The organism is Thorsellia anophelis DSM 18579, assembly GCF_900111395.1.
Lineage (GTDB): Bacteria > Pseudomonadota > Gammaproteobacteria > Enterobacterales > Thorselliaceae > Thorsellia > Thorsellia anophelis.
The window spans coordinates 57672-115342 of sequence record NZ_FOHV01000007.1; the positions used below are offsets into that span (position 1 = coordinate 57672).

The 57671-nt window shown below is 37.0% G+C and carries 49 protein-coding genes and 1 pseudogene (2 of these 50 cut by a window edge); 35 read left to right on the forward strand and 15 right to left on the reverse strand.

What is annotated here, in order from left to right:
* The 6 genes from BMW37_RS05705 to metQ all read left to right on the forward strand — a co-directional run.
* Positions 1-1728: the 3' portion of an inverse autotransporter beta domain-containing protein gene (locus BMW37_RS05705; protein WP_093318497.1), read on the forward strand. It extends 837 nt beyond the left edge of the window; only the last 1728 of its 2565 coding nucleotides appear in the window; its start codon lies off the left edge, out of view; the stop codon is at positions 1726-1728.
* An 81-nt stretch (positions 1729-1809) separates the two neighbouring features.
* Positions 1810-2985, forward strand: a complete 1176-nt coding sequence (locus BMW37_RS05710; protein WP_143047597.1) for a hypothetical protein — start codon at positions 1810-1812, stop codon at positions 2983-2985.
* 68 nt (positions 2986-3053) lie between these two features.
* Positions 3054-4268, forward strand: a complete 1215-nt coding sequence (locus BMW37_RS05715; protein ID WP_093318501.1) for a hypothetical protein — start codon at positions 3054-3056, stop codon at positions 4266-4268.
* 184 nt (positions 4269-4452) lie between these two features.
* Positions 4453-5793 (forward strand): hypothetical protein, encoded by a 1341-nt coding sequence (locus BMW37_RS05720; RefSeq protein WP_093318503.1) that lies wholly within the window; start codon positions 4453-4455, stop codon positions 5791-5793.
* Between the two features lie 83 nt (positions 5794-5876).
* Complete coding sequence (locus tag BMW37_RS05725; protein WP_093318505.1) at positions 5877-7160, forward strand: hypothetical protein; 1284 nt, start codon at positions 5877-5879, stop codon at positions 7158-7160.
* Between the two features lie 626 nt (positions 7161-7786).
* Positions 7787-8587 (forward strand): methionine ABC transporter substrate-binding lipoprotein MetQ, encoded by an 801-nt coding sequence (gene metQ / locus BMW37_RS05730; protein ID WP_093318507.1) that lies wholly within the window; start codon positions 7787-7789, stop codon positions 8585-8587.
* A gap of 137 nt (positions 8588-8724) precedes the next feature.
* Here the strand turns inward: metQ and BMW37_RS05735 are convergent, their stop codons facing one another.
* Positions 8725-8904, reverse strand: coding sequence for a YoaH family protein (locus BMW37_RS05735; protein ID WP_093318508.1), 180 nt, complete (start codon positions 8902-8904; stop codon positions 8725-8727).
* 98 nt (positions 8905-9002) lie between these two features.
* Between BMW37_RS05735 and BMW37_RS05740 the strand changes: the two genes are divergently transcribed.
* A complete protein-coding gene (locus BMW37_RS05740; protein ID WP_093318509.1) occupies positions 9003-9986 on the forward strand; it encodes a hypothetical protein in 984 nt (327 codons plus the stop codon).
* Between the two features lie 194 nt (positions 9987-10180).
* Complete coding sequence (locus BMW37_RS05745) at positions 10181-10762, forward strand: plasmid pRiA4b ORF-3 family protein (RefSeq protein ID WP_093318510.1); 582 nt, start codon at positions 10181-10183, stop codon at positions 10760-10762.
* A 413-nt stretch (positions 10763-11175) separates the two neighbouring features.
* Here the strand turns inward: BMW37_RS05745 and ygiD are convergent.
* The 5 genes and pseudogenes from ygiD to metB all read right to left on the reverse strand — a co-directional run.
* Positions 11176-11973: pseudogene (ygiD, locus tag BMW37_RS05750) on the reverse strand (4,5-DOPA-extradiol-dioxygenase); the annotation flags it as partial.
* Between the two features lie 148 nt (positions 11974-12121).
* Positions 12122-12556 (reverse strand): D-aminoacyl-tRNA deacylase, encoded by a 435-nt coding sequence (dtd, locus tag BMW37_RS05755; protein ID WP_093318511.1) that lies wholly within the window; start codon positions 12554-12556, stop codon positions 12122-12124.
* 35 nt (positions 12557-12591) lie between these two features.
* Complete coding sequence (locus BMW37_RS05760) at positions 12592-13194, reverse strand: HAD-IA family hydrolase (RefSeq protein WP_093318513.1); 603 nt, start codon at positions 13192-13194, stop codon at positions 12592-12594.
* Positions 13195-13566: 372 nt separating this feature from the next.
* On the reverse strand, positions 13567-14457 hold the full coding sequence (gene metF, locus BMW37_RS05765; protein WP_093318515.1) for a methylenetetrahydrofolate reductase: 891 nt from the start codon (positions 14455-14457) through the stop codon (positions 13567-13569).
* Positions 14458-14580: 123 nt separating this feature from the next.
* Positions 14581-15753, reverse strand: coding sequence for a cystathionine gamma-synthase (gene metB, locus BMW37_RS05770; RefSeq protein ID WP_093318517.1), 1173 nt, complete (start codon positions 15751-15753; stop codon positions 14581-14583).
* Positions 15754-16068: 315 nt separating this feature from the next.
* On the opposite strand from metB, the gene metJ reads away from it, so the two are divergent.
* From metJ to BMW37_RS05795, 5 genes are all read left to right on the forward strand, one after another.
* Complete coding sequence (metJ, locus tag BMW37_RS05775; RefSeq protein WP_093318519.1) at positions 16069-16386, forward strand: met regulon transcriptional regulator MetJ; 318 nt, start codon at positions 16069-16071, stop codon at positions 16384-16386.
* Between the two features lie 434 nt (positions 16387-16820).
* A complete protein-coding gene (thrA, locus tag BMW37_RS05780; protein ID WP_093318521.1) occupies positions 16821-19277 on the forward strand; it encodes a bifunctional aspartate kinase/homoserine dehydrogenase I in 2457 nt (818 codons plus the stop codon).
* 181 nt (positions 19278-19458) lie between these two features.
* Positions 19459-20385, forward strand: a complete 927-nt coding sequence (thrB, locus tag BMW37_RS05785) for a homoserine kinase (protein ID WP_093318523.1) — start codon at positions 19459-19461, stop codon at positions 20383-20385.
* Positions 20386-20845: 460 nt separating this feature from the next.
* Entirely contained in the window at positions 20846-21949 is a 1104-nt protein-coding gene (gene proB / locus BMW37_RS05790; RefSeq protein WP_093318525.1) for a glutamate 5-kinase, read from the forward strand.
* 156 nt (positions 21950-22105) lie between these two features.
* Positions 22106-23800, forward strand: coding sequence for a DUF4139 domain-containing protein (locus BMW37_RS05795; protein WP_093318527.1), 1695 nt, complete (start codon positions 22106-22108; stop codon positions 23798-23800).
* 85 nt (positions 23801-23885) lie between these two features.
* Here the strand turns inward: BMW37_RS05795 and sdhE are convergent, their stop codons facing one another.
* From sdhE to treP, 6 genes are all read right to left on the reverse strand, one after another.
* Positions 23886-24182, reverse strand: coding sequence for an FAD assembly factor SdhE (sdhE, locus tag BMW37_RS05800; protein WP_093318528.1), 297 nt, complete (start codon positions 24180-24182; stop codon positions 23886-23888).
* 160 nt (positions 24183-24342) lie between these two features.
* Positions 24343-25365 (reverse strand): substrate-binding domain-containing protein, encoded by a 1023-nt coding sequence (locus BMW37_RS05805; protein WP_093318529.1) that lies wholly within the window; start codon positions 25363-25365, stop codon positions 24343-24345.
* 125 nt (positions 25366-25490) lie between these two features.
* Complete coding sequence (gene ascB / locus BMW37_RS05810) at positions 25491-26945, reverse strand: 6-phospho-beta-glucosidase (RefSeq protein WP_093318530.1); 1455 nt, start codon at positions 26943-26945, stop codon at positions 25491-25493.
* A gap of 124 nt (positions 26946-27069) precedes the next feature.
* Entirely contained in the window at positions 27070-28512 is a 1443-nt protein-coding gene (gene ascF / locus BMW37_RS05815) for a PTS cellobiose/arbutin/salicin transporter subunit IIBC (protein WP_093318531.1), read from the reverse strand.
* A gap of 430 nt (positions 28513-28942) precedes the next feature.
* Positions 28943-30640 (reverse strand): alpha,alpha-phosphotrehalase, encoded by a 1698-nt coding sequence (gene treC, locus BMW37_RS05820; RefSeq protein ID WP_093318532.1) that lies wholly within the window; start codon positions 30638-30640, stop codon positions 28943-28945.
* 66 nt (positions 30641-30706) lie between these two features.
* Positions 30707-32134 (reverse strand): PTS system trehalose-specific EIIBC component, encoded by a 1428-nt coding sequence (treP, locus tag BMW37_RS05825; RefSeq protein WP_093318533.1) that lies wholly within the window; start codon positions 32132-32134, stop codon positions 30707-30709.
* 484 nt (positions 32135-32618) lie between these two features.
* On the opposite strand from treP, the gene yiaK reads away from it, so the two are divergent.
* From yiaK to BMW37_RS05880, 11 genes are all read left to right on the forward strand, one after another.
* The gene (gene yiaK, locus BMW37_RS05830) at positions 32619-33620 is read left to right on the forward strand and encodes a 3-dehydro-L-gulonate 2-dehydrogenase (RefSeq protein WP_093318535.1); all 1002 of its coding nucleotides are present in this window, start codon (positions 32619-32621) and stop codon (positions 33618-33620) included.
* Between the two features lie 19 nt (positions 33621-33639).
* Positions 33640-34122: a TRAP transporter small permease gene (locus tag BMW37_RS05835; protein ID WP_093318537.1), complete on the forward strand. Its 483-nt coding sequence runs from the start codon at positions 33640-33642 to the stop codon at positions 34120-34122.
* A gap of 1 nt (position 34123) precedes the next feature.
* A complete protein-coding gene (locus BMW37_RS05840) occupies positions 34124-35404 on the forward strand; it encodes a TRAP transporter large permease subunit (protein ID WP_093318539.1) in 1281 nt (426 codons plus the stop codon).
* Between the two features lie 20 nt (positions 35405-35424).
* The gene (locus tag BMW37_RS05845) at positions 35425-36396 is read left to right on the forward strand and encodes a TRAP transporter substrate-binding protein (protein ID WP_093318541.1); all 972 of its coding nucleotides are present in this window, start codon (positions 35425-35427) and stop codon (positions 36394-36396) included.
* A gap of 90 nt (positions 36397-36486) precedes the next feature.
* Positions 36487-37179: an L-ribulose-5-phosphate 4-epimerase gene (locus tag BMW37_RS05850; RefSeq protein ID WP_093318543.1), complete on the forward strand. Its 693-nt coding sequence runs from the start codon at positions 36487-36489 to the stop codon at positions 37177-37179.
* Between the two features lie 8 nt (positions 37180-37187).
* Complete coding sequence (locus tag BMW37_RS05855) at positions 37188-38012, forward strand: HAD family hydrolase (protein ID WP_093318545.1); 825 nt, start codon at positions 37188-37190, stop codon at positions 38010-38012.
* The gene (locus BMW37_RS05860) at positions 38009-38506 is read left to right on the forward strand and encodes a NanQ anomerase/TabA/YiaL family protein (RefSeq protein ID WP_093318547.1); all 498 of its coding nucleotides are present in this window, start codon (positions 38009-38011) and stop codon (positions 38504-38506) included. Before BMW37_RS05855 ends, BMW37_RS05860 begins: the two co-directional genes overlap by 4 nt.
* A 3-nt stretch (positions 38507-38509) precedes the next feature.
* Positions 38510-40000, forward strand: coding sequence for an FGGY-family carbohydrate kinase (locus BMW37_RS05865; RefSeq protein WP_093318548.1), 1491 nt, complete (start codon positions 38510-38512; stop codon positions 39998-40000).
* 5 nt (positions 40001-40005) lie between these two features.
* Complete coding sequence (locus BMW37_RS05870) at positions 40006-40656, forward strand: 3-dehydro-L-gulonate-6-phosphate decarboxylase (RefSeq protein ID WP_093318550.1); 651 nt, start codon at positions 40006-40008, stop codon at positions 40654-40656.
* Position 40657: 1 nt separating this feature from the next.
* Positions 40658-41422 carry an IclR family transcriptional regulator gene (locus tag BMW37_RS05875; RefSeq protein WP_093318552.1) on the forward strand — a complete coding sequence of 255 codons (765 nt, stop codon included), beginning with the start codon at positions 40658-40660 and terminating at the stop codon, positions 41420-41422.
* 8 nt (positions 41423-41430) lie between these two features.
* Positions 41431-42294 (forward strand): L-ribulose-5-phosphate 3-epimerase, encoded by an 864-nt coding sequence (locus BMW37_RS05880; RefSeq protein WP_093318553.1) that lies wholly within the window; start codon positions 41431-41433, stop codon positions 42292-42294.
* Between the two features lie 17 nt (positions 42295-42311).
* Here BMW37_RS05880 and BMW37_RS15080 read toward each other — a convergent pair whose 3' ends face one another.
* Positions 42312-42473, reverse strand: a complete 162-nt coding sequence (locus tag BMW37_RS15080) for a hypothetical protein (protein ID WP_177168594.1) — start codon at positions 42471-42473, stop codon at positions 42312-42314.
* Positions 42474-42941: 468 nt separating this feature from the next.
* Here BMW37_RS15080 and BMW37_RS05885 point away from each other — a divergent pair, with 468 nt between their 5' ends.
* Positions 42942-44603, forward strand: coding sequence for an AAA family ATPase (locus BMW37_RS05885; protein WP_177168595.1), 1662 nt, complete (start codon positions 42942-42944; stop codon positions 44601-44603).
* Positions 44604-44764: 161 nt separating this feature from the next.
* Here the strand turns inward: BMW37_RS05885 and ulaG are convergent, their stop codons facing one another.
* A complete protein-coding gene (gene ulaG / locus BMW37_RS05890; RefSeq protein WP_093318557.1) occupies positions 44765-45832 on the reverse strand; it encodes an L-ascorbate 6-phosphate lactonase in 1068 nt (355 codons plus the stop codon).
* A 22-nt stretch (positions 45833-45854) separates the two neighbouring features.
* The gene (ulaR, locus tag BMW37_RS05895) at positions 45855-46622 is read right to left on the reverse strand and encodes an HTH-type transcriptional regulator UlaR (protein WP_093318558.1); all 768 of its coding nucleotides are present in this window, start codon (positions 46620-46622) and stop codon (positions 45855-45857) included.
* 249 nt (positions 46623-46871) lie between these two features.
* Between ulaR and BMW37_RS05900 the strand changes: the two genes are divergently transcribed.
* The 10 genes from BMW37_RS05900 to BMW37_RS05945 form a co-directional block, all read left to right on the forward strand.
* Positions 46872-48587, forward strand: coding sequence for a PTS ascorbate-specific subunit IIBC (locus BMW37_RS05900; RefSeq protein WP_093318560.1), 1716 nt, complete (start codon positions 46872-46874; stop codon positions 48585-48587).
* 14 nt (positions 48588-48601) lie between these two features.
* A complete protein-coding gene (locus BMW37_RS05905) occupies positions 48602-49069 on the forward strand; it encodes a PTS sugar transporter subunit IIA (RefSeq protein WP_093318562.1) in 468 nt (155 codons plus the stop codon).
* Between the two features lie 67 nt (positions 49070-49136).
* Entirely contained in the window at positions 49137-49781 is a 645-nt protein-coding gene (locus BMW37_RS05910) for a 3-keto-L-gulonate-6-phosphate decarboxylase UlaD (protein WP_093318564.1), read from the forward strand.
* 750 nt (positions 49782-50531) lie between these two features.
* Positions 50532-51245: an L-ribulose-5-phosphate 4-epimerase AraD gene (gene araD / locus BMW37_RS05915; RefSeq protein ID WP_093318566.1), complete on the forward strand. Its 714-nt coding sequence runs from the start codon at positions 50532-50534 to the stop codon at positions 51243-51245.
* 30 nt (positions 51246-51275) lie between these two features.
* The gene (locus tag BMW37_RS05920) at positions 51276-52340 is read left to right on the forward strand and encodes an alcohol dehydrogenase catalytic domain-containing protein (protein ID WP_093318568.1); all 1065 of its coding nucleotides are present in this window, start codon (positions 51276-51278) and stop codon (positions 52338-52340) included.
* Between the two features lie 84 nt (positions 52341-52424).
* Positions 52425-53342, forward strand: a complete 918-nt coding sequence (locus tag BMW37_RS05925) for an ABC transporter substrate-binding protein (RefSeq protein WP_093318570.1) — start codon at positions 52425-52427, stop codon at positions 53340-53342.
* A gap of 92 nt (positions 53343-53434) precedes the next feature.
* Entirely contained in the window at positions 53435-54919 is a 1485-nt protein-coding gene (locus BMW37_RS05930; protein WP_093318572.1) for a sugar ABC transporter ATP-binding protein, read from the forward strand.
* Between the two features lie 2 nt (positions 54920-54921).
* Complete coding sequence (locus BMW37_RS05935; RefSeq protein WP_093318574.1) at positions 54922-55911, forward strand: ABC transporter permease; 990 nt, start codon at positions 54922-54924, stop codon at positions 55909-55911.
* Positions 55912-55965: 54 nt separating this feature from the next.
* Entirely contained in the window at positions 55966-57444 is a 1479-nt protein-coding gene (locus BMW37_RS05940; protein ID WP_177168596.1) for an FGGY-family carbohydrate kinase, read from the forward strand.
* 131 nt (positions 57445-57575) lie between these two features.
* Positions 57576-57671, forward strand: partial view of a LacI family DNA-binding transcriptional regulator gene (locus BMW37_RS05945; protein ID WP_093318578.1) — the 5' portion only. It continues 945 nt past the right edge of the window; the window shows 96 of its 1041 coding nt (coding positions 1-96); its start codon is at positions 57576-57578; the stop codon falls past the right edge of the window.

The following is a 57671-nucleotide window of genomic DNA, read 5'->3' on the forward strand; positions in this document are numbered from 1 at the left end:
GGGTATCGTTATGATACTGATGCCTATTTAGTTGGTGCAAATGCGTTTTTTGACCATGATTTCACAGGTTATAACAGTCGTCTTGGACTTGGTACCGAGCTTTGGATGGATAATGCGAAGTTGTCTGCGAACTATTACATGCCCTTATCTGACTGGCGTGATTCAAAAGTTTTAGAAAACTTTGAAGAGCGTGCAGCAGAAGGATTTGATGTGCGAGCTCAGGGGTATTTACCTTCTTACCCCCAGTTAGGTGCATCTGCAGTATTTGAGCAGTATTTTGGAGATCAAGTTGCCTTGTTTGGTGTGAATGATCGTCAAAAAGACCCGTACGCAGCGACGATAGGGATAGATTACACACCTGTCCCGTTACTGACGCTTAAAGCATCGCAAAAGTTTGGACAAGAGGGTAAAACAGATACTCGCTTGGATCTTAATTTAAATTTACAAGTCGGCAAGCCAATTGAAGAGCAGCTTGATCCAAACAATGTTGCATTAGCCCGTAGTTTAAAAGGTAGTCGTTATGATTTAGTTGATAGAAATTACGACATTGTGCTTGAATACCGTGAAAAACCGAATAATAGTATTAAACTGGCCAGTGAAGTTGTTTTAGAGTACACAACAAAAGAACTGAGTATTCAAAATAGTGAATTAACTGCTCCTTCAAACGTTGAATGGGATGTAGTTTATCAAGGTATACCAGTTAATCCAGATAGTTTTCTTAGTTATGATGCAGGTAACTGGGAGTTTAATGCCCCAGATTGGAAGCGTTCAAGCGATCCTGAAATGAATAAATATTATGTTACGATGACAGTGAATTTATCAGATGGTGAGCAGTTGGTTTCTAATGAAGCTGTTGTGACCGTCATTCCTGATAGAGGTGGGTTTATCAAGACAATCAGAGGCGCGGCATTTACGAATAATGAAGACTACACATTAAAAAGTGATACAGATGGAGATGGGTTTGATGATTATACGACCTATTTTGAAGCTTGGGCAACGCGTCCTACTGATCGTTTAAATGATGATAACACCAAAGTATATGAAAATGATATCGATGCTATCCCAAGATTTTCATTCTATTTAAATGATAGGGACATCACTAATGAGTTAAAAGGGAGATATGCCTATCAAGATGAAGATAATGATGGGCTATGGGAACTAACGCTAAGTTATCAATATGCCTCTGATGTGACAGTGAAAGTTGATTTTGATTCGGAAGATTTTGACTATAGAGAAGCGGTTGCTGAGGCTAATTTCGTTTCCCTTAAAGGGCCTTATACTGTTTTGATATTCGACCAAGGTCCTGACGGTATGGCAATAAATCTTAAGCGTCAGCTACAAGATGATGAGCCTATTAAACCTGATACGTATTATCGTGCTGAAATCAGAGATGAAAATGGCACTGATGTCACAAGGTTTTTCATAGATACGTTACGCTGGCGTTATTTTAACCCAGAGACAGGAACGACTGATGATCTCCCATCATGGATAAGCCGTTGTGATAATAAAGCTATGTTTTCAACACAAATCACAAATAATAAAAATAATGATTTAAGCCCTACAATTACAGGTTCATTGGTCGATGGAATGGATGGGGTTATTCCTACTCCTAATGAGCAAGGATTGCAACTGTATATAGAATACAATCCAAGCAAACCTAAATTAAATTCACCTACACCTACTAATGGTAATGCTAGTCGTTGTAGTGATTTTAAATATGTGGCTTGATGAGATTTGAGTGTGCTAATGAACGCTCATCAATTGGTGTAATGTTTGTGTAATGATAGTTATTTAATTAGGGAATAACACGTGATAAGAGAAGTTTTTTACAAGCCGTACCTGACTTGCCGAGCGCCATTTCGCTCAGCTCGTAAGGCTATGCTTGGTCTCTTTTTACTCCCTACTTTATGGATGTTGCCAGTATATGCACAGGATTGGGAAAATACCCCCCCTACAGAATTGGGTATATTACCCAGCGAAGAGGGGTATGTTGCTTCTAAGCTAACAGGACGTTTGATCGGAACGCCACCAGAGTTAAATGTCTGTTTTACAGGAGAACTTAAAGTGGGTGGGCGCTTGACGCTCAATCCACGCTTATCTGATGCAGATGAAGATTTGATTAAACATGATGATGACACAAAATCAATTGAGCCAGGTGGGACACGCTCGAGTGTTCGTTGGTTTAGAATTGTAGATGGCTCGAGAACACAGATTGCTGAAGAGGATTATGAGTTAGTATTAACTCAAGCTGATTTGAATGATGGAGTTTCAATTGAATTTGAAATTCAACCTTTTACAGTAACAGGTTACCCAGATTATAACCCAGCAGTGTTAATAGGAAGCTTTAACCCTAGCGATGCTGATAGTTTAAATAAACAATGGTCGCTCAGTGCAACAGGTGAGACAAGTGTCACTAATCTGGTCAATGAATGCGGTAAAGTTATCGTACCAATTAGGCAACCGGTTGTATTAGATGCACTCATTACCGTAAAACAAGATGATGAGTATATTCCAGTATTAAGACAAGACCAAAACATTCCAAGTACACATTACAATGAGGTTGCAGTTGATATCACAAAAGCATCAACGCTGGATTTACCTGCAACAGGTGGACGTACTTATTATATCAGATTTTATGAAAATAATGATGATGTGACAGATACATATGCGATTGCCAATGTGAATGATTCAGCGGAATTTGCTGCTGCAAAAGAAAACTTTGTCAAACATATTAAATGGCAATTAGTCTACGAGAAAGGTGAGATTGCAAATGTTGTGTTTAACAGAAATGATCTCAGCTTTACAACTCAGGTTACGAATGATGATAAGTATAAAATTTATCGGAATTTCGACCCGAATCGTATCCAAAATGGGATTGATACTAATCAAACCATTGAGATTGATTCAACAGGTAATAAAAGGCAGCAAAAATCAAGAATGCAAGTGGAATATGATGATGCATTACTGATCAAAGTATCAGAATAAAGTATCAGTTTAAACCGAACTAGATGGATAAATATTGTTATCCAAAATTAACTCAATAAGGGAACGTTATGCAAAGATTCAAATTTGCCCTAATGCCCACCGTAATTGCGGTGATGCTTAGTGCAAGTTTATCTCACACATTAGCGTATGCAGAGCCGAGAGCAGCTAGCGATAGTCTGCTCATAAAAGGTCATGCGCCTTATATTGCCAAAATTGCCGCAATTGGTGAGTTATATGAAGGTAATACCGTCTCATTAATGCCTAAATCAGGCCGGTTATATTTACCCATTGATGAAGATTTAGATATTCGCGCTTTAGATGAACAAACAGATACTTATCCGGGGGACCTGACTTTAGAAGGTTCATCGGTAGAGTGGTGGTTATTACCAGCAGATTACGCAGCGCAAACCCTGCCATTATCGGCAGAACCTGAAAATTTAGTTGGGGAGTTTGCAGGTGCTGAGTTACTGGCTACTCAAACAACCGCTGAGGTTGTACTGCCAGCAGGATCGGCTGGTAAAAAATTAGGCTTTAGAGTGATTCCAAAATCAGAGACGGGCCTTCCCACAGTTGGTAGGCGTTTAGATGTTCTGGATGTCGCTTTTGTCAGTGGTCAAGATGAAAACGGTGAGCCCATCACACCTGATGAGCCTGGTCTTGCAGCAGGACCCGATCCTGATAATCCTGGCATTATCGGTGGGGATACGGATGTAACTTATTACACACGTATTTATACCTTTGAAGATGATCCTAATGTTGAGTTAGATCCATTAACTCCTGCTGGAATGAATACTGACGGCAAAAAGATATTTTTGTGGGATGAAACCGGCTTAACTCCTGCTGAGCAAATCAAACCATTTGCTGATACACATACGACTTATTATGCACAGATTGTGTCATTTAAAGACAATGACATCACACAAGATAATTTAGTGGATAACACAGATACCTTCAAAGCTAGCATCGTATGGCGATTGAAATTAGACGATAACGAAGGTAATGGTACTTATATACGTTTAGATGGAACACAAACCACAATAGCGCCAACTGCTGAAGCGATAGATACTAGAGGCCAAGCAACATTTACAACGCAGATAACCAATAAAGCCGCTCAAGTTGCGACTGGTGCTGAGCGTAGTGAGCAAGGCACTCAAATTTCTTTCGTATTTGATGACGGCAAAGAACCTGATATTGAGCCTGAAGTCGAGCCTGTTGTGAGTGAAGACAATAATACCCCATTACCTGTGAATATTGAGGAGGTGACAGATGAAACAACCCCTTAATACGTAGATTATATGAACGCGAAATTAGTATTAAAAGTAAAAATAGTATGAAGTATAAATGATAATAACGAGTTTTAGCTGATTAAAGTTTAACTAAATTAAGGTCAGTTAAGGCTCATCAAAAATTAGAATTGTAAAAAAGAATTAAAAACTTAGCTTACCGAATAAAAATGAGGAAATGATTATGACAATGATGAAAAAAATGATTAAGCCTGCTTTATTGGCATTAGCAATCTCAATGACGTTAGGTAGTACGCTTGCTACAGCAGCAGAGCGTAATACTACGGGCACGCTTGCAATTCACGGTTTCCAACCGTTGCTACCGCTAGTCGGGGCAAAAGGTGAATTGAAACCTGGTGCAGAAGTGACGATTTCTGATGAATATTATGCATATTTTGATAGAGATAATAAGCCAGGCACTGATAGTGAAAAAGATATCAGTAAAGACGAAGAAAAGGCCATTATCCAGTGGTACATTAGAAATGAATCCGATGCCGCCGCCGCTCTTCCACTACCCGCTGATGCTTGGGGTACTGGATTGACATTCACCATTCCGTTTGTAGATAAAGATGGTAATGATATTGATTACGCAAATGAGCGTAAAATTCTTTCATTTCGTATCGTACCTTTAACAGAGAACGGTTTACCAGATATCGGTAAGGCTGTAGAAGTTAAAAACTCCGTAATTTTAGCAGGGTCAGTTGTGCCAACTGACGTACCACCTTCAGAATTGCCTGTTATTCCAGATAATCCCTACACACCAGGTGAAGATCCTACTGCACCAGGGGATAGAACACCAGAAGTAACAGGACCTGGTGGTAATAACCCACCAACCGATCCAGATGGTCCATCTGATGGCTCAGGGGTCATTTATCCTTCAGGCGATGGCTTCCTAGTTAGAATTGCTTATGCGAAGCTTGATACCAATGGTGCTGTTATCATAAATGCAACAACTGGATTGCCTGAGCTAGATTTGGATAGAATAGTTTACGATGATTTAGCCGATGCAACAAAAACAAAATTAATTGATCCTGTTGATGCCTATGGTAACAGACTGTTAGATGCTGATGGTATAACTGAATTAGCTCAAATTCCGGTTTCGTTGAAAACACCAACGATTCCAACTGTTAAAGCACAATACGCAGTTGCAATTTATGAAGCGAAACGTGATGAAAATGGCAACTTTTTACGAGATGCAACCACTAATGCAGTGCTAGTTAAAGAAGATGAGGGTGTCCCAATTAATATGGTCGGTGCATTTAAAAACTCCATTAAATGGACACTTGGTGCAAGTGGACAGCAAGGCGCACCAACATTAACAACGCCTGCATCTAATGAGCTGATGAGCGAGTTTGATGGTGAGCTAATATTCAACACTCAAGAAAATAATGATGTTGCCAAAGCTGTCAGCTCAGTTGCCAGTGAACAAGGTTTAGTCATTGGTGTGACGTTCGAGGATAACATCGCGGCTCCAATCAATAGAGGCACAGCACCAGCGGCACCTATAGAAACGCCAGCAGAGTAATTAATCTACCCTGATTCGTAATTGTTTCAGGGCAATATAAAAATTGATTCTATATAAAATTTTAATTAACAAGGAAACTCATTATGAAACTTAAAATTACATTTAATAAAACACTGCTCGCCGTCGCTATCCCGATGCTATTAACCAGTACAATGGCAGGTGCTGCTGTTAAAACCACACAAGCTACACAAGCTATTCATGGTTATCAACCATTAATTCCAGTTGTCGGTGTGACGGGTGAATTAAAACCAGGTGCAACGGTCTCGATTGGTGACTTATATTGGTATTTTGATCCTGATAATGGCGCTTCAGGCGACACTGAAATCGATCAAAGTAAAGCAACGATTCAGTGGTATATTTTGGGTAAAGACGAAACAGCCTTACCTCCTTACGACCCCGCGCTCCCTGCAACGGATGTTAATGCGCCATTAGAAACAGGCCCAACATTCACCATTCCTCGTGTTGATAATGCAGGCCAACCAATTGTCTATAAAAATAACGATAAAGTCCTTGCATTTCGTATCATCCCAACAACACAAGAAGGGCTACCGGAAATTGGTAAGGCAATTGAAGTTACAAATGCCATTAAATTAGCAGGTTCTATTACGCCGCCAGATTTAACTTTACCTGGGGTACCTGAAGGAGTCCTACCCCCTGGAGTTGTTCCAGATTCTCCAGATCAACCTATTGACCCTGTTGAACCACCAGAAAACCCCCAAGTAACAGGTCCTGGTGGTACACAAGATCCAGCTGCACCTGGTGGTCCTGGTGATGGAACAGGTATCATCTATGCAACCACTGAATACATTGTTCGTATTGGTTTAGATGAAAATAATGATGGTCATCCAGATACTGATAAGCTAATTTATAATGAATTAGGTAAAGCAGATGAAATTTTTCAAGCGGGCTATCAGCCTAGAGACAGAGCTGGAGAACTATTATTACAAGCAGATGGTAAAACACCGGTAACACCTATTGACCTCAGTACTTTGACTCCAGGTATTCCGATGGTTAATACAAAATATGTAGTAGGTATCTATGAAGTTGAATATGATGATACCAGCGGTACGCCAGAGTGGTTAGTCAATTATAGTGGTAGCTTGGCTGCACAAAATGGTACTTATGTGGTTAACATTGATTCTCTTGGACCAAACTTAGCACCGCAGTTCCAAAAATCCATCACTTGGCAAATTGATGGACAAGAAGTTGCCTCAAATGTATTATCAATCACCACACAGGCAGATAATGATGCTGGTAAAACAAGTTTAGGTGGCGGCACGTATGTTAGCCAACAAAAACTTGCGATTACTGTAAGCTTTGATGACGATCTAACTTCAGAGGCGAATACAGGCACTCCAGCGCCTTAATTATGTTGAAGAAATAGTTATCCAGAGCCTCAGATATTTGGGGCTCTGTAAACTGTCTCTTTAGCCTTTTAATCGTTTTTTCTAGCGTATTTTATACAATATGAGTCAGACTAAATCATTTATATTTAGCGTTTAACAGGGTTCATTATTAAACAAGTATTGAACCTATGCGCATGACTAAACTCACGCTTTTGATGTGTTTGATTTTGCCTGTTGTATCGATAAGCTCAGTACACGCAGTAGAAAAGCAAGCGGTGATACTGGACCAATTCATGGCAAAAATAACAGACAGCAAAGGCTGAGTAAAATATTGAACAACTTGAGAATACTGGCATCCTAATCGCTTTAGAAGCAGCATCAGAGCATCAATAGGCAGAGTCTGAACCTGTTATTCCAACCCCGTACATGAATCCCTTCTTTCATAAAAATTGAATTCTAACTCATCTAACTTCTTTTAAACCAAGAATATCTTCTGACCGAAGGCCAATACCTTTTCAGTATAGCGTATAACCAATCCCTATTTTCTTTTCAAAAGGAAATGGGGCATTATTCTTGTACATTGATTCGCGCAAGCTGTGCGACTTTTTAATAACAAGAACGATACGCTAACCATGATAGGAAAGAATATGAAACCACTAAAACAATTAATTAAATCCCCTCTTATTACCGTATTACTCCTAGTCGCACCTTTTGTTGGCGCTGAAAGCATTAAAGTAGGTGTCATTACTGGAAAAGAAACGGAACTTGCTGAAGCCGCAGCGTTAGTTGCGAAAGAACGTTATGGGCTTGACGTAGAATTATTAGAGTTTACCGATGGCGTGATTTTAAATGAAGCGTTAGATTCAGGCGAGCTTGATTTAAATGCTTTTCAGCATAAACCTTTTTTAGATGAGCAAATTGAGGCCAGAGGATACAAGCTCGTGCCTGTGGCTAATACGTTTGTCTACCCAATTGCAGCTTACTCTGAAAATATCAAATCACTTGATGAATTAAAACCTGGCAGTACTATCACAGTACCGATGGATCCAACTAATCTTGGCCGCTCTTTATTATTGCTTGAAAAACAAAATTTAATTACCTTAAGAGAGGGGGTGGGTCTTAATCCAACACAAATAGATATTATTGATAATCCCAAAAATCTCAACATTGTTGAACTAGAACCGCCTTTACTTCCAGCTTCATTAGAGGATGATACAGTGGCACTGTCAATTATTAATACGAGTTTTTCTACGGCTATAGGACTCACACCTAAAAAAGATGGTATATTTGTTGAAGATAAAGATTCACCTTATGTGAATATTATTGTCGCAAGAGAAGAGAATAAAGATAATCCTGAAGTGAAGCAATTTATCGATTCTTTTCAATCAGACGAAGTAGAGCAGGCAGCTGACCGTTTATTTGAAGGAAGTTCAGTTAAAGGTTGGTAAATAGACATGACGCACACGCTTAAAAGCACGATTTTTAAGCGTGTGCTGTAGATGATTTATCTAGTTTTGGTTAGGGTCAGCTAAACTAGAATGTTTTTGCATTGTTCAATGCAAGACGATGAATGCCAAAAGGTCTTTTATTTTTCGTCATCTTCAAATTTAACGTGAATATATTCGCCTTTATGTTCACGTCTGATTTTATCTGCAACAATTTTAATTGCTTCTCCTGAGCTATATCCTTTGGCTATCATCTCTGAAATAAGTTCGGCTGCAGCCATTTGTTCTGCTGCACTTAATGCTGGAGTATCTGTTTTCATTTAATTAATCTCTAAAATATTACCATTATATCGTGTAATCCATTATAGTATGCAACACTAAAACCAATTCATAGTATATCACGCTAGGACACCATATAATGCTTAAACACCTAATTAAAAATACCCTTATTGGTGCGCTATTGCTATCGAGCTATCCAATTTATGCATGTGAGAATATGGATTTAGGCGTGCAAGTTGTAATGCCAACACAAAAAAATCTGTATAAAATTATTAGCGATGACCCTGTTTTAATTCAATCTGCTCCTGTTGGGTCTTGTCATCAAGGAGCTAAAACGTTGACTACAAATGATAGAGTAATCGTTAAGGCCTTTTTAAATGGGTATTACTCGATTAATTATCAAGACGAAACAGGCACTCAACACTCAGGCTGGATTCCTACTAGTACGGTACGTCAATTGCAGCTTACCTCGACTGGTGACAACTTACTCTTAAATGATCAAGTTATCTTATCTCGCTTAGATAAAGCTAAGGCTCAAAGTTGTTATCCCACATTCAAACAGCTCTTTATGAAAAGTGATTTTCCATTTGATTATTGGTTAATACCAGAAGAAGAGATACAGCTAGATATTACAGGAATTGTTCATCGATATCTTACTGCTAAAGTGCATTATGTCCGTGCGGTAAGTGGACAATCAGGCACAATGGCAATGCTTCAGTATGATTTAGATGAAGGTACCTTGTGGCAACTTGAGGGGGAAGATAAAAGCCCCATACCATTAGTCATCAATAAAGTGCAATCCTTAGAATTCCAATCTTGTTTGTTAGGAGTAGAAACTGCATCAGATACATTAACTGCTCCAAGCGCTGAATCAACTAAGACGACATCAACTACAGCTAATCAATCTATTAAATATGTGACATATCCTGGCAGAACCTATTTTTATGAGCTTGATAGTGGTGAATTTATCCAAAGCAATATTTTTATTATTGAGGGTGATGAAGTGAACACTTCCACGGTTTTTGGGCTTTATACCAAGGTGAGCTATACTGCAAAAAATGGGCGAATTTATAAAGGGTGGGTATTATCTGATAATTTATCTGAATTTTCGCCTGGTCAATAATCACCTTTTTAGATAATACGGAGCTACTTTTATATTAGCTTTAGTAAAGTGTCAATGAGTTGAAATTTAGTTAACAGTGTTAATTATTCAAGCTCTCTGTGACAGAATTAGTGTGAATGAATGGGGTTAGCAAAGTGAGCGTTGATTTTAATTGGTACGCGTTTAATTTAGATAAATAGGTCGGAGGTAAGTCAATGAAATTTTATGTTTTGAATATTCAGCTAGTGGATATTGAGCCGGTGATATGGCGCAGGTTAGTCGTACCTTCAGATATTACGCTAGATAGATTGCATGATGTCATTCAAATTTCATTTGAATTAGAAGATAGGCATTTATTTGAGTTTGTGATTGGTGACAAACGTTATACGCAACAACCTGAAAGCGAAAATGAAGGTTTAGAGTGTGGGCAGTACGTTTTAGGGGATCTAGTGAAAAGAGCTAAGACAAAATTTAAGTATTTTTACGATTTTGGCGATGGCTGGGAATATGAATTAACACTTGAAAACAGTAATTATAAAGTCAAGCCTGATGAATTTTATCTATGCATTCAAGATGGTGCTAGGTCAGCTCCGCCAGAAGATGTAGGCGGTATCCCTGGATATGAGAATTTTTGTCATATAATGAAGAATAAAAAACATCCAGAATATAATGACATGATAGAGTGGTATGGTGATGAATTTGATCCTGAGGAGTTTAATCTTAGATGGGTTCAATTACATCTTTACCGCTATATACGTCATTCAAGGCATCGTTTTGTTGATTGGTGTTTATCTTGAGTCACGATTGACTAGGCTCTATGCCTAGTCAATCAATGATTAACGTTTGGCTAATTGAACTAGATGTCATTTTTTCCTTTTAGTTTTTTAGCCACAGTTCTTAATTTTGATTTGAAAAATCCGCCACGTTTTTTGACCGTAGGCGACTCTTCTTGAGTCAGCTTATCTTCTTCTCGAGACTGATTGTCGTCTTGCTCAAGCAGATTGCTCGAATCGGGTAGGGAGCTAACTAATTCTGTATTTGATTGAAGAGCTGATAATTCAGTATCTGTATCCGAATCTTCTTTTTCAGCGAGTTCATCAGCGCTATAATCAGCGAAAAAATCCAATTCTAATTTAGGGGGCGCTTCAAATGAACCATAGGCGGCTCCGACCAAATTTTCGGACTCTAAAGATAAATTCAGTTCGTCATCACCCACCATAAAAGAGAGCATGCTAAGTGAACCTTGCAAAATCACGTTGTTAAAGACTTGAAGCTTTTCTCTTCCTGTCCAAGCCCCTAAAATATACAGCATTGGGAGATAGTGTTCAATCGTCGGATTAGCCAGTAACGAATCAGGATGAGATTGGAAATTGACCAAAGGGTGATCTTCAGTAAACGCATGACTATCAAGGTTTTCATGTACAAACTGGTTGAAATCATCGGCCCAAGTATAAGGCGTTTGGTCAAGTTCCCACTTTAAAGATCGTAAATTATGAACTACATTCCCTGAGCCAATTAATAATATTCCTTGGCGTCTTAATTCACTTAATGCTCGTCCAAATTGATGGTGGTAGGCTATCGGTTTTGTCATATCAAGGCTGAGTTCTAAAACTGGTATATCTGCATCAGGATACATATTAGCCAATATAGTCCAAGCACCATGGTCTAAGCCCCAATCAGTGTAGTCTTCATAAATATGGGTGAATTCTTCAAGTGTTTTGACAATATGAGAGGCAAGAAAAGATGCACCTTTTGCAGGGTACACTAAATCGACTAATTCATTAGGGAATCCAACAAAATCATGGATAGTATTGGGTCTATCCATCGCTGTGATTGCTGTCTGGCCTTGTGTTGTAAAATGGGCTGACACCACTAAAATGGCTCTTGGTTTAGGCAGTTGTAACCCTAATTGATGCCAACTCAAGCTAAACCGATTAAGTGTAATAGCATTCATTGGAGAACCGTGCGCTAGAAAAAGCGCCGGCATCAATGTTTCTTTTTTTTTCATCGAAAGACGTTTTACCTTTTTTATCGGAGTATTATGAATAATTATAGTCTTAAAAGAAGAACAATTGTACTCGCACCATTTAATTTATATAGTTAAATAGTATTATTTCACGTTATGGATTAAAATTAAATCATTTTTCGAAGGTATTTTATACGCGAAGTGAAAAGGTGACAGGGCCATCATTTAATAACGTAATTTGCATATCGGCCGCAAACTCTCCTGTTTGTGTGTCAATTTCAAGTCTGCACATCTCGATAAACGATTCGTAAAGTGCTTTTGCTTGTTCAGGCGACGCTCCTTTTGAAAAGCTAGGGCGTAATCCCTTATCAGTATCGGCAACTAGAGTAAATTGTGAGACAACCAGTAATTGCCCTTTAATTTGCTTGACATTAAGATTCATTTTGCCTTTTTCATCACTGAAAATGCGATAATTAAGAATTTTTTGGCTTAGTTTTTGAAGTTCATTCTCGCCATCAGTCGCCTCAACTCCTAAAAAGACTAAAAGACCTTGTTCAATTCGGCCTATCGACATGCCCTCAACACATACTTCGGCAAATTTGACTCTTTGAATTAGAGCAATCATCTTTATCCCTTTTGTTCAAGTGACTTATATGAAATTTATAGAATGTTTCTTGATTTAAGATAGCGTTCAATGGTTGTTTTATCGCTGACAAGAACTGACTCTATCCCTAGCGTTTTGGCCCCATTAATATTATCTTGATTGTCATCAAAAAAGATCGTTCCCTCTGCTTTATACCCTTCTTGATTAAGAACATACTCGTAAATTTCTTTATCTGGTTTGCGCATGCCAATTTCGTGAGAAAGATAAACATGATCAAAAGGCGCTAACACTTCGGGGTACTCTGATTGCCAATAAAGTGTATGAGCCAGGTTTGTATTAGAAAGCATGACAACTCGATGGCCCTGCGCTTTAATTTGTCTGACTAAATCCAGCACACCAGGACGAATTCCTATAAAAATGGCATTCCACCCTTCTATGAATTGCTCAAAACTTAAATAAATACCAAGCTGCTCACTCACTGCTTGAGCAAAAGCCTCATCCGATAAAAGTGCTTTCTCATGTCGTGCAAAATTCTCATCTAATGAAAACTTAGATTGTAATTCGTGCAGTGGTGTGGCGGATAAATGGCTCCAAACTCCGAGAACACGATTAAAGTCAATATCAATGAGTACATTACCAAGATCAAAAATATAGAGCATTATTTCATTTCTCCTAGTTAGCCATTTTATATAAGCCGATTAGTTTCGGCTCATTCGTTTTTAATTGAATAAATTTGGTGGGTAATGAATTATGACTTGAATTGGCCAGTTTCATTTAAGCTATCTTAACATAATACTGCTATGTACTTAAAGTTAGGTATTATCTATTTCAAGTATCAGTTGTCAGGTATCTGCTGTAGATACTTATTTGAGTGCTTAATGCAGTATGGTTGGTACGAATTCATCTTATTTTAGGCAGATGATTTATCTCAACCATACATGATTGATATCTTGATGATACCATTTGCTGATAGCTTTTATCGTTAAAATATAATTCAAAAAAATTTAAAATAAATTAATCCCTTAAGCATTCTAAGCCATAGGTCTAACACCTAGAGTATGACAAATTGCATAACTTAATTCAGCGCGGTTAAGGGTGTAAAAATGAAAGTCTTTAACTCCTTCACGGCTTAAAATTTTCACCATTTCCATAGCAATTGATGCACCAACCATTTTACGGGTTTCTGCATCGTGCTCAAGCCCCTGAAACATACCATTCATCCAGCTCGGTACTTTGACATTCGTCATAGTGGCAAATTTTTGTAGTTGCGCAAAGTTGGATACAGGTAAAATGCCAGGCACAATTTCTGCTTCAATACCCACTGAAACACATCTATCTCTGAACCTTAAAAAGCTCTCAATATCGAAGAAAAATTGAGTAATGGCTCTGTTGGCACCTGCTTCAAATTTGGCTTTTAGATTGATTAAATCCGCTTCTGCACTTTTGGCCTCAGGGTGGACTTCTGGGTAAGCTGCAACAGAAATATCAAAATCAGCAACTGATTTGAGTAAAGTGACTAAATCTGATGCGTACATATCAGGCTTACCACTTCCTTCAGGAAGATCGCCTCGTAACGCGACAATGTGCCTAATCCCATTGGCCCAGTAGTCTTTTGCAATCTCAATTAATTGATCGCGACTCGCATCAATACACGTTAGATGAGGCGCAGCAATGAGCCCTGTTTTTGTCTTGATCTCTTTAATTATGCTATGAGTTCTATCACGTTCTCCTGAATTAGCCCCATAGGTTACTGATACAAATTTAGGTTTTAATGTGCTTAAACGTTCAATCGAGTGCCAAAGGGTTTTTTCCATTTCTTCAGTGCGAGGCGGAAAAAATTCAAAAGAGACGTTAATTTTACCTTGTAGTTCGGCAAGATTTTGATTCAATGCTTCTGTGTGCTGGGCGTAGAAAAAAGTCATGCGATATTCCTTAATTAAATAGTGTGTACTATTGAGTGATAATATTTATTTGAGAGAGTTTAATCTACTTAAAGCTTAAACTGCCCAGTATTAATACCGATTAATAGTTTGAATTTGAGTTAATTAATCTGCCATAGCATCTAATGCAGCTTGAAGATCTAAAATCAAATCTTCATACGCCTCAAGTCCAACAGACAGCCTAAATAGATTACTCTTAATGCCAGCTGCACGTCTTGCTTCTTCACTCATTCCTGCGTGTGTCATCGTTGCCGTATGAGATATTAAACTCTCCACTCCTCCTAGTGATTCAGCTAGAGTGAAAAAGGATAAGTGATTTAAGAACTCTGAAAAACGAGATTCTTCTAATTTCAATTCAAAGCTAAGCATTGCACCAAACCCTGTTTGTTGCGCTTTAGCAAGTTCATGACCTTTATGAGTCACAAGTCCAGGATAGTACACTGTTTCAATTAAAGGGTGGGCTGCTAAGAAGGTTGCGATATGCATCGCGCTTTGTTCTTGCTGTTTAATGCGAGGCACTAATGTACGAATGCCCCTTAAGAGTAAGTAGCTATCAAATGCGCCGCCTGTTACTCCTATATTATTTCCCCACCAAGCCATTTCCATTGCTAAGGCAGGATCTTTACAGATTACCGTTCCTGCAACGACATCAGAATGGCCATTAAGATATTTTGTACATGAGTGAACAACAATGTCTGCGCCTAGTTTTAAAGGTTGTTGTAATGCAGGGCTTAGAAAAGTGTTATCAGCCACAACAATAGCACCTGATTGATGCGCTAATTGGCTAATTTTTTGAATGTCGACAATGTTAAGTAAAGGATTACTCGGCGTCTCAACCAAAACGACTTTAGGTTTTTTAGTAACAATTGCATTAAGTTGTTCAGGGTCATTTTGATCGATAAATAACACATCAAATGCGCCTCTTTTAGCGACGCTATCAAATAGGCGATAACTTCCACCATAACAATCAATCGGGGCAATTAAAAGATCGCCCGGTTTTAATAACACTGTACAGACTAAGTGTATTGCTGACATCCCACTACTCGTAACGACAGCGCCAGCTCCTCCTTCTAATTGCGCAAGTGTGTCTTGTACTAAATCACGAGATGGATTGCCACGCCTTGAATAATCATGTGCTCTTGGTTCGTTATAATCATTAAAGTTGTAAGTGCTTGATAGGTAAATAGGTGGGACAACACACCCAAACTGTTGATCTTGGTTAAGTCCGCCTCTGACAGATAAGGTTTCTAGATGTTCGCTCTGGATTGAATGGCTCATTTTGATTCACTCTCATTATTGTAACAGTAAGTGTCATGACAAGGATTAGTGATTTGGCTTAATCCTTAGATGTGTAAAATATATGCTTAGACTAAATTGAAATTAGCATAAGGTCAAATACTTTTAGCGGTAAAAACGTCTAGACGTCTAAAATTCTAGATTGCTAGCAATCTAGAATTGAGAAATTGCATTAAAATGAGTAGAATGGTCAAAATTAAATTATAATAAGTTAAGGTTAACATACAAATAGTTGATTAGTCAGTGTTATCTCTAACGTATTAACTCGATAATTGCATTAACATTCAAGGACAAATTATGGCACAGTGGGACGGTAAGTACATAAGCCCTTATGCTGAACAGGGTAAAAAAAGTCAGCAAGTCAAGAAAATAACCGTGTCTGTGCCTATGAATTTACTTAAAATTTTGACGGATGAAAGAACACGTCGCCAAATTAATAATTTACGTCATGCCACGAATAGTGAACTATTATGTGAAGCGTTTTTGCATGCGTTTACAGGTCAACCTTTACCAAGCGATGAGGATCTTCAAAAAGATAGGGCTGATGACATTCCAGAAGAAGCTCAAAAAATGATGAGGGAACTTGGTATTGATCCAGAAACGTGGGATTACTAGGTAGGCATGCCGCTATAACCCGACTCATCTTGTTTTGAAATTTTGCGTTACAGATGTAATTAATAAATTACATAACGATTATAAAATGTTCTAATTAATCTGGGATTGATGACTTTAATCAAATCTCTCATTTTTTGACAAAATTTAATTGACATCACTCTAAAATTCTTTTAAAAAGTGACAATACAAAACGATTACGTTGATGCTATCAACAAAAAAATTTAAAGTAAAAGTAAGAGAACACTGAAATGAACGCCCAATTTACATTAAATCGCACCATTATTATGACGATTATCACCATGACAACAGTTTTGGTGCGGGCCTTCGTGTAAGTAAGTTAGATAAAATGAAGAACCCGCAAAATGATGCGGGTTTTTTTTTGAGCGAAATTTATAAAATAATGTGAAAGCTGAAAATTAACTTAGGAGTGGTATATGCGTGTATTAAAGTTTGGTGGTACTTCCGTAGCAAATGCAGAACGTTTTTTACAAGTAGTCGATATTATAAAAGATTATACCACCCGAGACCAAGTAGGCTTAGTGCTATCTGCTCCCGCTAAAATTACCAATCATCTTGTTGCTATGGTTGAAAAAACGGTAGCAGGCGACAATATTGAAGCCCACCAAGCGGATGCAATAGCCATTTTTGATAATTTACTTACAGGACTTAAAGCCCAGGTACCTTCATTCGATTATGATGCGATGAAAGCATTTGTAACAGAGCAGTTTAACGAGATTAATAATAGGCTTGAGGGCATTCGGCTATTAGGATTATGTCCTGATTCAGTGAATGCAGATTTAATTTGTAGAGGGGAGAAACTCTCAATTGCTATTATGCAAGCCCTATTACGTGCTCTAGGGTATGGTGTTACTGTGATAGATCCAGTTAAGAATTTACTAGCAAAAGGGCATTACTTAGAATCCACCGTTGATATTCATGAATCTTCCGATAGAATTACTAAGTTAAATTTATCTAAAGACTTAAACCATGTCATCTTAATGGCCGGATTTACAGCGGGTAATGAAAATGGCGAATTAGTTGTATTAGGCCGAAATGGGTCTGATTATTCGGCTGCTGTACTAGCAGCTTGCGTTAGAGCGGCTGCGTGTGAAATTTGGACTGATGTGGATGGTGTGTATACTTGCGATCCAAGAAGTGTACCAGATGCAAGATTAATCCCTTCGTTATCGTACCAAGAAGCAATGGAACTTTCCTATTTTGGTGCTAAAGTCCTTCATCCAAGAACCATTTCTCCTATTGCACAATTTCAAATTCCTTGCTTAATTAAAAATACAGGTAATCCAAGTGCTCCAGGCTCTATTATCACGGCAGTGTGTGATGATAAAACTTATCCAATCAAAGGTATTACCCATCTTAGTGATGTGGCTATGATCAATGTTTCAGGGCCAGGCATGAAAGGCATGGTGGGAATGGCCGCCCGCGTATTTGATGCGATGTCATTAGCTGGCATTTCTGTTATCTTAATTACTCAGTCTTCTTCTGAATATTCCATCAGTTTTTGTGTTCCACAAAAAGAATTAAGCCGTGCGGTAAACGCTTTAGAAGAGGCATTTAGGTTAGAATTTAAAGAAGGTGTGCTTGAGCCACTTGGGATCATTGAACATCAAGCCATTATTTCAGTGGTAGGGGATGGAATGAAGACACAAAAAGGTATTTCTGCGAGATTATTTAAAGCATTAGCCAATGCAAATATTAATATTGTTGCCATCGCTCAAGGTTCATCAGAACGTTCTATCTCAACTGTCATTGATGATAAAAGGGCAAAAGTTGCAGTACTTGCAACACATGAGGCACTTTTTCGTACCTTCCATGTGATTGAACTCTTTTTAGTAGGAGTAGGGGGAGTGGGAAGTGCGCTGATTGAACAAGTTAAAGCTCAGCAAGTCAATTTAAAAGCAAGGCATATTGATTTACGAGTATGTGGTATTGCGAATTCTAAAAAGATGGTATTAAATGCTAGAGGGCTTGATTTAGAAACGTGGGAGTCTGACTTAGCCGCAAGTACATCAGGTTTTGATTTCGAACAGATAAAAACTTGGGTAGAGGATAATCATTTATTAAATCCTGTTATCGTGGATAATACATCAAATCAATTAATTGCAGATCAGTATGTTGACTTTTTAGACTCAGGATTTCATGTCGTTACACCAAACAAAAAAGCCAATACATCTAGCCTTGCTTACTACCAAGCATTAAGAACAACGGCACTTAAAACTAGGCGCAAATTTATGTATGAAACGAATGTTGGTGCAGGACTGCCTGTAATTGAAAACCTTCAAAATTTGCTTAGTGCCGGGGATGAATTGCAAGCGTTTTCAGGTATTCTATCAGGGTCTCTTTCTTTTATTTTTGGCAGATTAGATGAGGGATGCTCTTTATCAGAAGCGACGTTAGAGGCGAAAAAACTAGGCTTTACAGAGCCCGATCCTAGAGACGATCTTTCGGGGATGGATGTTGCGCGTAAAGTGTTAATTCTTGCAAGAGAGGCGGGCCTTGCGTTAGAACTAAGCGATATTGAAGTTGAAGGTGTGGTTAGCAGGGAGTTTGCAGGAGAGGATTCTGTTGAGGCCTTTTTAGCTCGCCTACCTGAGCTTGATGCTGTTTTTAAGCAACGCATTGAAGCAGCTCAAAAAGATGGGAAGGTGCTTCGCTATGTTGGTGAGATTGAAAATGGCCGCTGCTTTGTTAAAATCATTGAAGTCGATGGGGATAATCCATTATATAAAGTTAAAAATGGCGAGAATGCATTAGCGTTTTATAGTCGTTATTACCAGCCGATTCCATTAGTATTACGTGGATATGGTGCAGGTAATAATGTGACTGCTGCTGGAGTATTTGCTGATATTTTGAGATTGCACGCGAATCGTTAATTCAGACGAGCAAATTGACTCTAATTGATAAAATGCCCTCTTTACTCAGTGAATGATCAATTTAACTCACTCGAGAAAGGGCGCTTTAAGTAGGATAAGTTAAACTAGGCTAGCAATGCCTGTTTTAAGATTAACTATTCAATTGAATAGTAGCCTTCACATTCGATAAAAAGGAATCAGTATGATTACAGTATATGCACCTGCATCAATTGGCAATGTAGGCGTCGGATTTGATGTATTAGGAGCTGCAGTTAGCCCGATAGATGGAACTCGCCTAGGGGATATCGTGAGTATTGAGTCAGCAGAAGTATTTTCATTAGACTGCCAAGGTACTTTTGTGAGTAAACTTCCGCCTAAAATGGAAGATAATATTGTGTATCAATGCTGGCAAAGGTTCTGTGAAGTCTTAGGTAAGTCTTTACCTGTCCATATGATTTTAGAAAAAAATATGCCTATTGGATCTGGCTTAGGCTCGAGTGCATGCTCGGTTGTTGCAAGCTTTGTCGCATTAAATGAATACGCAAACCGTCCTTTTGATGAAGTGCAATTATTAACACTAATGGGAGAACTAGAAGGGCGTATCTCTGGCGCAGTTCACTATGATAATGTTGCACCGTGCTATTTAGGTGGATTACAAATTATATTAGATGAACCACCACAGATAAGTCAATCGGTACCAAGTTTTGATAATTGGTATTGGGTAATGGCTTATCCTGGCATTAAAGTTTCAACGGCTGAAGCGAGAGCCATTTTACCCGCCCAATACTCAAGAGCGAATATCATCGATCATGGACGTTATTTTGCAGGATTTATCCACGCTTGTTATACCAAGCAGGATAAATTAGCAGCCAAGCTTATGCAAGATGTGATAGCTGAGCCATATCGCCAATCATTATTACCTAATTTTAAGCAGGTAAGGGAACAAGCCATAGAACTAGGCGCGTTAGCTATGGGAATTTCGGGATCTGGACCTACCGTATTTACGATTTGTGACTCATTAGAGATTGCTGAAAAAGTCGCAAGTTTAATGCAATCTGGCTATATTCAAAATGAAGAAGGATTTGTTCATATCTGTCAATTGAATACTGTAGGCACTTCGCGGATTTGAAAATAAACAATTAATGTTCCCAGTTTATTTTTCCAAAGGTTGCTCCATTACATTGCTATAGGACAAATAAGTTCGTAAACCACCTAATTGTACGAGTTATAATTAGGTGGTTTTTGTTAAATGAGATGAGGTTTTAGACTAAAGCATTGTTATTATTCTGGTGTATTCATTTCATTTTTTAAATATATTCATCCTCCGATGAGCTCTATTTTAAAGTTTGCTCGATACAAAACAGATAACGCAATTAATCTGGTTTGGGGTATTTCTATTTTTTTGCGCGCTTTTTTAACTGCGTTTAGCAATTTATCTGTAAATCTTCATCAAAGTAGGGTTGGGGTGTCAGCAGCTAATTTAAATATATATAGCTGAACGGTTACAAAAAATCGATTATACTATCCACAAAAAATGGTTAACTATTCTTATATTCAATAATAGCAATAGTCTATTATAGGAACTACTCATGACAAAGAAACAAACGCTTGTTGTCAAATTAGGTACTAGCGTGCTGACAGCTGGGACAAAAAAGATTAACCGAGCAAGAATTGTTGAGCTTGTTCGTCAATGCGCGTTATTGCAAGCTAACGGACACAGGATAGTGATTGTGACCTCAGGAGCGATTGCCGCTGGAAGAGAATATCTTAATTATCCTGATTTGCCAGCTACTACCGCATCAAAACAATTGCTTGCTGCTGTAGGACAAAGTCGCTTAATACAACTGTGGGAACAGCTTTTTTCCATTTTTGATCTTCATATCGGACAAATGTTATTGACCCGAGCTGATATTGAAGACAGAGAGCGATTTTTAAATGCAAGAGACACGCTGCATGCTTTGTTAGATAATAATATTATCCCTATTATTAATGAAAATGATGCAGTCGTTACTGCTGAAATCAAAGTCGGGGATAATGATAATCTATCTGCCTTAGTGTCCATGTTAGCGAGCGCCGATAAATTACTTCTTTTGACTGACCAGGCTGGCTTATTTACTGCCGATCCTAGAAGTAATCCAGATGCGACTTTAATTGAAGTGGTAGATAAAATCACAGATGAACTTCGATTACTAGCAGGTGATAGTGTATCTGGATTAGGTACAGGGGGAATGAGTACTAAATTACAGGCAGCCGACGTCGCAACAAGAGCAGGAATCGAAGTGACGATTGCCTCAGGCAGTGAAGCGGATGTGTTATTAAATTTAATGCAGGGGAAATTACGCTCAACGCGTTTTATCGCTCAAATTACACCAATTGAGAATCGTAAACGTTGGATTTTTGGTGCGCCTATCGCAGGTCATCTGATTATTGATGCTGGCGCAGCCGCTGCTTTGTTAAATAAAGGAAGCTCTTTATTACCCAAAGGCATCATCAGCGTGCAGGGTGATTTTTCTAGAGGTGAAGTGTTATTAATGCAGGATATTGATGGTAAGGTGCTTGCTAGAGGCGTAACTCGTTATAATAGTGATGCGATGAAATTAATTATTGGTAAGCACTCTAATGATATTTTGGGTGTTTTAGGTTATGTTGATGGTACGGTCGCAATCCATCGTGATGATTTAATTATCGTTTAACGAGTTTATTGTCCATTTGTTAATTATGCACTTAAATTTAAAAATGATTTTTAAATCAGCTAGATAAAATTGTTAGATTGGAATATGATGCGCGTGATACCACAAAAAAGTGGTATATAAAATAAATCAGGGATATTTTTAATATAGGTTGAGCTAATGATTACACCAAAACAGATATTTAAATTAAGTGCCGTTGCCATATCTATGCTGACAAGCAATATGCTATTTGCTCAGGCCTTTTATGCTGACTCCAAAATCACAAATGTCACGGTGTATAGTGATCAAGCTGTTGTGACCAGACAAATGACAGTTAAGGTTGAACCGGGACAGTCACAAGTTATTTTAAAAAATTTGCCAATAGACATCAAAGGCGACTCTTTTCAAATCTCTCAATCTTTTAAAAATCCAGCGACTAAGCCTGTCAGGTTTATTGACTATCAGTTCAAAGAGCAACCGAATGAAAAAAATCTTGAGCTAATTGAGTTATCTAATCAACTTCAAACGCTTGAAAAATCGTATGTTGAACACGCCAATAAAATTGAATTATTAGAGCAAAAAATTAATTTCATTAAAGAAGTCATCGAAACGGCTAAGCTCACTCCTGCCGGCACACCAAGAATTACGCGAGAGGAGATTGAGCTATTTAAACAAATGACAGATGAATTGCCACAATTACAACTTGCCTTATTTGATGCAAATAAAGCACTCGATACATTCAAAATTGACTATAATATTCAAGCCGCTAATATTAAGAAACAAATGGATGCACTTGAACAGCAAGATACAAAACTCTCTCAATATTTAACCTTGGACTATGACGTAAAAGAACCTGGTGAATTAGACATCAAAGTTATTTATGCAGTGAACCACGCTAGTTGGCAGCCGATTTATGAATTGCGACTTAATGAAAATCAACTTGATTTACGTTACCAAGCCGTCGTTCAGCAATTTACAGGTGAAGATTGGAATAAAGTTAATTTAGCTTTGTCGACTACGCCACCTATGTTTGAAGCACCTTCTGAACTGTACCCATGGCACCTGAGTCTCTATAAAAACAACTCACGTATGAAGACTTCAGCGAGTGCAGTTGCAAGTGAAGCCTATGAAGAACAAGCTCAATTTATAGGGGTGGCAGCACCAGTAAGCGAAGATGTGCTGTATGATGCAGCACCTGCAAGCACGGTTTCGTCTCAAGGTGTCAATGCGCTGTTTAATATTGGCGAGGCGGTCACTGTTCAAGGTGACTACACGCCTGGTAAGGTATTAATTCAGGAAACGCATTTTGATGCAGGGATTACAAGAGAAGTGACGCCTAATTATAGTCCATCAGTCAGTTTATTTGCCAATATTGAGAACAAGACAGAATATCCTTGGTTGGCGGGGAACTTAAATATTTTTATTGAAGATGAGTTTATTTCTAAAAGTATGTTACCAAAGACTCAAGTGAATGAAGATTTAAAACTGTTCTTAGGTGAAGATCAAAATATTATTGTCAAACAGGTCCAACCAGAGCGTTTTAATGAGACATCTTGGAGCAATCAAATTACGACCGAAACGCGTAAAACGACCTTACAAAGTTTGCATTCAATTCCAGTAAGTGTCATTGTTAATCAGCAAGTGCCAGTTACAACCGATGAAAAAATTAAAATTGAATACACCTTGATACCTGAGTGGTTAAAACCGTTTGTTGAATTCCCAGCAGAGCAAGCAGACGCAAAATCTGAAATCACCTTGAAAGACTCTCAAGGTATCTTAAAAGGTGAAATTGAGTTACAACCTAAAACGCCTGTTACCTATGAACTGAAATACAAGGTAACATATCCTGAAAAAGAAGCAGTTATTGGATTTTAATTTATCCTCATAACACAAATTGTGCTGAATGATTGCCACACTAAATGGTGTAGTAATCATTTAGTGTTAATAGGTTAATTTCGAATTATGCGTAGGGAACAGCGCCACGCTGTTTATTTTTGTTTTGTATCAATTCAATTGTGGCTTGTAGTGCTTCATCTTGCGGTAGTCCCTTATTCATCAGCCAATTAAATAAGTCAGGATCGGGGTGCTCTAATAAACGAATAAAATCTACTTGTTCATCATAAGACAAATCATCATATTCATAATCAAAAAAAGGCATTAATGCTAAATCAAGTTCTTTCATACCCCTCCTGCAAGCCCATTTAACGCGAGCACGCTGATCGGGTGTTAAGGGATTATCATTAGTATGAGTTGTCATGTGTGCATCCTTTACGTTAGAACGATTAAAATTATTTACTATTGTTAAACATCTCTAATTTGTAGAGTACCAAAAAAAAGAGAAATTATCATTGATAATCTATTTTTGCTATCGTAGTTGATTAGTTGTGGATTGTGGGTTTTGGTAGTAGAGTTGATAATTAACTTGGTAGAAAACTCTCACCTTGTTTAATTTCAAATCCAAAATCAATAGATTTAGAGCTTAAAGGATGACCTTGTATTGATTTTAAAATCATATCAGCACTGATTTTGCCTATCTCAAATAAAGGTACTTTTATACTGGTGAGCGTTGGGGAGATGGCATAACCTATATCAAGCGCATTATAACCGACAATTGCCATTTCAGATGGAATTGAGATGTGAGCATCATGACAGGCCAAGATAGCGCCAACTGCAATATCATCATTCGTACAAAATACCCCTTCTAATTGAGGGTTTTTAGTAATAGCTTCATTAAAAAGTTGTTTACCTAATGTATAACTCGAGTGTTCTTCAGTAAGAACATGTAAAGGAGAAAGATTAGCCTCAATTAACGCTCTGTCATATCCTTGCATCCTAAGTTGTGTCCGAGTATCTAATCTTGCACCTAAATAGGCAATGTTCCGATATCCTTTATCAATCATTTTTCTCACAATGGTGTAAGCCGCCAGTTCATGATTTAGCCCTACTGACATATCAATGGGTTTTTTAGGTATTTCCATCGCTTCAACAACAGGGATTTTAACGGTATTTAACATTTTTAAAGTGCGTTTGGTATGAGAGGAACTGGTGAGAATTAATCCATCTACTTGGTAAGAGAGCATGACTTCAATTTTTCTCTCCTCTTCATTTTTATCATAACTGTAATGGGCGATTAATGTATCAAATCCATATTCATCTGTAATAGACTCAACGCCTTGGGTAAACTGAGCAAAAACTTGGTTAGAAAGGGAGGGGAGGAGCACACCAATTGTTTTGCTGGACGCTTTTGAGAGCATGGCGGGTGTCCGATTATGAATATATCCGAGCTCATTAATGCAGAGCCTTATTTTTTCTTGCGTTGATTTAGCAACAGTATTCGGATCTCTTAAAAAACGGCTCACCGTCATTTTAGTCACCCCAACTTTATCTGCAATATCTTGCAAAGTAGGGCGCTGTAATTTTGGTTTAGCCTTGATATCCATCTAAATTAATCCTTTCTATTATAGCATCATCATTATGTTGGCTATGTTATCAAAAAATTGGGGGTAACTGAACCTTTTTGCAAAGGTTGGCTAGCTTAAAACTGCTAGCCAATGATTTTATTTGGTTAGGTGTTTTTGGTGCCTGACATATCACTCAAACTACGTCCATTAGATTGAATCACATCCTTATACCAATAAAATGAAGCTTTAGGTGTCCTTTTAAGCGTTCCATTTCCTTTATCATCTTTATCAACATAAATGAATCCGTATCGTTTACTCATTTCACCTGTTGAGGCTGAAACGAGATCAATGCATCCCCAGGTTGTAAAACCTAATAAGATAACGCCATCTTTAATCGCTTCGTGCATTTGGACAATATGTTGTCTTAAATAATCAATCCGGTATTCATCGTTGATTGCGCCATTTTTATCTATTTCATCAATGGCGCCTAAGCCATTCTCGACTAAAAATAGGGGTTTTTGATATCGGTCGTATAAGGTATTCATCGTAATACGAAGCCCTAATGGGTCAATTCCCCATCCCCATTCGCTTTGTGTGATATAGGGATTTTTAATAGATTTAACAACATTCGCTTCACTTGTTGTTTTATCATTCATATCAGCAGACGCACATCTTGAGGCGTAATAGCTAAACGAAACAAAATCAACAGTATGCTTTAAAACTTCAAAATCTTCAGGTTCAGTATGAAGTGATATGTTTTTTTCTTCAAAAAGGCGCTTGGCATAACTTGGGTAGTAGCCTCTTACTTGTATATCGATAAAAAATAAGTTTTCACGATCTTTTTCAATTGATTTCATCACATCTTCAGGTTTACACGTTGCAGGGTAAAAATTACCACCAGCAAGCATACATCCTATTTGATTATTAGGATCAATTTCATGAGCTATCTTAGTCACTAATGCGCTGGCAACAAGTTGATTATGCGCAGCTTGGTATTTGATTTGATCTTCATTATCGCCAGCTTTAAAGACTAAACCTGCTCCCGAAAAAGGGCTATGCAGCAGGATATTAATTTCATTAAAAGTTAACCAATAAGTTACTAAGCCTTTAAAAGCCTTAAAGCATGTCGTTGCATATTTTTCAAATAGATTGATAAGCGCTCTATTTCTCCACGAGCCATATTTTTCAACAAGATGAATAGGTACATCAAAATGGCATAGGGTGACAAGTGGTTCAATACCGTATTTTTGACACTCTTTGAATACATTTAGATAGAATTCGATCCCTTTTTGATTAGGTGTTTTCTCATCGCCATTAGGAAAAATGCGAGCCCAAGCAATCGATACCCTGAATACTTTAAAACCCATTTCTGCTAGTAAAGCAATATCTTCTTTATAATTTTGATAAAAATTAATCGCTTCATGGCTTGGATAGTATTCATCTGGTTTGATTGAAATATCTTCAATTCGGCCTAATTTCATTGGTAGTCTATTTTTACCATGAGGGATGACATCAACCGTACTTATGCCTTTACCATCTGCTAAATAGGCTCCTTCAGCTTGATTCGCTGCGATAGCGCCACCCCATAAAAAATCACTTGGAAAAACAATATTATTCATAATCTCATGCTCATTTAATTTGCTTTGCTTATTGAAATAACGCGCTCCCTTAATCTTAAAATGCCATACACAAGTGGCAATTTAATGATTAGGGAGAAGCTTTAAATTAGATAAATTTACGTTATTAATTATTAACCTGTAACTTAGTACTCGCACTTTCGGTTTTCATGATGGTTTCATCCTCTTCTTCAGGAATATCTTCAAAGCCAAGCACTAACGTTAAAACAAATGATAATACAATTGCAAGTGCAATGAGTCCAAATACCCATGCAATACTCATAGGATTATTGACATCGAAAAACTGCACACTGGTAAATAAGCTAGGGGCAGCCATAGAATGGCTTGCTAATCCAGCCATACCTGCGATAGCTCCAACAATAAACCCAGTAATTAAACAAGCAATCAAAGGTCTTTTTAATCGAACCAGTACACCATATAAAGCTGGCTCTGATATACCCGCGAATATAGCCGAAGCCCCTGCTGCAAGAGCAGTTTGTCTAAGTGCACTATTTTTTGTTTTAAACGCAACGGCTAAAGACGCGCCACCCATACCTAAATTAGCGCCAATTTCAGATGGCATTACCATTCCTTCTTTACCTGTTTCGGCAATCGTTTGAATGATAGTCGGAGTGAAGACACGGTGCATACCAGTTAAGACAAGTAACGGCCATAATGCCCCCATAATCGCCACAGACAACCATCCTAAATAATTATGTATGGTGTACACGATTGAAGAGATACCTGTTCCTATCCATATGCCAGCAGGGCCAATGAGCGAAATGGCAATAGGTGCTGCAATTAAAACAATTAACATAGGTTTTAAGAAGTTTTTAGTTACAACAGGGGTAATCTTATCGACCCATCTTTCAATATATGACAGTATCCAAGTCATCAATAACGCAGGGATGACAGTGTAAGTATACTTTACTGAGGTGATAGGGATACCCATGAAATCAACTTCAGTACCCTTTGCTGCTTGAGCCATGAGATCAACAAAATTAGGATGTACCAGTACGCCTGCAATACCTATGGCAAGTGACATGTTAGTTTTAAATTTGATCGATGCGGATGCTGCAACCATGATAGGGAGAAAGAAAAAAGCGCCGTCACCAATGGTATTTAAGATAATCATGCTTGGGTCTTTTGCATCATATAGCTTAAACATAATAAGTACCATGGCAAGTAATTTGACCATAGATCCGCCAATAATTGCAGGAATTAAAGGAGACATCGTCCCTATTAGGGCATCTAATATGCCTGAACCGATAGATTTTAATGTGATTTTTCGCCTAACTGTTTCTGTTGATGCGGTTTTAGTACCGAGTTGTGTCATACACGCTTTATAAGCATCGGATACATCGTTGCCAATAATTACTTGGCATTGATTTTCGTTTTGAACAATCCCCATAACACCTTTGATGGCCTTAATTTGTTCTGCTTGTATTAAATTAGGATCAATCACGACAAATCGAAGCCTTGTCATACAATGGGTTAATGCTTCGATATTCGATGGGCCGCCTATTTTATCTATTATTGTTTTCGCGAGAGATTTAAAATCTTTAGACATGATGCATACTCCTATATTGGACTTTATATATTATGTTACTGATAACATGTTACCAGTAATTTTAAACCTTAAAAGATTCAATTCTAAGCATGATTAAAAATTGAGACATGAGTCAAACTTTTAAGTGTTTATAGCGCATATTTGTATTGTAATGCTGTTTTGCATGAACTAAGTGATTAAATAAACTAAAATGGCTATCAGAACTTTACTTATATAAGTATTCCAAAGAAGGCAGGTTTGATAAATATATAATAAGATAGCGTGTATGTACGTGACTGCTGTGGATGTGTTATTTTGAATCGATTTTTTGAGTTAGGGACTTAATTATAGAAGACGGAGAGTTAGCCAAAATACATGATTTGAATTTAAATTGGGTTAATTGTTTTAAAATAACCCTTAACAACAAAATGCTACTAAGGGTTGATAGGTTTTAATCAGTTGTTTTTAATAATGCTACTGATTGATAAGGCTGTAGTAATAGAGTATTTGATTGGTCATTCACTGATAAATCAGGATAATTATTAGTGATTATTTTCCAACTGGAAAAATCAATTAATTGTGTCAATAGTTCATTTAAATCAACTGTTATTTCAGTACTAAAAAAATTATTTAACACAATTAACGTTTGTGTTTTTTGCCCTTGAGTCCAATCTCGTTGGTACGCAAAAATTGAATCATGTTCAAACATAAGTGGCTTGATAGCCCCTTCTGCAATCACAGGATAAGTTTTTCTAAGTTTTATCAATGTTTGGTAATGATAAAAGATTGAATCCTTATCTTGTAGATTAGCTTCGACATTAATAAACTTAGCCTCATTAGGAATATCAATCCAAGGTTGTTGTGTCGAAAATCCTGAGAATAGTGAATTATCCCATACGATTGGTGTTCTCGCATTATCCCGTGAACGGGCGCCGAGTACTGCCAAAATATCGCTCTCAGATCGTCCTTGTTGTTTTAAAATATCAAAATAATTTAAACTTTCTACATCACGGTAATAACTGATGTCATCAAAATAAGCATTGCCCATCCCAATTTCTTCACCTTGATAAATATAGGGTGTTCCTCTCATCAAATGTAACGTGGTGGCTAACATTTTTGCTGATTGCTTTCTATACTCTTTGTCATTACCGAACCTTGAGACGACTCTTGGTTGATCATGGTTACACCAAAATAAAGCCATCCAAGCATTAGCGTGTTGCATGCCAAGTTGCCATTCAAATAAAATGGACTTGAGTAATTTGAAATCAAGATCAGCAAGTATCCATTTATTGTTATTCGCATAATCGACTTTAAGGTGGTGGAAGTTAAATACCATAGAGAGTTGGTCTTGAGAGCTATTTGCATATTGGACACATTTCTCTAATGTGGTAGAGGACATCTCTCCAACAGTAAGTGCATTCGGGTTTTTACCAAAAGAGTTCAGATTTAATTCACGTAAATACTCGCTGACTTTGGGTCCATCGGTATAAAAACGTCTGCCATCGCCGATATCATCGTTTTCGAATGTTTCTGGCTTAGAAATCAGATTGATCACATCAAATCTAAATCCATTTACGCCTTTTTGTTGCCAAAAATTGACAATGTTCGCCATTTCTTGTCGTACAGACGTTTGATTCCAATTTAAATCAGCCTGAGTGACATCAAAAAGATGTAAATAGTAAAGATTAAGGTCTGGTACAAACTCCCATGCACTTCCACCAAATTTGGAATGCCAGTTTGACGGGGCGCTGCCATCTTTATTTGGAGGAAGAAATAGATAATAATTTTGGTAGTCTTTATCCCCATTAATTGCTTTTTGAAACCACTCATGTTCAGTGGATGTATGATTAAACACCATATCTAGCATGATATCGATACCGCGAGTTTTTGCTTCAATGCACAGCAGTTCAAAGTCATCCATCGTGCCGAAATCGGGGTCTATTTTATAATAATCTGATACATCATATCCATTATCTCTTTGGGGAGATTCAAAGCAGGCATTAAGCCAAATACAATCAATACCGAGTGTAGCGAGATAATCTAATTTACTGATAATTCCTTGAAAATCACCAATACCATCACCATTACTATCACAAAATGATTTTGGATAAATTTGATAAATTACTTTTTGACTATACGATCGATTCATTAATATATCCTATTAAAGTGTAGGGTTGATTCAATTAAGTTATATAACATTTAAAGGTACTTGTGATTAACTTACCTGCACATTTTTAAAATGACGACTACGCTTAGAAGCTAATAAGGTTAAAGTAAATGGCACAATAACTGCAACGAGCATAGCTACAAAAAACATAGGTATATGCAAAGTTTGTATCGCTAAAAATCCAGGAATGCCACCTACACCAATTGAGTTAGCCATTACGCCTGAACCAACTGAAATGACTGCCGCAATTGCTGAGCCTATCATGGCACATATAAACGGAAACCCATATTTAAGATTTACCCCAAACATGGCAGGTTCAGTCACACCTAAATAACAAGAAATGGCAGAGGGTATGGCAATTTGCTTGGCTTTTTCATCTTTACGCTGGATATAAATCATAGCTAGGACTGCTGAGCCTTGCGCTATGTTAGATAATGCGATCATTGGCCAAAGATTCGTTCCGCCAAATTGACTCATAAGTTGAAGATCGATGGCATTTGTCATGTGGTGGAGCCCAGTGATAACGAGAGGAGCATATAAAAAACCAAATAAGGCTGCAAATAACCATCCAAATGAAGAAGTTAATCCAGAATTCACAACAGATGAAATAAAATCACCAATAGTCCAACCAATTGGCCCTAAGACAACATGCGCAATGATGACAGTAGGTAGGAGCGTTAAAAATGGCACAATAACAATACGCACGACCTCAGGAATGATTCGTGTGAAAAAACGCTCTAAATACACGAGTACAAAACCGGCTAAGATCGCCGGAATGACCTGCGCTTGGTAGCCAATCATTGGAATACTAGCAAATCCAAAATTCCATTGAGGGATATTTTCAGCGGCGGTTTGTGCAACTGAATAAGCATTAAGTAATTGAGGTGAAACCAAGGTAATCCCAAGGATGATACCGAGTATTTGTGTGGTGCCCATTTTTCGGGTAATTGACCACGTTATACCAACAGGTAGAAAGTGAAATATGGCCTCGCCGATTAACCATAAAAAATGATTGACCCCAGCCCAAAATTGACTGGTTTTAACAAGAGGTTCATTACCGAAAAAACCAATATCACCAATCACATTTCGAAACCCTAGAATTAATCCACCGCAAATGATAGCAGGGATGAGAGGTGCAAAAATTTCTGCAATATTGGACATAATTTTTTGTATCACAGTTTGATTTGATTTTGCACTTTGAGTTAATGTGGATTTATCCACACCTTCAATTCCTGTGAATACAACAAACTGTTTATAAAAGGCCGCAACGTCATTACCAATGATTACCTGAAATTGACCTGATTGTGTGAAAGTCCCTTTGACACTATTAAGCTTGCTTATAGCTTCAATGTCTGCAAGTTCAGGATTAACTAATACAAATCTTAATCTTGTCATACAGTGAGTTAAAGCATTGATGTTTTCTTTACCACCGATTAAGCGTGTAAGCTCTGCTACTTCTTCTTGATATTTACTCATTAAGTTACTCCTCATTTGCATTTTTAACCTGTACGTATAGGTATTATGGAGGCAATTGCTGAAGCAACAAGTAAAAAGGTTAAAAAATGTGAGCGAGATCATGAAATAAAAAAACTCCCCTATGCTATGTGTATTTCTGATATTCATGAATTTTATTATTAGAATAAATACCCTAATTCACTTATATGTAAATATATAACTTAGGCTAATTTTCTGCTTCATTTCTATCAATCGATAGCTGTTTTTCCGTTTATTATAATAAATCATTTATCATTATTTAGAGTTACCTCATTATGGCACTCCATCAAGTGAAGAGGATTTTTTTCCTTGAGTACAGCTTCGGAAAGCTCTTCAAATAATTAATTAATTCTATTTATATTGCCTGCGTCACAAAATTAGATCATGGTTAGTGACATTATTCGGAATTTAAATGATAATTATTCCGTAATTCGGAACTTTGTTTTTTTATACGCAGGAGTGAAATATGCCAATCATCAAAATTAACGATCTTAAACAAGCTTACTTGAACGCACTATTAAAGCGAAATATGGAAGAAAGTGCAGCAAATCGATTGGCGGATGCATTTGTTGAAATGGCAAATGAAGGAATTTATTCCCATGGTATTAATCGGTTTCCTGTATTTATCTCTCAGGTGGATAAGGGTGATATTCAACTTAATGCAAAGCCCGAATGCGTTAATTCATTTGGAGCATTAGAACAATGGGATTGTCATTTCGGACCAGGGGTATTAAATGGGCTATTGTGCGCACAAAGGGCGATGGATATAGCAAAACAATTTGGGATTGGCATGGTAGGAATGAAAAATTCTAATCATTGGATGCGAGGGGGCACCTATGTGCTAAAAATGGCTCGTCAAGGTTTTGCAGGCATCGCATCGACTAATTCAATGGCTGTGATGCCTGCATGGGGAGGGAAAGATCATCGGATCGGTTCTAATCCACTCGTTATGGCAATTGCTGGCGATCCACCTGTTCTGGTTGATTGCTCCATGAGTCAATTTTCTTATGGGCAACTTCAAAATCATGTTTTGAATAATAAAACTTTGCCTGTAGTAGGTGGTTATGATAGCGAAGGTAATTTAACTCAAGATCCTCATGAATTATGGAAAACCAAACGATTACTTCCAATGGGGTTTTGGAAAGGTTCATCGATGTCAATTGTACTAGATATGATGCTAACTGCTATTTCAGGTGGAAATTCTGTTCCTGCATTAACAGAGGATAGAAAAGGTGAGTTTGGTGTATCTCAGTTTTTAATTGCGATTGATTTGAGTAAAACAATGGAGGCAACACAGTTTTCCTCTGAAATGGCAAGAATCAGAGAGTATGTACTAGCATCAGAACTAGCTGAAACAGGCCAGCTATCAATCGCAGGATCTAATATTGATAATTATATCAAGTTACACCAAGAACAAGGTGGAATTCATATTCATGATGAGATATGGCAACAAATAATATCGCTTTAAATCAGAATAGGGGACGGCTATGAATCATGTGCTGAATAAATTTTGGGCAAGTATACACTTTGTTATTTTTAGTTTGATGTTCTTCATGATGGTTATTGTATTTGCAAACGTTGTGATGCGGTATGGATTATCATCTGGTATTCGAGTTTCTGCTGAATTATCTAGATTAGGATTAGTTTGGGTCGTCATGTTAGGTACAGCGATTGTTGTGAAGCAAGAAACTCACCTAGCAGTAACAGAATTTTCGGAAAGATTTTTTCCAAAATTAGTACCTATATTAAAACGATTGAATTATCTGATTATTCTTGGGTTGATGATGTTATTTATGATAGGCACATATAATCAAACACTTGCAAATTGGGGAGATATTTCTCAACTAACTGGTTTACCATCTGGTTTATTTTACTTATCAGGTTTTATTTCATCTATTTTGATAGGTTTAATCGCACTTGTTCGAGTCATTAATCCAGCCTTTATGCTTGATAATGCAGAGGAGCAATAATATGACGCTAACAATTTTTTTGGCGGTACTGATAGGATCTATTTTACTCAGGCTACCTGTGGCATTTGCGTTGCTGCTTTCATCCATTGCGCTTATGATTCATTTGGATATGTTCAGTGCCGATATTCTTACGCAATCGCTTATCAATGGCGTGGATAATTCAACCTTGCTTGCCATTCCTTTTTTTCTTGTCGCAGGAGAGGTGATGGCCTCTGGTGGGCTCTCTCAAAGAATCGTACGCTTAGCTTCTGCTCATTTCGGTCATTTTAAAGGTGGTTTAGGGTATGTAGCTATTTTTACTTCAGTGTTACTTGCTGGACTATCGGGTTCTGCTGTTGCTGATGCAGCAGCACTAGTGAGTATTTTATATCCGATGATGAAAGGTGCAAAATATCCAGAGGCACCATCAATGGGATTATTAGCATCAGGCGGTATCATAGCTCCTGTAATCCCACCTTCTATTCCACTGATATTGGTGGGTGTTGCAGGTGGAATTTCAATAAAAAATTTATTTTTAGGCGGAATTGTACCAGGCTTATTAATGGGATTAACGCTCATTATTGTTTGGCGTTTGATTGTTGCAAAAGGGACAGTTGAAACGCAACCAAAAGCAACAAAACTTGAAAAAAGAGCTGCATTGAAAGATGGTATTTGGGCATTGTTTTTGCCATTAATTATTATTGTCGGTATTCGTTTTGGGGTGTTTACACCAACAGAAGCTGCAGTCGTTGCTGCTGTATATGCGATAACGATATCTACATTTGTGTATAAGGAATTAACTTGGAAACGTTTTTATCATATTTTGTTAGGTGCAGGTAAAGCTACTGCAATGGTAATGTTCCTTGTGGGTTCAGCGATGGTTGCAGCATGGCTAATTACCGTCGCCCAACTACCACAGCAGTTATCTGAATTACTCAATCCATTAATTGACAGTCCAAGAGCGTTAATGGCAGTTATTATGCTATTAGTGTTATTAATCGGAATGGTGATGGATCTTAGTCCAACCATACTGATTCTTGTACCGTTATTAATGCCAGTTGTTAAGCTTGCGGGTATCGATCCTACCTATTTTGGTTTGATGTTTGTGATTAACTGTTCAATAGGATTATTAACACCTCCTGTCGGAACAGTATTAAATGTAGTGTGTGGGGTTGCTAAAGTTCAGATATCGACAGCAGTAAAAGGTGTATTGCCTTTTATTGCTGCCTATATTTTATTATTGGGAATATTTGTTATCTTTCCAAGTATTATCACTGTTCCATTAGCGATAATGATTGGATAACTTCATTTCGGAGATATGATATGAAAAAAATTGTGATGGGACTTACTTTAACCGCAAGTTTAATGATTGTCATGACTGCGTCAGCTGAAACAGTCATTAAACTTGCTCATGCTGCTCCAGAAACAGACTTACAACAAAATTTATCTTTATTTTTTAAGAAAGAAGTTGAAAGTCGTAGTAATGGGAGCTTAAAAGTTAATATCTATCCTCAAGGGCAGCTTGGTAATGACAAACAAATGATTGATGGTGCACGATCAGGCATTATTGATATCAGTATGGTGGGGTTAAATAATTACAGTGGTTTTTTACCCGAAGCCACAGTTTTTGAACTGCCATTTATGTTTACCTCACGAGAGGATGCTTATAAGGCATTAGATGGAGAGGCTGGCACTTTTTTACTTGAAAAAATGGAAGGAATAGGATTAAAGGGGTTGGGGTATCCTGAAAATGGCTTTAGAAATATCACGAATAATAAACATCCAATCAAAAATCCAGAGGATTTAAATGGATTGCAGATGAGAGTCAATAATTCTAAAGCCTTAAATGATATGTTCAATATGCTAGGCGCAAATCCGCAACAAATACCTGTTGCTGAGCTATACACAGCGCTTGAAACAGGTGTTGTAGACTCACAAGACCACCCTATTGGTGTAACTTATTCCTTTAGGTTTAATGAAGTGCAAAAGTATTTAAGTCTAACGCAGCATGCTTACTCTCCACTTGTACTGACCTTTAATATGAAAAAATTTGATGCCTTAACTTCCGAAGAACAAGACATTATTCGCGAAGTGGCTAAAGAGGCAGTCGCGTTGCAGAGAAATTTAAGTAAAGACAAAGAAGAACAAATGATATCTGAATTAGAAAGCGGTGGCATGAGTGTTAATCGTGATGTGAATAGTCAGGCATTCCAAGAAGCAGTTAAACCTGTTTGGGATAATTACATCAAAGAGTATGGCGATGATTTTATCAAGAAAATACAAGCAACAAAATAGCCTTATCTGATGGAGATAAGACACTAACACGTTCAAATTGATGGTGTTGCGTGTTGGTGTCTATATTTGATGGTGATCATAGGAGACATTATGTATAAAAAGCTCAAACAAAATGTATTGGAGGCGAATCTTTTATTGCCAAAGCATGGTTTAGTCACTTTTACATGGGGGAATGTATCTGAAATAGATCGCAACTTAGGTGCTATCGCGATAAAACCTTCAGGTGTTTCTTATGAGACAATGCAGTTAGATGATATTGTTGTGCTTGATCTTGACGGTAATGTCATTGAAGGAAAATTAAATCCCTCTAGTGATACTCCTACACATATCGAATTGTATAAAGCATTTAACAATATTCATGGTATCGTTCATACTCACTCAAGATATGCCACGATTTGGGCTCAATCAGGGTGTAATATACCGGCATTAGGCACGACGCATGCGGATTATTTTTATGGCGATATTCCCTGCACTCGAGCGTTAACAGATGCAGAGATACGTCATGAATATGAAAAAAATACAGGTAAGGTGATTATCTCGTTATTTCAAGAGAAAAAAATTGATCCTCAGGCGATGCCTGGTGTCATCTTGACTTCGCATGCGCCTTTTACATGGGGTAAAAATGCCCTAGATGCTGTCCATAATGCTGTTGTCTTAGAAGAGATAGCATTAATGGCGATACATACCCTAGCGATTAATCCAAGAATGGCAATCGATAAGGCATTATTAGATAAGCATTACACGAGAAAGCATGGCGCAAATGCTTATTATGGTCAGAAATAGGGGGACGCATGTTAAATGCATTAGCACTTGATTTGGATGGTACCGTACTTAATAGCCATCATCAGATATCAGCCTACCTTAAAAAAACGGTTACAGAGATAGCAAAAAAATATCCCGTTTTTATTGTGACAGGACGTCACCACGCTGCGGCAAGACCCTATCATCAGCAACTTGGATTAACCACACCCATTATTTGCTGTAATGGCACCTATGCTTACAACTATGCTAAAGATGAAGCCTTTCTTGCAAACCCCATCAATCGTGAACATGCATTGATGTTATATGAACATTTAATCTCGCATGCACTAAAGACGGTGGTTTATACACGTGACTATATGGCATTTGATAATAAAAACCCGCCAGACTATATCCAATCATTGATAGCATGGGCCGCAACAAATGCACAAGAATATGACATTATCCGAGGATTGGATGATTTGAGACAGGAGATTTTAAATCATGCATATATATGGAAAATGGTGGTGGAAGGGGATGGTGTAGAAGCAATTATGCAAGATTCAGATATCAATCAGTATTTTGTCTGCGAACAATCTTGGCATAATCGATTTGATATTTCAGCGATAGGTAATACTAAAGGTAGTGCATTGGTTAAGTTATTAGCTGAATTAGATTTATCTGACAAGAAAGTGGTCGCTGTGGGTGATAACTATAATGATATTTCAATGTTTAAGGTGGCTGAACATAGTATTGCGATGGCCAATGCTGCTGCTAACGTCAAAGCGCATTCAATCAGTGTGACTGAAAAATCAAATGATGATGACAACAGTTTAGCCGATACCTTAGCCAGCCTTTTCCTTTCGGGGGCAAAATGATCATAGGACAATTAGGCACATTAGATGCCTCTAAATTGCAGGCAATCTATCCCGAGATAGTGAATAAAATTATTCACTATCTCTTAAGTCTAGAGTTAACCCATTTACCAAATGGGCGCCATAGTCTCCCATTTGTTGAAGCTGAAAAAGGGTGGATACAAGTCTTAACTTATCAAACGCAACCGCTTGCCACGCTTCAGCCAGAAAAGCATGATTTCTATTCCGATCTACAGCTTATTATATCGGGAAGTGAAACAATGGGATTTTCGTTTTTAGATGATAAAGCGATTTTTTCGGGTGAATATCAGCAGCATCGAGACATTCAATATTTTGAATTGCATTCGGTGAATTTAAATTTCATCAACATGCATCCACTTGATTTTTGTCTATTCACACCGAATGTGATTCATATAACAAATATAGACATTCCCCTTCAAAGCCATGAAGTTAAAAAATTAGTCGTCAAAATTCACAATGATTTATTAGGGATTTAAAGTATGAATTACTATATTGGCATAGATTCAGGAGGCACCTTTCTTAAGGCTGCGCTTTATTCCGCAGATGGCGTGCAGCATGCGATTGCAAAAAAAGCGGTACACAATATCTATGAACAGCCAGGGTGGGTGGAACGTGATCTCACGGACTATTGGCATGATTTTGTCTCAGTGATTAAAGACTTATTACAGCAATTTAAGGGGAATGTCCTTGACATTAAAGGGCTCAGCATCTCAGCGCAGGGCAAAGGTGTCTATTTATTAGATAAGCAAGGGCACCCATTAGGTCATGGCATTACTTCTGCAGATGGGCGTTCTATTCAGATTGTTAAAACATGGTTATCAGCAGGGCTAAATAAAAAAATTTATCCTGTAACAAAGCAAACATTGTGGACGGGTCATCCAGTTTCAATTTTGCGATGGTTGAAAGAGCACCAACCTGAACGATATGAAAAAATTGGGGCAGTGTTAATGTCCCACGATTATTTGCGCTATTGCTTAACTGGTGATATCAGTGCTGAACTGACAAATATCTCTGAGAGTAATTTTTTTAATCATCATACTGGCGGATATGACAGCGGGCTACTAGCTGAATTTGGTATCCCAGAAATTGAGCCCGCTTTGGCTAAAATTATTCAGCCAACACAGCTGGCTGGCTATATCCATCAAGCCGCATCTGAACAAACCGGGCTACCACTGAATTTAGCTGTCTATGGCGGGCTTTTCGATGTTGTTTCTACTGCAATGTGTTCAGGGATTGATGAATCGAATCAGGCGATTAACTATGTTATGGGCACGTGGTCTGTCACATCTGCTATAGTTCATCAGATTAAGCCCTCTGATTATCCTTATGTTTATGGATATTATCTTTATCAAGATCAGTATATTTTGCATGAAGCAAGTCCGACCTCCGCCAGTAATTATGAATGGTTTGCTCCCTATTTAAGCGAAGACGGTGAATTAAATCATGACCTTAATGCCGAGCAAGTCGCGCAATTGCCAAAAGCTAATAGCTCACTCTATTTTATTCCTTTTATATATGGTTCAAATGAAGGGTTAGGGATTAAGGGTGGATTTTATGGATTACAAGCTCATCATCAGCGTGGGCATCTGATTCAGGCGATATGGGAAGGTATCTTATTTTGCCATTATGTGCATTTAGAGCGAGTCAGCGCAATTTATCACAATGCTAAGCAGTTAAGAGTGACAGGCGCTGCGGCCAAAAATAGCGTATGGATGCAAATGCTCGCTGATTTAACACAGATGGTGGTCATACCCACCACAATTGAAGAACCAGGTGCATTAGGTGCAGCTTTAATCAGTATGTTAGGCAGTGGTGAAATTACACATATTGATGATATCAATGCCACATTAGTGAGTGATAATCGTGTGTTTTATCCTGACGCACAATTAGCGGATGTCTATTATCAGAAATATTTACGTTATCGTAAATTAGTCGGATTATTAAAACAATTTGAAGACAGTGTGGAGTAAATAACATGAGTAATCAACCTAAATTGCAAGTTGCTTTAGATATGCATGATTTAGAAGAGGCCCTTAGTAAGGCTCAAGCAATTGCCGATTACGTCGATATCATCGAGATAGGGACAATTCTCGCATTTTCAGAGGGTATTGCTGCTGTTAAGGCCATTAGCGCCCAATTTACGGATAAAATTATTGTGTGTGATATGAAAATTACAGATGCTAGCGCTATTTTGACTAAAATGGCATTTGAAGCCGGTGCAAATTGGGTGACAGTAAGCGCAGCTGCTCATATCGAAACAATCCGTACAGCAAAAAGTATTGCAGATAAATACCAAGGACAAATACAAATTGAGCTTTATGGGCATTGGACCGAAGATGATGTGAAAGCGTGGGTGCATGCTGGTATTGAGCACGCCATCTTACATTTACCTCGAGATGCTGAACTTGCAGGAGTAAGTTGGAACGAATCGCATTTATCAGTTATTGATATGTTGGTAAAACATGGCTTAAAAGTGTCTGTCACTGGGGGGATAAAATATGATACGATAGATAAGTTTAATGGGTTAAAAGTGGAAGCATTTATTGTTGGACGTGCATTTACGGAAGATAATGGATTGCAAAACGCACAAGCGTTTTTAAATAAAATAAAGCATGCATGGACTTAATATGAGCGAACAAATTAAATCGCTAAGTAAGGCATTAATTGTATTAGAGTATTTGGCAAATTATCCAGATGGTTTATCATTACATCAGCTTTCACAAGAATTGGGAATGACTAAACCCACCTTACATAGAATTTTGTCGACGTTTGAGGAGACCGGGTATGTGAGTCAGCTTAATCCTAGTCGCGATTACCAACTGACAATGAAATTACTCCATATTGGCCATAGCGCATTAAATTCTAATGTATTAGGTCTAATTAAACCCTACCTCTTTAATTTGCTCAATGAGACACAAGAGACCATTAATTTTCTCACCTTTAATGCCGATTCAATTATTTTTAAAGAGAAGTTAGAACCCATAAATGCAGCGTTTCGTACGCGAACATATGTTGGGTTGCATCTGCCGATGTACTGTTCTGCGGCCGGAAAGTGTTATTTAGCGTATTCATCAAAACGGGTCAGAGATGACTATTGGCAACGCAATGCCAGCGCCATGGTTGCACTGACTGAAAATACGATTTTAGATCAGACGAAATTTTTTAATGAACTAGAGAAAATTAAAAAACAGGGATATGCGTTAGATGATGAAGAAAATGAAGCGGGTATCTCCTGTATTGCAAAGCCTATTTTAAATAAACAAGGTATGCCAATTTATGCCATTAGCATATCAACCTTGACGCCAAGAATGAAACAATATGGCTATGATAAATTAGCAGATAAAATCAATCAGGCAGTCATTAACATTCAAGAGAAATTTAATTTCAAGTAGGAGTTTAAATGGAGCAGATTAAAAATAAATTAGGTATTTATGAAAAGGCGATGCCAGCAACCCTCACCTGGCGTGAACGTTTTGCTACGGCTAAATCGTTAGGATTTGATTTTTTCGAAATTTCTATTGATGAGACAGACGAAAGAAGAGCACGTTTAGATTGGTCACATGCTGAAATAAAAGAAATTATTGACCTAATTCATGAATTTGAGATGCCGATTCAATCAATGTGTTTGAGTGCACACAGAAAATTCCCTTATGGGTCAAGTGATCCTAGCGTGCGCTTAGAAGCGGATAACATCATGCAAAAAGCGCTGAAACTTGCACATGTATTAGGTATCAGAGTGATACAACTAGCAGGTTATGATGTTTATTATGAGCCTCAAACAGCAGAAAGTCATACGCGGTTTATTGAAGGGATGTATTTAGCATCTAAACAAGCAGAACAATTTGGAATTATGTTGGGGGTGGAAATTATGGATACTGCCTATCTTAATTCATTAAGTAAGTTTGAAATTTTAAAACAGAACATCCCATCACCATTTTTCATGGCTTATCCAGATGTAGGTAATATCTCAGGTTGGAATTACGATATTGCTACGGAACTTAAATTGAGTAAACATCATATTGTTCAAGTTCATTTAAAAGATACACTATTTGTCAAACCTGGATTTAAAGGTCAATTTAGGGATTTGGTGATTGGTGAGGGGCAAGTTGATTTTCCTGTTGTTTTTCAAGCATTAAAAGAGTGCAATTATGCAGCACCGCTCGTAATTGAGATGTGGGCATCAGACGAGAACTGGGAAAAGAATATTGTCACTGCAAAAAATAGGTTAAGAGAAATTGCAAGTGACAATGGATTTTATTTTTAATTCGTTGTAATTAAGAATTACTTCCAAATAAATACGAGTGCCAAGCCAATGCATGAAAGTAAACCAACTTGAACGGTAAAAAATCTAATCTCTGTGAGAATTTTACTGAGATTAGATTGAATTTTGATCTCACTAAGTGGATTAATGCGTGTATCTGAGTCTATCGTCATGTGTTTCATAGAGTGCCTTGATAAATAATAATGTGATCTTGATCATATTATTATACGTCCCAGCTTAGGTTTGTCAAATATGCAAGTTAATTAGTTAACGCGCTACTTATTACCATTCAACGGTGTATTAAATAATTAATATATGCTCAAATGCTTTTGATATAAAAAATTATTAAGATACGCAGCGCTACTTAGAACAATCTGATGAGTTAGCTAGTGCAATATTCTTAAAACGAGTCTCAAGCAATAATATGTAATTCAATACAAGAATAGCTATCATTCTAAATATTAATATCCTTGAGGCCGAAGCAATAAAGAGATAATGCAAGGATGCTTTGCTAATGAACAACGGCGAATCTACGAACCATTAATAATGCTAATAAATTGACTTAATATTATTGCTTATAAGTGGAGTCGAATGTAATCCCAGAATTTAATTTTTTTAGAATAAACCACTAATTATTAGGAGAGATGGGTGTGCGGCTTAAGCGTATTAATATTATAAATTTCAAAAGATTCTCTAATTTAACGATTGAGGATATACCGCAATCAGCGAAACTAGTTATTTTAACGGGCCCTAATGGATCAGGTAAAACATGTATTTTTGAGGCGTTTAATGCCTGGATGAGTTTGTATGGTTATAATCGCGGAATAACTCAGGAAGAGTATTGGTCCAAGTCTAGTGATATTTTTAACAAAAATGAGATTTGGGATAATTTTGACTTAAAAATAAAACTTGAGTGGTATAACAATCAAGATAGCCAAAATTTAATGGGCGATGTACCTAAGAAAAAATATTTTTACATCAGAACTGCATATAGGTTTGAACCTGATTTTACCCTGCAGTCTTTAAAGAAAGTCAATAATGTGCTTGAGAATCTTAACCGTCCTAATCTTCTAATCTCTACGGATACACGTGTTTCTGATAATTATTTAAGGCTTGCTGCGAGTGGACTATCACGTGTATGGTCTAATGATGAAACTGAAAGAGCATTAAGTGTTGGAGAATTGCAAAAACAGTTAATAGGAGAGATTAAACAATCAGTAGAAAATGTATTTGATGATCTAAAGTTTGAAGGGTTAGGTAATGTTTTAGAATCTGGCACATTTAGATTTACTAAAGGAGATTCTAAGAATTTTCATTATAAAAATTTATCGGGTGGTGAGAAAGCAGCCTTTGATTTATTGCTTGATTTTATTGTGAAAAAAACTGCTTTTGATAATACAGTTTATTGCATTGATGAGCCAGAGCTGCATATGCATACTCGTTTACAGTCTAAGCTTCTAGATGAGGTATTCCGTCTATTGCCCGATAATTGCCAATTATGGATTTCTACTCATTCAATTGGCATGGTACGTAAAGCGACAGAACTGAACAAAACAAATCCTGGAGAGGTGGCATTTATTGATTTTCATGAGAGGGATTTTGATCAAGACGCCATTTTGACCCCGACCCAGCCAAATCGGCTTTATTGTAAAAATATGTTCTCTACTGCGCTTGATGATTTAGCTGATTTGTTAGCACCAGAGTATCTGGTTTTTTGTGAGGGAAAAAAGCTAGGGGATACGACAGGAAGTAAACCAAGTTTTGATGTGGGAGTGTATAAAGTTATTTTTTCTCAACGATATCCTAATGCCGAGTTTGTGCCATTAGGGGGTACAGGTGAAGTTAAACAGAATAGTGAGTTAATTATTACGCTATTAAGCAAGATTACCCCTAATGTCAAGTGTTGGTCTATTTATGACAGAGATGATCGTGCTCCTCATGAAATTGAAGAACTTAAAACCAACCAAGTATATGTATTAGACAGAAGAGATATCGAAAGTTATTTATGGGATGATGAGGTTTTGGATAAATTATGTATGAAGTATGGTAAACCAGAAAGCATAGCTTCAGTATTAGCCCAAAAGGCACTGCTTATTTCTGAACTCAAAATTAAAAATAAACCAGCAGATGATATCAAGGCTATTAGTGGTAAATTATATGATTTTTGTAAGAATGAATTAAGTCTAACGGGGCGGGGTCAGAATGCCGAAGCTTTTGCCACAGACACGTTAGCTAAGTTAATTACCCCTGATTTACAGATTTACCAGGAACTTGAAAGAGCGGTTATGGCGCCTTTACTCGTGAAAGAATAAATCAAACTAAAATCCCTAATTTATCGAAGTCGACTTGTAATTAGATTTAGATATCATTATTGGCTGGGTATATGGTTGCTATCCATCAATTAAGATGTTGACTCATCTCCACATCTTAATTGATTAACTATTTAGATGATATTGCTATTATGCGTTCATATTTATAAAAATGAGCGATAAGGCAGCTCTGGCTCATCAATGAAAATATCCTTGAATCCACGAAAATGTTGATAATGACGTTTATCTTTATCAATTGGGTAAGTGTATTTACCACCAACTTGCCAGAAGAAAGGTGAGAATTGATAATCGAGTCTATTTTTTTTCATATCCCACAAAACTTCAATTTCTCGCGTATCAGCTTGAAAATTAGACCAGATATCGTGATGAAATGGGATAACAATCTTAGTATTAAGCGATTCCGCAGCCCTTAGAATATCAGATGATGTCATTTTATCTGTAACACCACGCGGGTTTTCGCCATAGGAGAGCAGGGCTACATCAATGTGATGATCATTACCATGTTTCGCATAATAATTTGAGTAGTGTGAATCCCCTGAATGATATAGGTTACCGCCAGATGTTTTAAGTAGGTAATTAACCGCTCTTTGATCCATACCATCTAAAATGGATTTATCTGTTGAGGATGTACCCGCAGGCAATGTGACTAATGAGGTTCTATCAAATGAATCTAGTACAGTAATAGTGATATCCTCGATTGTTATTTCATCCCCTACTTTCGCAACAATACACCGATCTTCAGGTGCGCCCCATTTCATCCACAAATTGACACATGCTTGAGGTCCGATGAATTTTACACTTGATGGGCAATTCTGAAGTACTGCAGCAGCGACATTCACATCAATATGATCAGCATGATCGTGTGTAGCAAGTACAGCGTTGATTTCTTTGATGCCAAAGGGATCTAGCACAAAAGGAGTAGTTCTGAGGTTTGGTTGTAGCGCTCTTACTCCCCCCATTCTCATCATTTGATGCTGTTTATTCATCAGCTGATTTTTTTGTGTGCGTTTGCCTGTGCCACACCAGAAATCAATACACAGATTAGTATTATTTTCGGATTTGAGCCATATTCCTGTACAGCCTAACCACCACATTGAAAATGTATTCGGCGCAACGACTGTATTGGTAATTTCTTCATTGAGCCATGTCCCCCATTCAGGAAAAGTTTCTAATATCCATGATTCTCTCGTGATCTCATTTACTCTACTCATAATGACTCCTTGAAAATAAAAGTTAAACTAAGATGACTTCTACACCTGATTTTTTTATCATTTCAATTGCTTGAGGATTAGCCTCTTTGCCTGTAATAACAAAATCGATAGTATCTAATGGGCAAAATAACATGCCAGAGTCGACATTCATGGCAATTTTAGAACTATCAACAACAACGACTATTTTGTCTACATTTTTGATGATCTGTTGTTCGGAAAGCGCGGTTAATATTTCTGTCTTATACAGCCCATTTGGCGTTAATGTTTTCCCACTAGTAAACATCCATTTTGCAGCATAAATATCATTCATCATGCCGAGAGGATTTAAAATAACATTCTGATTTTTATTATATTGCCCACCCATGATGATGACATTTTCATGGTCATGCTCAATTAAATAACACGCAAGTGGGAAGTAGTTAGTAATTATAGAAACTTTTTTATTGCATAACTCGCGACCTAATAAGAATGCAGTTGAACCGCAGTTGATAATGACATTTTCATATTCTTGACAGAAGGTTGCTGCACATTTAGCAATTTTTTCCTTTTCATTAAAGTTCATATCATTACTTAATGAGAGTGGCGCCCATTTTGGCTGATTTTCGGTTAATTTATTTCGTTCTATGCCATTTCGTACTTTTTTAATATGTCCTGCTTGTGCAAGTTTAGTGATATCTCTTCTTGCAGTAGCTGGTGAAATTGAAAAATGGTTCACGATATCAATTACTTTTAGTTGTCCTTTTTGATTGATGAGTTCTTTAATTGCATTTTGCCGAGATACTTCGTTCATGTGTAATTGCCTCTATTGGTTGTGGATATGACTCATCATTTTATCTCAGATTCCGTTAAAGCAAAGTGATTATCTTTTGTTGTTAATCTTATCGAGTTTTATTTAATCATGATTTGACTTTTAATGATTGTAAATGATTATTTTTGATTGTTAAGGTGAGGTTCATACATACATATGGAGGAATGTTATATCGTATACATATTGAATCAAAGAATATGCCTATCCCTTTCACACTATGAGGAATGAATAATGGAAATAATTTATTCGGTATTTTATATCTTTTTCAATCAAGTCATGACAAAGGCACCACTTTTACTTGGTTTAGTCTCTTTGCTCGGATTTATGTTGCTAAAAAAAGATGTCACCACGATTATTAAAGGCACAGTCAAAACAATAGTTGGTTTTATGTTGTTGCAAGCGGGTTCAGGAGTGCTTGTTTCTACATTTAAACCCGTCATTGAAAAATTGTCTGAATTTCATGGGATACAGGGCTCAATCATTGATACTTACGCATCAATGGTCGCCGTAGAGACCTCCATGGGAGATTTCTATTCATGGGTTGGTTATGCAGTATTAATCGCGCTTTCAATTAATATTACTTTGGTTTTATTAAGGCGATTTACTGGCATAAGAACGATCATGTTAACAGGCCACATAATGTTTCAGCAGGTAGGGTTAATTACACTATTCTACTTTTTATTTGGCTATAGCATGTGGGTGGCTATTCTTTATACTGCAATTTTGACTGCGCTGTATTGGGGAATTTTTTCAAATATGATGTTTAAGCCAACTCAAGCAGTCACAGGAGGTGCAGGGTTTTCTATTGGCCATCAACAGCAATTTGCATCATGGATAGCAGTTAAGGTCGCACATCGTTTAGGGGATAAAGATGATTCCGTCGATAAATTAAAACTACCTGGTTGGCTGCATATTTTTCATGACAGCATTACAGCGACTGCAATTATTATGACTGTATTTTTTGGGATTATTTTATTGTCCTTTGGGTTAACTAATTTGCAAACGATGGCTGGAAATACTCATTGGAGTATTTATATATTAGAAACAGGTCTGAAATTTGCTGTTGCTATCCAGATCATCGTTTCAGGTGTTAGGATGTTTGTTGCAGAACTATCAGAAGCTTTCAAAGGTATTTCAGAAAAACTCATCCCAAATGCCGTATTAGCAATTGATTGTGCTGCTATCTATGCATACTCTCCAAATGCAGTTGTGTTTGGCTTTATGTGGGGAGCATTAGGTCAGTTCTTGGCGATTGCGTTATTACTTATTTTTAAATCACCGATTGTGATTATTCCTGGCTTCATCCCGATGTTTTTTTCAAATGCAACAATAGGTGTGTTTGCTAATCATTTCGGTGGTTGGAAGGCAGTTATGAAGATTTGTTTTATTATGGGGATCATTGAAGTATTAGGATCTGCATGGGTTTTATGGATATTTGCTAATAACGGCACACCAATTGACGCGTGGATGGGGATGGCTGATTGGGCACTTTTATTCCCCCCAATTTTACAGGGCTTATCCATTTCGCATTTATTTATCTATGTGATTATTTTAGCAGCATGTATTTATATGTATTACGCATCTAAAGCGTTAAGAAAAGAAGAAATTATGTCAGTGAAAGCAGCGGATAATGATATCTCAGTTCGAAATCAAAAAGTAGTCAGTATTCTTGCCGTATGTGGTAGTGGCCAGGGTTCATCTATGATGATGAAAATGAAAATTGCCTCATATCTTGATAAAAAAGGGATTCAATACACAATCGACTCTTGTGCCGTGACTGATTATAGATCTAAATTATCAACAACAGATATTATTGTTGCTTCTAATCATCTTGTAAGAGAAATTCAAGGCGATGCAAATACATCTGTACTTGGTGTACAAAATATGTTGAATCCAAATTCATTTGGCGATGAGTTGATCAGTTTAATTCACCGATTTGATAAATAAAATGAGGGGCTATCATGAAATTTAAACAATCTTTAATAGAGAACGATTCAATTTTGCTGAATGCGAGCGCAGAGGATTGGCAATCAGCGATAAAATTAGGTACTGATATGTTAGAAAAAACAGGTGCAATCACGGCTAACTACTATCAAGCGATTATTAAGGCAGTTGATACTTTGGGTCCATATATTATTTTAGCCCCAAATCTAGCAATGCCTCATGCGAGACCTGAAGATGGCGTCAATTGTACCGCTTTTGCACTTGTTACACTAAAAACGCCAGTGTATTTTCCAAGTGAGGATGATCCAGTTGATGTATTGATTACCTTGGCTGGAAGTTCAAGTGATGAGCATATTGCAATATTACAAGAGGTGACACAGGTGTTAGATGATGAATCATCAGAGACAGGTATTAATTTAGATAGGATTCGCACCTGCAAAAATAAGTATGACATCTATCAGGTGATAGATGAATCGCTGAAATGATTTAGTCTATGGAATATGTAAAGTTTAAAGTATTTTAGTTATTATCACTATAAGAGGATATATAAAAATGAAACCGTTATTACAAATTGCATTAGATCAAATTGAACAAGACGACGCGCTAGAAGTAGCGAAATTAACGCATCAATTTGTAGATATTATTGAAGTCGGTACAATTCTAGCCTTCTCTAATGGTGTTCGTATTGTGAGAACCCTAAGAGACCTATACCCTACTCACACCCTTGTGTGTGATCTTAAAACAACAGATGGTGGGGCAATTTTATCTAAAATGGCATTTGAAGCAGGGACAGATTGGTTAACAGTTTCAGCAGCAGCCCATATTGCGACGATTAATGCCTGTAAGCTACAGGCAGATAAATATGGCGGAGAGCTTCAGATTGAAATATATGGTAATTGGACATTTGAAGAGGTAGCTGCATGGCGGAATTTAGGCATTACCCAATGTATTTATCATCGTTCAAGAGATGCAGAGCTTGCAGGTTTAGGGTGGCTTGATGCAGATATTGAAAAAATGAAAAAACTTTCTGATTATGGTATTGCTGTTTCTATCACAGGGGGAATTGTGTCTGAAGATATTCATTTATTTAAAGAGGTTAATGCAAAATGTTTTATTGTTGGTAGGGCATTAGCAACTCAAGGTGGAGATGGCGTTGCTAAAGCCATTAGGCAGGAAATTGATAAATATTGGTTGTAACAGCATGAATTTTAGTCTAGGTGAATAATGCAATTTATTTAGGTTATGTGATATCGCATTATTCACTATACCTTACCTATCATAGCGAGAAATCCTAATTTAAAACGATATTTCTTATGTTATATCATAATTTTGATACATGGCAGGAAAGTGATATGAGCATACGATACTTATTTGCTCAGACCTTCAAATAACTTATTGAATGAGCCTTTTTAGTCTCACTGTCTAGAATTTGAATATTATGATTGACTGTTGATGGATATAAACAAAATTTACTTTTTATATTCTAATAACTTTTTAAATTGAGTTATTTATTTTTTTGGATTTTGAATTCGATTGTTATTTACGGACATGAGAGAGGAAAATAAAGAAAAATGGATACTCCATTGCAACGTGCGAGATACAAATGGGTATGACGCTAGCACACAATATCTGGAATGAAAGATGTTACATCTTAGTGGTAATTTAACTTTTTGAATCATATTATTTAAATGGTTTTTTAGTGATTTATCGTGACGTGTAAAACGTAACTAAGTAACATTTCATTATATAGCATTGATTAATATAATAAATATTAGGGTTTGGTAATAAATTATGTGATTAGGTTCACAGATGAGTTATTTAACATTTGTATAAATAATTAATAACATTATCATAGAATGACAACGATAACATTTTTACGATGAATCTCGTTTTATCATGTTGTTTCATCAGAAAATGAAGTTTTCATTTACAAAAAGAGATATAGATATGGATCCAGTCAATCATTTAGATGTACTCAAAGAGAAAGTATTAAATGCTAATTTAGCGCTTCCAAAACTTGGGTTAGTTAAATTAACTTGGGGTAATGTGAGTCTTTGCGATAGAGAAAATAACCGGGTTATCATCAAACCGTCAGGGGTTGATTATGCTGTGATGACTGCACAAGATATGGTAGTTGTTGATCTGTCAACGGGGGAAGTTTTGGAGGGAGTAAAGAAACCCTCTTCTGATTTGCAAACACATCTCCACCTTTATCGTACGTTTTCAAAAATTAACTCAGTCATACATACACATTCAAAATTCGCGACAATATGGGCTCAAAGTGAAAAAGACCTACCTGCATTAGGCACAACCCATGCTGATTATTTCTTAGGTAATATACCTTGCACGCGTAGGATGACGGAAATCGAAGTCAAAACAGATTATGAATTGAATACTGGCAAAGTAATTTCAGAAATGCTTATCGAAAAAAATATTGATCCTATTGAAATGCAAGCTGTTTTAGTTGCTGCGCACGGGCCGTTTGTTTGGGGTGAGAGCTGTGAGAAAGCAGTGGAAAACGCTTTAGTGCTCGAAGAAATTGCAGAAATGGCTATTTACTCAAAAATGTTAACGCCAACATTGGGGGGTATGGATGAATATCTATTGCATAAGCACTATTTTAGAAAGCATGGTCAATTTAGTTATTATGGGCAAAATTAATCAAAACATCTTAATTATATAGGAGTTTCTATGAGTCAAAAAATGAAAGCAGTGGTATGTCATGGCCCACAAGATTACAAACTGGAAACCATCTCAATACCAAAATTATTTCCAGGAGATGTATTACTTAAAGTAAAAGGTTGCGGTATTTGTGCTGGCGATTGTAAATGTAAAGCCGGTGCAAAAATGTTTTGGGGTGATAATCCGTGGGTTAAACCACCTGTGGTACCTGGACATGAGTTTTATGGCACCGTTGAAGATTTAACACCTGAAGCACAAGAAAAATATCAAATTAAAAAAGGGGACAGAATAATAGCAGAGCAAATCGTCCCATGCTGGAATTGTCGCTATTGTAAATCGGGTAAATATTGGATGTGTGAGGTCCATAATATTTATGGATTCCAAAAGGATGTAGCAGATGGCGGTATGGCTGAATATATGCGTTTATCAAAAAATGCGATTATTCATAAAATTCCTGAAAGCTTAACTCATGAAGAAGCTGTATTTTTAGAACCAATGGCATGTGCAATTCATACTGTTAATAGAGGCGACATTCAATTAAATGATGTTGTAGTGATTGCAGGTGCAGGTCCACTTGGTTTAGGCATGGTTCAGGTAGCTAAACTAAAAACGCCTAAAAAATTGATTGTAATTGATGCGATACCGGAGCGTTTAGAATTAGCTAAAAAATTAGGTGCTGATATCACCATAAACCCTTTAGAAGAAGATGCTGAAAAAATAGTGAAATCTCTTACTGAAGGATATGGCTGTGATGTCTATATTGAAGCGACAGGTGCACCAGTAGGTGTTATCCAAGGGCTTAATATGATAAGAAAATTAGGTCGATTTGTAGAATTCAGTGTTTTTGGTTCAGAAACAACTGTGGATTGGTCAATTATTGGTGATAGAAAAGAATTAGATATCAGAGGTGCACATTTATCACCATACTGCTATGAAATTGCTATCGATTTATTTGAAAGAAAACTATTAACCGTCGAAGGCATTGTGACACATTCATATTCACTTGATCAATGGGAGGAGGCATTTGATATTGCAGCAACAACAGATTCAATAAAAGTTGTTATTACACCGTAGTAATTTTAGATGATAAAAAAATAGTTTTTATTATTAAACCAGAGAGTTTGTTAATTTTACATTTAATTTTAATCAGGAGTCTATATGGCTAATATTATTAAGAAAGTTGGTTTGACTGTTTCTGCTATTGCGCTTGGTGTTGCTTCATTTACTGCAAGTGCTAAAGATTTAGTGATTGGCATGTCATTTCAAGAATTAAATAATCCTTATTTTGTTGTGATGAAAGAAGCTTTGGAAGAAGCAGCTGGCACGATGAATGCGAAGGTTTATGTATCTGACGCTGCGCATGATGTTGCAAAACAGATTAATGACATTGAAGATATGCTTCAAAAAGATATCGACATTTTATTAATAAACCCAACTGATTCTGTAGGTGTTCAATCCGCTGTTGAATCTGCCAAAAATGTCGGTGTTACAGTAATTGCGATTGATGCTCAGGCACAAGGTCCAATTGATTCATTTGTTGGTTCTAAAAACTATGATGCAGGCTACCAATCAGGTCAGTTCTTAGCTAAATCAATTGGTGGTAAAGGTGAAGTTGCAATTTTAGATGGTATTCCAGTTGTTCCAATTTTAGAGCGTGTAAAAGGCTTTGAAGATGCAGTAAAAGAATTTCCTGAAATTAAAATTGTGACGAAACAAAATGGTAAACAAGAGCGCGATACTTCATTGTCTGTTACCGAAAATATGATTCAAGCTAATCCTAATTTAGTAGGTATCTTCAGCGTGAATGATACAGGTGCTTTAGGTGCATTAACAGCAATTGAGGCAAGTGGTCTTGATATTAAATTAGTGAGCGTAGATGGATTCCCAGAAGCGATTGATGCAATTTTAAAAGATGATTCTAAGTTTATTGCAACAGCGGCTCAATTTCCACGTGATCAAGTCAGAATTGGTCTTGGTGTTGGTTTAGCTAGGCATTGGGGAGCGAATGTAGCTAAAGAAACTCCTGTTGATATTAAATTAATCGAAAAATCAAATGCAGCAGGCTTTAGCTGGTAGAGTAAAGTATAAGTTGTGAAATAACAATGTTATTTCACAACTTGCATGGTGAATTAAGATTGCATTTATATGTATTGATTAGGGAGTCTTCAATGATACCACTATTACAATTAAAAAATATTAGAAAATCTTTTCCTGGCGTGAAAGCGCTTGATGGTGTCGATTTGACTCTTCAATCTGGAGAAATTCATGCATTGTTAGGTGAAAATGGTGCAGGGAAATCAACATTAATGAAAATATTAAGTGGGATCTACCAACCTGATGAAGGTGAGATTATTTTAAATGGTGATACCCAAAAATTTAAAAATTATAGAAATGCTATTAGTGCAGGTATTGGTATTATTTTCCAAGAGTTTTCATTAATTCCTTATTTAAATGCAACGGAGAATATTTTTTTAAATCGTGAGATTAAAAATAAATTTGGGTTTCTTGATAAAGCGGCAATGACTTATCAAGCTAAAAAATTATTTAAAGGTTTGGAAATTGATATCAATTTATCAGTACCAATAAGTCAATTAAGTGTCGCACAGCAGCAATTTGTGGAAATTGCAAAAGCACTATCATTAAATGCAAAAGTATTGATATTAGATGAACCAACCGCGACACTAACACCTGCAGAGGCAGAACATTTATTTCAAATCATGAATGATTTGAAACTGCAAGGTGTTGGTATGATTTTTATCTCTCATCACTTAGATGAGATTTTTGAAGTGTGCGATAAAATTACTGTATTAAGAGATGGCCAATATATTTCTACCACAAATGTAAAAGATACGAATGTAGATGAATTAGTTGCATTGATGGTTGGGCGAAAATTAGAACAAGCATTTCCTGAAAAATTAACTGTTCCGCATGATGCACCTACACTTATTGAGGCCAGTATTCAGCACAAAAAAGATGATCCGATAGATACATTTTCGGTAAAACAAGGTGAAATACTTGGGTTTGCAGGATTAGTGGGTTCTGGTAGAACAGAGCTTGCGCTAGCATTAATCGGTGCATCTAAATGTCACACCAAGTCGGTTAAATTACAGCATAAAAATATCAAAATTAAAAATCCTTCCGATGCACTTAATCATGGCATTGGCTTGTTACCTGAAAGTAGAAAAACTCAAGGATTAGTGCTGCCTTTTAGCATTGAAAGAAATATTACGCTTAATAAAAATGAAAAAAAATTAGGACTGCTGATTAATCATAAAAATGATTTGAAAATAGTGTTAGAACAAATAAAAAGTGTTGGTGTTAAAACGCCAAGTCACGAAACTGCAGTGAATACTTTAAGCGGTGGTAATCAACAAAAAGTGGTTATTGCAAGATGGCTACATAACCCGTGTAAGATTTTAATTTTTGATGAGCCTACACGTGGAATTGATGTTGGTGCAAAAGCTGAAATCTATGAAATTATGCAGCAGCTAGTGATAAAAGGTGTTTCAGTTATCATTATTTCTTCTGAATTACCTGAAATTTTAGGTTTATGTAACCGTGTGCTCGTGTTTAGATCTGGTCATATTGTTGCAGAACTAGCAGGGGAAAACATTAATTCACAAAATATTATGCTTGAAGCGACGGGAAATTAATTATGAATACATCGACTCAATCTTTAGAAAGCGTTAATCAAATTGAAAATGGTATTAAATCAAGATTTATTAAATATACAAAACAGCCTGCATTTTATCCATTTGTCGGTCTATTGATATTATTTATATTTATGTCTTTATTTAATGATTCATTTTTTACTAAAAATAATATTACTAATATATTAAGACAAGTCTCAATTAATGCCATCATCGCAGTTGGTATGACATTTGCGATCTTAAAAGGTGGGATTGACCTTTCTGTAGGCGCTGTTATGGCGCTTGCTGGTACTGTCACTGCAACGTTATTAGTTGCAGGTATTCCTATTCCGCTTGCAATTATTGCAGGTATTATTGTTGGCGCTCTTTTTGGATTTGCAAATGGTTTTTGTATTGCAATTGGTAAAATGCCACCGATTATTGTGACCTTTGCTACCATGGGGATAGCGAGAGGCTTCGCACTTCTTTATACAGGTGGATACCCAATATCAGGTTTGCCATCAGCATTTGATTTTCTCGGTAAAGGGGTACTTTTTGGTATACAAGTTCCGATTATTATTATGGCCATTGTGTTTATCATTGCTTATATGATACTAGTTCATCTCCCTTTTGGCCGTCATGTATATGCCATTGGTGGAAATGAAGAATCTGCCAGATTATCTGGTATTAAAGTGGTAAATGTTAAATTATGGGTCTACATTATTAGTGGTACATGTGCTGCGATTGCAGGAATTGTATTGACATCTAGATTAATGAGTGCACAGCCAAACTCTGGATTAGGGTTTGAGCTTGATGCGATTGCAGCGGTTGTGCTTGGTGGCGCTGCTATTTCTGGAGGGAAAGGAACGATTATTGGTACACTTGTTGGAGCTATTTTATTAGGCGTGCTCAGTAATGGGCTCAACTTAATGGATGTATCATCTTACCTACAAAATGTCATTAAAGGCTGTATTATTCTGTGTGCTATTTACCTAAGCTCGAATAAGAATGCTTAATTGAATTCTGTACGATGGTGTTGAGATTAACGGTTAAATTAAATGGAAATGACTATGGTTTATTTTATTGGTATCGATATTGGTGGCACGGTTGTCAAAGTAGGTTTGTATGACTTGCAAGGTAATGAAATTGGTGTGGAATCTATAAATGAGAATTTATTAACCCCACAGCAGGGCTATTGCGAAAGAGACATGAATCTCTTTTGGCAAAATATCTGCCAATTACTCAACACCTTGATATCCAATAAACAGATAACACCTAGTCAGATTAAAGGTATTAGTTTTAGTGCGCATGGAAAAGGGTTATATGCGATAGATAAAGCAGGTAACCCAGTACGTAATGGTATTATATCATCAGATACACGGGCTGATGATATTGCAAGAGCAACCGGGAATAATAAAGACTATCAAGCTGTTTATAATGTCTCTTATCAACAGTTATGGCCAAGCCATCCTGCAATTTTATTGTCTTGGATGAAAACGCATGAGTCTGCTAAATACGATAAGATTGATACAGTCTTTATGGCGCATGATTATATCCGCTTTAAGTTAACTGGCCAAAAGCATGCTGAACTAACGAATATTGCTGCTAGCAATTTGGTTAATCAGCAGTTAGGTGCTTATGATGATTCATTGTTTGACTATTTCAATATCAGTGATATCAAACATGCGTTACCACCGATTATTCAATCTACTGAATTGGCAGGATACATTACTGAGGAAAGTGCCGCACTGACAGGTTTACTGGTTGGTACACCTGTGTATGCTGGTTTTTTTGATGTTGTCTCCGCCTCAGTGGTTTCAGGTGTTTTTGATGATACCCAGCTTAGCGTTGTATTGGGTACGTGGTCAATTACGACATCGGTAATGAACCAAATCACACTTGATGATAATTACCCTTATATATGGGGTAATTACTGTTTAAAAGATAAATTTTATGTTCATGAAGGGACGCCAACCTCCGCAAGCAACTTAGATTGGATGTTAAAAGTCTTTTTTAATGGTGATACTCGCTATTATGAACATTTTGAACAATGGGCATCTGATTATATGGATAATCCTACAACTGATATTGTTTTCATGCCATATCTGTTTGCATCCAATACCAGTAAACCATTGCCTGCAACTATATTTGGATTAAGTGCCAATCATGAATTATCAGATATTTTGCCTGCTGTTTATCATGGTATTATCTCTTCACATTTAATTCACCATAAAAGAATCCTAAAGATCAATCCTAATATTAAAGAAGTACGATTGACTGGCGGACCATCTCAGTCAAAGGCATGGATGCAAATGTTCAGTGATGCCTTTGGATTGCCGGTAGACGTAGTTGATGTAAAGCAATCAGGCTGCAAGGGTGCAGCAATGTGCGCAGCAGTGGGTGCGGGATTTTATAAAGATTTGGATGAGGCTCAAAAAAATATGCTAAATGGGTTTACACGTTATGAACCAAGGCATCATCTAAAACAAATTTATGATGCTCATTTTGATAAGTTTATGAACTTAGTGACATTACTAGAGCAGCATTGATATTAACAAGACAAAAAATGAGTGGTATTTAGGCAATTAGTATAAAAAGTAGTGTAAACGATAATTAAGATGTATAGTTTGACCATAGCCTAATAGGTGAATTAGCTGTCATTTTTATTAAGGAATAAGCTGTGGCCAAAGATAACTCAACCATTATTGATATTGCTGCAAAAGCTGGTGTAACAAATATAACTGTTTCTAGGGCATTCAATAAACCACATTTAGTA

What these genes read in the sequence shown, in the direction of transcription:
- BMW37_RS05745 (WP_093318510.1), top strand. Translation starts at nt 10,181, where the DNA reads ATGAAATTTTATGTTTTGAATATTCAGCTAGTGGATATTGAGCCGGTG.
- ascF (WP_093318531.1), bottom strand. Translation starts at nt 28,512, where the DNA reads ATGTCTAAAGATTTTAAATCTCTCGCGAAAACAATAATAGATAAAATA.
- dtd (WP_093318511.1), bottom strand. Translation starts at nt 12,556, where the DNA reads ATGATTGCTCTAATTCAAAGAGTCAAATTTGCCGAAGTATGTGTTGAG.
- sdhE (WP_093318528.1), bottom strand. Translation starts at nt 24,182, where the DNA reads ATGACAACTCATACTAATGATAATCCCTTAACACCCGATCAGCGTGCT.
- araD (WP_093318566.1), top strand. Translation starts at nt 50,532, where the DNA reads ATGGATCCAGTCAATCATTTAGATGTACTCAAAGAGAAAGTATTAAAT.
- BMW37_RS05740 (WP_093318509.1), top strand. Translation starts at nt 9,003, where the DNA reads ATGCTTAAACACCTAATTAAAAATACCCTTATTGGTGCGCTATTGCTA.
- thrB (WP_093318523.1), top strand. Translation starts at nt 19,459, where the DNA reads ATGATTACAGTATATGCACCTGCATCAATTGGCAATGTAGGCGTCGGA.
- metB (WP_093318517.1), bottom strand. Translation starts at nt 15,753, where the DNA reads ATGAGCCATTCAATCCAGAGCGAACATCTAGAAACCTTATCTGTCAGA.
- metQ (WP_093318507.1), top strand. Translation starts at nt 7,787, where the DNA reads ATGAAACCACTAAAACAATTAATTAAATCCCCTCTTATTACCGTATTA.
- BMW37_RS05805 (WP_093318529.1), bottom strand. Translation starts at nt 25,365, where the DNA reads ATGGATATCAAGGCTAAACCAAAATTACAGCGCCCTACTTTGCAAGAT.
- BMW37_RS05900 (WP_093318560.1), top strand. Translation starts at nt 46,872, where the DNA reads ATGGAAATAATTTATTCGGTATTTTATATCTTTTTCAATCAAGTCATG.
- BMW37_RS05920 (WP_093318568.1), top strand. Translation starts at nt 51,276, where the DNA reads ATGAGTCAAAAAATGAAAGCAGTGGTATGTCATGGCCCACAAGATTAC.
- BMW37_RS05835 (WP_093318537.1), top strand. Translation starts at nt 33,640, where the DNA reads ATGAATCATGTGCTGAATAAATTTTGGGCAAGTATACACTTTGTTATT.
- BMW37_RS05870 (WP_093318550.1), top strand. Translation starts at nt 40,006, where the DNA reads ATGAGTAATCAACCTAAATTGCAAGTTGCTTTAGATATGCATGATTTA.
- BMW37_RS05865 (WP_093318548.1), top strand. Translation starts at nt 38,510, where the DNA reads ATGAATTACTATATTGGCATAGATTCAGGAGGCACCTTTCTTAAGGCT.
- BMW37_RS05855 (WP_093318545.1), top strand. Translation starts at nt 37,188, where the DNA reads ATGTTAAATGCATTAGCACTTGATTTGGATGGTACCGTACTTAATAGC.
- thrA (WP_093318521.1), top strand. Translation starts at nt 16,821, where the DNA reads ATGCGTGTATTAAAGTTTGGTGGTACTTCCGTAGCAAATGCAGAACGT.
- BMW37_RS05925 (WP_093318570.1), top strand. Translation starts at nt 52,425, where the DNA reads ATGGCTAATATTATTAAGAAAGTTGGTTTGACTGTTTCTGCTATTGCG.
- BMW37_RS05930 (WP_093318572.1), top strand. Translation starts at nt 53,435, where the DNA reads ATGATACCACTATTACAATTAAAAAATATTAGAAAATCTTTTCCTGGC.
- BMW37_RS05875 (WP_093318552.1), top strand. Translation starts at nt 40,658, where the DNA reads ATGAGCGAACAAATTAAATCGCTAAGTAAGGCATTAATTGTATTAGAG.
- BMW37_RS05715 (WP_093318501.1), top strand. Translation starts at nt 3,054, where the DNA reads ATGCAAAGATTCAAATTTGCCCTAATGCCCACCGTAATTGCGGTGATG.
- BMW37_RS05795 (WP_093318527.1), top strand. Translation starts at nt 22,106, where the DNA reads ATGATTACACCAAAACAGATATTTAAATTAAGTGCCGTTGCCATATCT.
- ulaG (WP_093318557.1), bottom strand. Translation starts at nt 45,832, where the DNA reads ATGAGTAGAGTAAATGAGATCACGAGAGAATCATGGATATTAGAAACT.
- metF (WP_093318515.1), bottom strand. Translation starts at nt 14,457, where the DNA reads ATGACTTTTTTCTACGCCCAGCACACAGAAGCATTGAATCAAAATCTT.
- BMW37_RS05725 (WP_093318505.1), top strand. Translation starts at nt 5,877, where the DNA reads ATGAAACTTAAAATTACATTTAATAAAACACTGCTCGCCGTCGCTATC.
- BMW37_RS05720 (WP_093318503.1), top strand. Translation starts at nt 4,453, where the DNA reads ATGACAATGATGAAAAAAATGATTAAGCCTGCTTTATTGGCATTAGCA.
- metJ (WP_093318519.1), top strand. Translation starts at nt 16,069, where the DNA reads ATGGCACAGTGGGACGGTAAGTACATAAGCCCTTATGCTGAACAGGGT.
- BMW37_RS05880 (WP_093318553.1), top strand. Translation starts at nt 41,431, where the DNA reads ATGGAGCAGATTAAAAATAAATTAGGTATTTATGAAAAGGCGATGCCA.
- BMW37_RS05910 (WP_093318564.1), top strand. Translation starts at nt 49,137, where the DNA reads ATGAAACCGTTATTACAAATTGCATTAGATCAAATTGAACAAGACGAC.
- treP (WP_093318533.1), bottom strand. Translation starts at nt 32,134, where the DNA reads ATGAGTAAATATCAAGAAGAAGTAGCAGAGCTTACACGCTTAATCGGT.
- BMW37_RS05840 (WP_093318539.1), top strand. Translation starts at nt 34,124, where the DNA reads ATGACGCTAACAATTTTTTTGGCGGTACTGATAGGATCTATTTTACTC.
- BMW37_RS05845 (WP_093318541.1), top strand. Translation starts at nt 35,425, where the DNA reads ATGAAAAAAATTGTGATGGGACTTACTTTAACCGCAAGTTTAATGATT.
- ascB (WP_093318530.1), bottom strand. Translation starts at nt 26,945, where the DNA reads ATGAATAATATTGTTTTTCCAAGTGATTTTTTATGGGGTGGCGCTATC.
- BMW37_RS05760 (WP_093318513.1), bottom strand. Translation starts at nt 13,194, where the DNA reads ATGCTCTATATTTTTGATCTTGGTAATGTACTCATTGATATTGACTTT.
- yiaK (WP_093318535.1), top strand. Translation starts at nt 32,619, where the DNA reads ATGCCAATCATCAAAATTAACGATCTTAAACAAGCTTACTTGAACGCA.
- BMW37_RS05935 (WP_093318574.1), top strand. Translation starts at nt 54,922, where the DNA reads ATGAATACATCGACTCAATCTTTAGAAAGCGTTAATCAAATTGAAAAT.
- ulaR (WP_093318558.1), bottom strand. Translation starts at nt 46,622, where the DNA reads ATGAACGAAGTATCTCGGCAAAATGCAATTAAAGAACTCATCAATCAA.
- treC (WP_093318532.1), bottom strand. Translation starts at nt 30,640, where the DNA reads ATGAATCGATCGTATAGTCAAAAAGTAATTTATCAAATTTATCCAAAA.
- BMW37_RS15080 (WP_177168594.1), bottom strand. Translation starts at nt 42,473, where the DNA reads ATGAAACACATGACGATAGACTCAGATACACGCATTAATCCACTTAGT.
- BMW37_RS05735 (WP_093318508.1), bottom strand. Translation starts at nt 8,904, where the DNA reads ATGAAAACAGATACTCCAGCATTAAGTGCAGCAGAACAAATGGCTGCA.
- BMW37_RS05860 (WP_093318547.1), top strand. Translation starts at nt 38,009, where the DNA reads ATGATCATAGGACAATTAGGCACATTAGATGCCTCTAAATTGCAGGCA.
- proB (WP_093318525.1), top strand. Translation starts at nt 20,846, where the DNA reads ATGACAAAGAAACAAACGCTTGTTGTCAAATTAGGTACTAGCGTGCTG.
- BMW37_RS05940 (WP_177168596.1), top strand. Translation starts at nt 55,966, where the DNA reads ATGGTTTATTTTATTGGTATCGATATTGGTGGCACGGTTGTCAAAGTA.
- BMW37_RS05850 (WP_093318543.1), top strand. Translation starts at nt 36,487, where the DNA reads ATGTATAAAAAGCTCAAACAAAATGTATTGGAGGCGAATCTTTTATTG.
- BMW37_RS05905 (WP_093318562.1), top strand. Translation starts at nt 48,602, where the DNA reads ATGAAATTTAAACAATCTTTAATAGAGAACGATTCAATTTTGCTGAAT.